Origin of the sequence: Ectobacillus antri, from assembly GCF_003852715.1 — a bacterium.
GTDB classification, from domain to species: Bacteria; Bacillota; Bacilli; order Bacillales; family Bacillaceae_G; genus Ectobacillus; species Ectobacillus antri.
In genome coordinates this window covers 172,880-221,978 of record NZ_RIAV01000004.1, presented here as the reverse complement: position 1 = coordinate 221,978, position 49,099 = coordinate 172,880, and the positions used below count along the sequence as shown (strand labels likewise).

Genomic DNA, 49,099 nt, shown 5'->3' with positions numbered 1-49,099 from the left:
ACTTCTCTAAACGCTCTTACTTCTCTAAACGCTCTTACTTCTCTAAACGCTCTTACTTCTCTAAACGCGCTTACTTCTCTAAGCGTTCTTGTTTCTCTAAACGCTCTTACTTCTCTAAGCGTTCTTGTCATAAAAAGGGCGGTAAGGTTCGCTTTATTAATGTTTTTCCAGAAAAGCAACGTCCATGTAAGTCTGACAATAAATCAAATCATTGGCATGATAACAAAGAAGACCGCCATAAAAAAACACATCACCCATGCCGTCGTACCTTCCGTTTTCCTTGGTAGAATACAAAAAACAACCGACTGTGTCATAGCCGGTTGTTTTTTGTATTCCATTATTTTTTAATGTATGCCCATTTGTAGCTGTAGTCGCCACCAAAGTTATGGTCATATACATTTTGTACTTTCTCTTTTTGCATATAAGCAAATCCACGCTGATACGTAGGAGAAATTGCGACGTCTTCCATCAGGATTTTTTCAGCATCTTGCATAGCTTTCCAACGCTTTGAAACATCCGTTAACAATTCGCCTTTTGCTTGTTTTACAAGCTCATCATACTTTGGATTTGAATACGACATTTCATTGAACGCGCCGTCTGTAACAAACATATCAATAAACGTCATTGGATCTGGATAATCTGGACCCCATCCAGAGAAGGAGAACGCATATTCTTGCTTCTTCTCTAACTCAAGTTTTTGTTTAAACGGTTGCTGTTTAATATTTACTGTCAATCCAGGAAGGTTTTGCTCAAGCTGCGCTTTAATGTACTCACCGACTTTTTTGGATGTATCATTGTCATAGTTTAACATTTCAACCGTAAGCTTGTCTTGTCCTAGCTCCTTTTTAGCTTCTTCCCAAAGCTTTTTCGCTTGCGCGGCATTATCTTTGCCATCGCGGAAGTTTTTGTTTGCATCACGGAAATCTTTACCATCAGGACCTTTTACAAATTTCGTAGGTACAAGTGAATATGCAGGTACCGAGCCATCGTTTAGCAATACGTTAGCAATACCTTTTTTATCGTATGCTAAGTCAAATGCTTCACGTACTTTTTTGTTTTTAAAGACAGGGTCTTTTTGGTTAAAGCGAATGAAGAATAAGCGAGAGTCAAGACGCGTTTTAAAGTCTGGGTTTCCTTTATATTTATCAACAAACTCCGCAGTCAAGAACACGCGATCAATTTCACCGCTTTCATATAAGTTTACCGCTGTAGATGTCTCTTTTACTACAGACGTATTAATTTCTTCTAATTTTACAGTATCTTTATCCCAATAATTCGGGTTTTTCTTTAACTTCCAACCCTGCTCATGCCTCCATTCACTCATAACGAACGGTCCGTTGTAAAGCGTCGTATTTGCTTCTAAAGCGTATTTATCCCCTTGTGCCTTTACAAACTGTTCATTTTGCGGGAAGTATGTAGGGAATGTTGTTAGTTCTAAGAAATATGGAACTGGATTGCTAAGCTCTACAACAAGCGTTTTATCATCTTTCGCTGTCACACCTAATTGATCAAGCGGTAATTCTTTCTTGTTTACTTTTTCTGCATTTTTAATATCAAATAAAATGAACGCATACTCGGATGCTGTTGCAGGATCTACAGCGCGTCTCCATGCGAATACAAAGTCTTGTGCTTTTACAGGTTCACCGTTTGACCATTTTGCATCACGTAGGTGGAATGTATATGTCTTTTTATCTGCACTAACATCTACACTTTTGGCCATACCAGGCGTAGGTTTATTATCTTTGTCAAGACGATATAACCCTTCCATCGCATTAACAAATACTTTAAAAGATACATTATCCGTAGATTTTGATGTGTCCATAGATGGAATTTCCGCTGTTTCGGTCACATTTAGTACCTGCTTAGCAGCGAGATTTGCTCCAGAATTGTTTTCTTCCTTTTTCTTCTCTGTTGTTGATGTTTTTTCATTTCCGCTACATGCAGTTAAAAACATGCTTGTGGATAGGACTGCAGCTGTTAATACTGTTACTTTGTTCTTCATGTCCTATAATACCCCCTCCGAGTTAAATACAGAAGTTTAAATTTTCAGTATGTTTTTATTATCTGAATTTATCTATCTATAAAACCCCTGCTTGTTTGTATTATACATAATATTTATTTAATTTCAAATCTTTTTTTAATCAGAATTCAATAACTTGCTATACTTTATCTGTCATAAATATGCTTTCATGTGCAAAATCACATGATTTTGCCGTCAAATAGCCCTAAGTTAATTCTTATCGTTCACTCTACTAAACAGAAATTTATGATTTATATACTTTTAAAAAGTCTATTAAATCAATTGAAGGATGAGAATACAAAACACAAGCTTTTAATAACTAAGCGGATTTCTCGCTCTCTAAACAGACAAATGATAAAATCAATACAATTACATAAAGGAGGGGTTTTTGTGGATTCATTATTGTTTTCTCCCTATATGCTAAAGGAAGTTGTATTAAAAAACCGAATTGTCATGTCACCAATGTGCATGTACTCAGCCGATAGTCAAGGTATGGCCAATACCTTTCATCAAGTCCATTATGCGTCTCGTGCAGCGGGCCAAGTCGGTCTCGTTATGCTAGAAGCTACGGCTGTTACACCAGAAGGTCGTATTTCAAGTAAAGACTTAGGAATTTGGGATGATGCTCACATTGAAGGGTTACAGACCCTAACTCGTTTAATTAGAGAATATGGTGCCAAATCAGCAATTCAACTTGCACACGCCGGACGGAAAGCGACAGTAGACACACCTGCGGTTGCACCTTCCGCTATTCCATATGACGGTATGAAAACACCTCTTGCCCTTGCGACACATGAAATTAAAGATATTGTCGCTGCATTTCAGGCTGCTGCTGTGAGAGCGCGTAAGGCTGCTTTTGATGTCATCGAAATTCACGGTGCTCACGGCTACTTGATTAATGAATTTTTATCTCCTCTTTCTAATCAGAGAACAGACGAATATGGCGGCAGTGCCGAAAATCGTTATCGCTTTTTACGTGAAATTATTACAGCCGTTCAAGAGGTTTGGACCGGGCCAATCATGGTTCGCATTTCTGCAACCGACTATTATCCCGGTGGTCTTACACCAGATGATTATGTTGAATTCGCAAAATGGATGAAAAAACAAGGTGTAGATGTGATAGATTGTAGTTCAGGCGCTTTAGTGCCTGCCTCAATCGACGTGTATCCTGGCTATCAAGTTCCGTTCTCTAATCAAATTAAGCATGAAGCACAAATCGCTACCGGGGCAGTCGGGCTCATCACTAGTGGTTTGCAAGCAGAAGAAATTTTGCGAAACGAGCAAGCAGATTTGATCTTCATCGGCCGTGAATTGTTGCGTAATCCATACTTTCCACGCACAGCCGCAAACGAATTAGGGTTTGAATTGAGCGAACCAAAACAATATGAACGTGCACCTGGCACAATTAAGCATAAATGAAAAAGGCCGAGACATAACTGCATCATGTAACTATAAAGCCGAAAGAATAGAGGATAACGAACACTCATAACGGAAAAATCCGAACTAAATCGAATTCTGTGTAGAGAATTCCGACTAACAGTTCGGATTTTTCTTTGGCTAAAAACCTTTTGTCCCAGCCTCTTTTTATTTAGATCCTTATGTTAAATAACCTTTCAACCTCTCCTTTTAGCAGTTGGTATATCTCAGTATTAGGGATACGTTTACCAAGTGCTTGTACAACTGATATATAATACCATTGCTGCTTATCCTTACCTCGGTTAAAACGTTTCCATATTTCCTCTCCACATACGGAAAACTCCTGCGCGGTGCCCCGAATATTATGCAATTTATCAGCACATGCAATCATACAACCATCCATAGAGATGCGGTTCAATTTGTCAATTGTTCGTTGCTTGCGTTCTTCCCAACTCTTAGTTCGATCTAACTCTGTACACTCTAATACAAGTTCTGCAACAACCTCGCCAAATTCTTTGCGAATATCTTCGTAACGAATAGTAGTGTCTTCAATTGTATCATGAAGCAGTCCTGCAATTATAACCTCTTCACGACAGCCTGCGTGTGTTAATAAAAGCGCTACTGTATACGGATGCGTAATATAGGGTACACCATTTCCCTTTCTCGCTTGCTCCATATGTGCAACTGTCGCCATTTCTACGGCTTTCATCCACCTGTCTAACGTACATCGCTCCATTCCTTCACTACTCCTTTAATATTTTTCGCCACGAAGCCCCTTTCCTCAATCAGGTCAAGGTACATCGTATTAACGATAGGGAGAAAAACGCCGGCTATTTCCTTATACAAAACAGCTGAATCTATTATGGTGTGATACTGCATAATACAGTCTTGTTCTTATAAGTTACTTTGTATATATCTTATTTTCATGAATTATACCATATTTTTCTTTGTCTACATATAAATCATAATAAAGCGCACGGATTACCTTATTTGAAGTGACGAATATATAACACCTTTTCTTTGTAAGCTAAAGTAAACTTGTGTTTATGATATGTTGTGTTAAAGTTCTCTGTTACTTTCAGCAGGTGGTCAATGAGCCCACCATCTCCTCTTGAGCAGTTTTTCCACTAGAAATCTTACCCAATTAGCAAGTGCCTATTATCAATATTACGCTTTAGCACAGCCAATTTATAAAAAAAGCTGACCTATCAACGGGTCAGCTTTCTTGATATGGATTCTCTTGCTTTGATGTGATGACTGTTGAGCTCCCTAATCCTTTGATCAATTCATGTAAAAATAGAACCACAAACACTAAAGGTATGCATAATGAAATAATAATAACGAGCGCTTCAAATACATATTCCATCGCAATCTCCCTCTCTTTGGACACTATGTCGTCTTACTTATCTCATATATATGAGATAAGTAAGACGACATATGCCGCAAAATCAGGAACGATCGCTTCCACTTTTAAAACTTTTGGTACACATATTGCTCCCTCGGAGCCTCTATCGTTTGAACGGATTGCAACTTCACAATAGGTAACAATGTATCAATATACGTAGTCGCTGAAAGTACCCCCTCCACTTGAATCCATTGTCCTTCTGAGAGCTGTGATGTTTCGCCAACGGCTAACATGCCTAAAACGGATGAATCTGCAGCGCAACATGTAATCCCATACCTTGCGATAATAATCGTATTCTTGTCAAGATCATCCTCTCGATGTACAAATCCAGTAAAGCGTATTCTCTTACCAGCAAACCCTTCTACATCTTGACCAATCACATCCATAATAGAAATATATTTATCATCGGTTACGTCAATCATTGCTGCTTGCTTTAGCTTTTTGTCAAGACTTTCATAATAACCTTCCGGCGCAGTCAATGTTTGCAAGAGCGGCTCTTCTTCCATGTCTTGTATAATCATTTGCTCTCCTGTTAAATTAACCCCGCGTTTAGCAGCAACCTTTTCATCTAAGGCCACTGTTGAAAAAATAAAAACTAAAACAATAGGTGATAAAAACAACATGTACAAGGAAAGGGATGCTACCGTCGTTTTCGGTAATGTGTGGCGCTCGCATAAACAAGTCCCTCCATCGCCTCGAAACAATTGTATGCATCCAAGCAACAGCGTGGCACCACACATCAACCAAATGAACGGAAACATTTTAGGGGCAATAAAATTTATAATGTTCCCCGTTAACAACAGCTTAAATAACGCCATAGAAAAACCTAAAAAAATGACACCTCGAATTAACATATGAAATCGCATGCGATCTTTCATCGAATCTCCCCCGTCATTATAAGAATTTCATAGTTAATTTTTTTAGGACTTATATATCATCTATACAAAATAGCTACAAGGTAAACTATAATACTAATAACCCCTATTAAAACGAATACAAATTTCTTTTTAAAATAAGCAAATAACATAAGCGTATTTTTAAAGTCAAGCATTGGACCGAATACAAGAAAAGCAAGCAGCGGCTTTGCTGGAAATGCATGCTGCAAGGATGCAGCAATAAAAGCATCGGCTTCAGAGCATAGAGAAAGAATATATGCAAATACCATCATAATAAACGGTGAAATAAACTCATTTGCACCCAAGTTTGTTAATACATCTCTAGATAAAAAAGTTTGAAATAAACTAGCAACAAACGCCCCCAGCAATACATATTTTCCTGCTTCAAAAAATTCATCGGCAGCATGATGTATAGTTGCGAAAAATCTTCCATGAACATGTGTTACTTTTGCTTGCTCTTCGTAAGGTTGCAATACATCTTTTCTTTCTTTATATAACATATACATTACAATACCAATCAACATGGTTGCTATCCCTGCAGCCACCATTCGATCATATGCCATTTGTGGTGTAGAGCGAAATGCGTAATAGGTAGATGCAAATACGATGGGATTTAGGACGGGGACACTGACAATCATTACAATCCCTAAATGAACCGGCAAACCTTTCTGTATTAAGCGACGAACAACAGGAATAATCACGCATTCGCACATGGGAAAAATAAGTCCGATACATGCTGTTGGCAGGATTCCCACAACAGGAAATTTAGGTATTAGCCTCTTAATTGTTGCTTCTGAAATAAACGTTTGAATACATGCCGAGGCAAATACACCAACCATTACAAATGGCATCGCCTCTAAAAACACACTTAAAAACATAACAATCATATTGCGCCAATCCGGTGCAATATGATTGTGCAATGATGCAAGGGCTGTAAAGTCTACTCCTAAAAATAAAAATAATAGACTTAAAAATAAAAGAACGGCCATCCAGTCCTTTCTGCTCGACGTCATAATTTACCTCCTACTTCATCTTCTGTTTCTTTCTCTATATGTATCTATCATATGCTTGTCCTGTTGATGTATTACCTTATTCATACTTGCACTTTACGCACCATCGTGCCACATTCTAAGTTGTAGATGAAACATCACTAATTAAATGTTATATAAGCAAAAATAACTTTTTCTAATATAACAGACCTTAAAAAATAGCTATGTTAAAGTTCTTTGTTGAGATTCGCTTCCTGCGGGCGGGGTTAGGGAGCCTCCTGACTAGCTATCTCACCTCTTCCACTCCAATTAACAAGTGTCAATTACGAATATCGAGCTTTAACACAAACTAAAAGGTAAAAGTGCTTATGTCCCACTAGGCATGTACGATTTAGATTTTACATGATTATAACCTCATACCATCCACTCCCCTCCTAACCTAAAAGAAAATGTCGGTTTTTCTAGTTGTACTTCTATAGTTGCACTTATATAAATCAAAATCATAACTATTTATTGCACGTTTTATAGAATAGTAGTATACTCGATAAGTGTTTTTAAATCGTAATCATTTTGTTTTAATCTGTATAACAAATTATTTTACCAGGAGGATATAGGATAATGAAAATACCTGTAACTGTCTTAAGCGGCTATCTAGGTGCTGGAAAAACCACATTATTAAATCACATTCTCACAAACCGTGAAGGGTTAAAAGTTGCTGTAATTGTGAATGATATGAGCGAAGTAAATGTGGACGCAGCATTAGTAAAGCAAGGTGGCTTTTCTCGCACAGAAGAAAAGCTCGTTGAGATGCAAAATGGTTGTATTTGCTGCACACTTCGTGAAGATTTAATACTCGAGGTAGAACGCCTTGTTAATGCTGGTGATATTGATTATATCATTATTGAATCATCGGGTATTAGTGAACCAATTCCTGTTGCACAAACATTTACTTATATTGATGAAGAACTCGGTATTGATCTTTCAAAGAAGTGTCGTCTTGATACGATGGTAACTGTTGTAGATGCAAATCGCTTTTGGGACGACTACGCATCAGGAGAAAGCTTACTGGATCGCCAACAAGGTACAGATGAAAATGATACTCGTGAAGTTATCGACCTGCTCATTGATCAAATTGAATTTGCAGACGTTATTTTATTAAATAAAATTGACTTATTAAATAAAGAAGATGCAAATGAACTGTACAACCTTCTTCATAAACTAAATCCGGAAGCAAATATTATTTGTACCTCTTATTCTAAAGTTTCTTTGCACGAAGTATTAAATACAAATCGCTTTGATTTTGATAAAGCTAGTCAAGCTGCCGGGTGGATTAAAGAGCTGAATGAAGAACATGTTCCGGAAACAGAGGAATACGGGATCTCATCTTTCGTATATAGAAAGAAGCGACCCTTTCATCCTGCTCGATTCATGAATTTCTTGGAAAACTGGCCACTTGATGTTGTACGTGCAAAAGGCTTTTTCTGGGTTGCGACTCGCAACGATATGACAGGACTGATCTCACAAGCCGGTTCTTCTATTACCATTCAAGGTGCTGGAGAGTGGGTTGCCACATATTCACCGGAAGAGCAAAAACAAACGCTCGCAGATGATCCGGATATATTAAAGCGTTGGGATGACGTATACGGTGACCGCATGACAGAACTTGTGTTAATTGGCATTGATATGAACAAACAGGAAATCCAAGATGCCTTAGATGCATGTGTACTGACGGATGAAGAAATGAAGATGAATTGGAACTCTTTCGCAGATCCGCTCCCTGAGTTTGTGTACGAGGGATAAAGGTTTTTACAAATCGAAACAATTACGATAAAATATGCTATGGACAATATAAGGTGAAAGGAAGAAACATCTATGAAAAAATTTTCTCTGTTGCTTTCGGCAGCACTGGCTCTTTCAGTACTGTCAGCTTGTGGCAACAATGACTCTGCTAAAAAAGATGCAGATGATAAGTTAGAAGTATATACAACCATTTTCCCGCTTCAAGATTTCACAAAGAAAATTGGTGGTGAACATGTTAATGTAACATCTATTTATCCTGCCGGAGCTGATGCTCATACGTATGAACCTTCTCAAAAACAAATTGTGAAATTGGCGAATTCTGATTTATTTGTATATAATGGTGTTGATTTAGAACCTTTTGTAGAAGATATTGAAAAATCCTTAGAAAAAGAAGACGTAAAGATGATTGACTCTTCAAAAGATGTTGCTCTAATTAAGTTTGCAGATGAACATGAAAACCAGGCTAACCATGAAGGACATGATCATGAAAAAGAAGATGCTCACAAAGAGGATGAACACCATCACGATTATGATCCTCATATTTGGTTGGATCCAAAAAATGCGTTGAAGCAAGCTGAAAATATTAAAAATGCGCTTGTCGCATTGCAGCCAAACCATAAGCAGGACTTTGAAAAAAACTTTAATGATTTAAAAACACAATTACTCGATTTAGAAGCACAATTAAAAGAGACGATTAATAATGCTAAAACAAAAGAAGTCCTTGTTTCACATGCAGCATACGGATATTGGGAGTATAATTATGGCTTAAAACAAATTCCTATTGCAGGCTTATCCTCATCCGATGAACCATCACAAAAACAACTGGCAGCTGTTGCAGAAACAGCTAAAGAACATAACTTATCCTATATTTTATTTGAAACATTTGCAACACCTAAAGTTGCTGAAGTCATTCAAAAGGAAACAGGCGCAAAAATTCTTCGTTTACATCATTTATCAACGATTTCAGAAGAAGAGTTAAAAGATAAAAAAGACTATGTCACTCTAATGAAAGAAAATATAAAAGTGTTAGACACTGCTATGAACTAATGAAAAGAAAAAACTTCGCGGTTTTCCGCGAAGTTTTTTGATTACGTACAATTTCGAAAATGTTCTTCAAACCATTCTCTATTCAAATGTTTACCGATAATGACAATTTCACTCACACGCTTTTCCTCCCCCCACTCTCTATCATAAGAAGCGGCAAACAGCGTATGAACACCTTGAAAGACGATGCGTCTATCTGTTTGTTTTACATACAATATACCTTTATAACGGTATAAATATTCTCCTAGTTCTCCAACAACAGCTGTCATCCATTCGTTAAACTTATGCAGATCAATCAGCTTTGTTTCCCTGAGTACGAATGTCGTTACGTCATTTAGATGCTCGGAATAATGAGGGCGAATCTCTAATGTATCACGTGTGCGAAATGTTTGAATGCGCAATAAATCTTTTATATTTGTTTCACATGTTACCGTTGGAATAATCTCTGCAGTAGGATTTATGCTTTGCAGCAATGCTTGTAATTCATTCTGTTTCTCCTGCACAATAAGGTCCGTTTTATTGAGCAAAATCTTATCAGCAAATGCAAGTTGTTCTTTTGCTTCTAATCCTTTTGTAAAATGTTTTTCGATATGAAAAGCATCAACAACAGTAATTATGCCGTTTATTTCATATGCATCTTGAATGACTGGATCAAGAAAAAAGGTTTGGATAATTGGACCAGGATTCGCAAGGCCTGTAGTCTCAATTACCATTCCGTCAAATTGTGCCTCGTTATTTCTCTTAGCCTGCAATAGCTGTTTTAAGGAAATTAATAAGTCTTCTCTTACCGTACAGCATAGACATCCATTTGTCATTTCCATGATTTCTTCATCTACATTTACAATTAATTTATGATCGATGCCAATCTTACCAATTTCATTTACGATGACAGCAAGTTTTTGGCCATGCTGTTCAGATAAAATACGGTTTAATAACGTTGTCTTTCCTGATCCCAGAAAGCCTGTCAAAATAGTTACAGGTATTTTAAGCACTGTCGTTCTTCCCTTCTGCATGTACCATTTCTTTCATTATAGCACATGCAGCTTCCTTATCACTTCAAAAACGCATTTAGCATCCAAACGTGCTTTTCAAGAGAAGTGTGGATAGCAAGCAACATGTCTGCTGTTGTTTCATCATTCGCTTCGTTAGCAACATCCATCCCTTGCCTTAGCTCTTGAATAAGTGCTGAAAAATCACTAACTAAAATTTGAACCATCTCTTCCGCACTCTCATTGCTGCTACTTTCTTTTACAGTAGACATGTCCAAATACTCTTTCATTGTAGCAACCGGTTTACCATGCAATGCCAAAATACGCTCTGCCAATTCATCTACATATGTAGCAGCTTCATTATATAATTCCTCAAACTTTGCATGCAGTGTGAAAAATTGAGGTCCTTGTACGTACCAATGAAAATTATGTAATTTCACAAATAAAACATTCCAATTTGCAACTTGCTTATTTAATACAGCTACTACATTACCATTCGTTACATGTATCATATCCATCACCTTTTCTTTATAATTATTATTATATAATACAAAATATCATTAAAAACAAAACAACACAAACAAAACGTACTAGACATCGACTACAACTAGTATCACCTAAAATAAGACGGAATATGTTATGGCTTGATAAAACAAGGGGCTTCTATTTATAAGGGCTTGTTCATATGTATGTAGGGGAGGGATTGTATGGATAAGCAACGCTGGAAAATAACAGTAAGAATAGCCGCAACTTATATTGGAACTGTAGTCGGTGCCGGCTTTGCAACCGGACGTGAAATAGTTGAATTTTTTACCATGCATGGTACATATGGAACAGTCGGTATTTTTATGAGCGGTTTACTGTTTGTTTGGCTCGGTACAAAGATGATGCTTCTTGCAACACGAATTAAGGCACACTCCGCACAGGAATTTAACATATATTTATTCGGCAATATATTCGGCAAACTTATTAATGTTCTATTATTAATGGTACTGCTCGGCGTTACAAGTGTGATGTTATCGGGAGCCGGTTCTGTATTTGAAGAACAATTGCACTTGCCTCGTAGCATTGGGGTTATTATAACTGTTATTGCTTGTATCTTGGTGTTGACCCGTGGTTTACAAGGAATTTTTGAAGTAAATACACTCGTTGTTCCCATTATGATGTTCTTCATTGTAACAATGTATGTTGTAACCGTAGCTCAAGCCGGAACAATTCTGACAGTGGCTATACCCACAGAATCTTGGAATATAAAATGGATAACCAATCCTATTACATATGTGGCCATGAATTTAGCATTGGCTCAAAGTGTCCTCGTCCCTTTAGCTAGCGAAATAAAAGATGAAAAAGTTATTAAATGGGGAGGGATCGTAGGAGGAACTGGCTTGTTTGGCATTTTGCTATGTAGCCATCTCGCTATTTTAACAGTAGATCAATTTTATCAATATGACATCCCAATGGCTGAGGTTGTAAAAAAGTTTAATCAAACCTTTCATTTCTTTTTTGTTCTCGTTATATTCGGTGAAGTATTTACCACCTTAATTGGGAATGTATATGGCATGAACCGACAGCTGCAATCGATGACTGGTTGGCGAAATAACGGGTTTATATACATTATTCTTTTGATTAGCTATATGATTAGCCATGTCGGTTATGGACAATTACTTCATATGTTATATCCTCTTATCGGTTGGGTAAGCCTCATCTTACTTCCTTTAATTGCGATGAAAAAGCATCCGTAAAAACGGATGCTTTTTAACATTCTTCGCACATATCCCAGTACAAGCTCATTTCAATTGCAAAGTAAGGTTTTAATTGTAGTTTAATCATGCGGCTCGGCATTCTCTCAAGCACGAATGCAATAGATTCCTCTTCTTCTTGCAGAAATACTACCTTTTGAATTGGAACATTCTCCACTTTTGCAATTGTTTTCTCGTCTCTTTTCCAAACAATTTTAAGTTCGTTTTCATCATTATAATATAAGTGTATAACATTGCTACCATGAACTTCATGATTCGCAACTACATATCCGTTCTCCTCTTCAATGAGTGAGTAGCGCAAATAGTTGTTTCGGTCCTGTGTGGGGTTTGCCTTGAAAAAGGTTTGCAATACCTCTTGCACGACGCCACCTCCTTATTCCAGTATTACTAGCATATTGTAGCACATCCATACTATGTTATAACAGCTTTCAGCTCATTACAGCTTATTTTTACATTACATAACATTTTAATATGTAAGTATAAAATAACACACTTTTAGTTTTCAGAAAATATAAAATATTTTATTGACTTATTATTACAAAAAAGCATATAATCTGTCTATGAATATGGAAAACATTAGTTTATTTTATAAAAAATTCATATTTTAAAAATTTATCCCTTATATCTTTCTTCAGGGATGACCGTGGTAAAGTAAACACTCATCATAGATAAGGAGGCTTTTTATGATTACCTTTCAGAACGTTAACAAGCACTATGGTCAATTTCATGTTCTAAAAGACATCAACTTACATATTAAACAAGGTGAAGTTGTTGTTATTATTGGTCCGTCCGGCTCTGGTAAAAGTACACTTCTACGTTGCATGAATTACCTTGAAAGCATTACAAGCGGTGAACTGATTGTCGATAACGTCAAATTGAACGATAACAAAACAGATATCAATGCACTGCGTCGCAATATCGGTATGGTTTTTCAACACTTTAATTTATATCCTCATCGCACTGTTCTTGATAACATCACACTTGCTCCAATGAAGGCCTTAGGAGTTTCAAAAGTAGAGGCTGTCCAGACAGCCATGTTCTATTTAAACAAAGTCGGTATTAGTGAAAAAGCGCATGCCTTTCCTTCTGAGCTCTCAGGCGGACAGCAACAGCGCGTTGCTATCGCACGGGGCTTAGCAATGAAACCTAAGCTCATGCTGTTTGATGAACCTACTTCCGCTCTTGATCCAGAGATGATTGGAGAAGTACTTGATGTGATGAAGGCTCTCACACACGAAGGCATGACCATGGTAGTTGTTACACACGAGATGGGTTTTGCCCGTGAAGTAGCCGACCGCATTTTATTTATGGATGAAGGACGTATTATCGAAGAAGCAACTCCGGCTGCTTTCTTTGCGAATCCGCGTGAAGAGCGCGCTCGCCAATTTCTCAGCCGTGTGCTAAATCATTAAAGGAGGCAATACCATGAAGAAAGTTTTTTTATTTACACTCGTTGCATGTATGCTTGCAGCACTAATCGGCTGTAGCAGCGAAAAGAAATCCGCAAAAGAAACTACAGCGGAGCCCACAAATGCATTAGAGCAAATCAAAAAGCGCGGCAAGGTTGTTGTCGGTGTTAAGTACGACACAAACCTGTTCGGATTGAAGAATCCATCAAGCGGTAAAGTAGAGGGATTTGATATTGACATCGCTAAAGCACTCGCAAAAGAAATACTGGGTGATGAAAAGAAAGTAGAATTAAAAGAAGTTACTTCTAAAACACGTATTCCAATGCTTAAAAATGGTGATATCGATATGATTATCGCGACTATGACAATCACCGAAGAACGCAAAAAAGAAGTAGATTTCTCAGATGTGTATTTTAAAGCTGGACAAGCCTTACTAGTTAAGAAAGGTAGTAAAATTAAAAGCGTAGTGGATATAAAAAAAGGAATGAAAGTGTTGGCTGTAAAAGGTTCCACCTCTTCTCAAAACATTCGTCAAAAATCACCTGATGCTACTGTTCTTGAATTTGAAAATTACAGCGAGGCATTTCAAGCTTTGAAAGCTGGACAGGGTGATGCACTAACGACTGACAATGCTATCTTATTTGGCATGCAAAAACAAGATTCAAACTACGTTATTGCAGGAGATATCTTTACTGATGAGCCATATGGCATCGCTGTAAAAAAAGATGAAGTGGAATTGTTAAAAGTAATAAACGACTTCTTAAAAAAATATCAATCCAGCGGACAATACGACAAATTATATGAAAAATGGATGGGTGAAAAGCCCAAGAAATAATAAAAAATGAACAGGATGAGATACTCATCCTGTTCATTTTCACAAGAAAGGAGCATATGAGTTGCTAAATTTTTCTGTACTCTCACAAAACATTGATATGTATGCAGAAGGCTTTAAAAACACTGTAATTTGTAGTATCACGGCTTTGATTGGTAGCTTTCTGCTTGGCACAATCATTGCTGTATTACGAATCTCTTCTTTTCGCATTTTAAATTGGTTCGGTGCTATATATGTAGAATTCATACGTAACATCCCTCTCGTTCTCATTGTATTCATTTTCTATTTCGGCTTGCCAACATTCGGCGTTCGTATGGACGGCTTTCTTGCAGGCACAATTGGTTTGGGCGTTTATACAGCCGCCTTTATCGCAGAAGCTATTCGCGCTGGTATACAGTCTGTTCCAAAAGGACAATTAGAGGCTGCTCGCTCTTCTGGTCTTACCTATATACAAGCCATGTATTATGTGATATTGCCACAAGCAATTAAAATTGTCATCCCTCCTCTTGGAAATCAGTTTATTAATTTAGTAAAAAACTCCTCCATTTTAGGCGTAGTTGCCGGACTAGATTTAATGTACTTTGGGGATTTAGTAGCATCTAAAACATTTCTTACATTTGATGTGTATATTTTTGTAGCAGTATTTTATTTATCGTTAACTGTGCCACTTAGCATTAGTGTGGCATACTTAGAAAAGCGACTTGCCAAAAGCTACTAGGAGGGATCATATTGGATTTTATAGGAGCATATACAGCAGATCATCTCATATTTTTATTAAAAGGATTTCTTGTCACTTTGGAAGTTGCGATTATTTCCATTATTTTGAGCTTCTTAATCGGCGGTGCTATCGGTATTTTGCGCTATGCAAAAATCCCTGTACTTTCACAAGTTTTGATGTTAGTTGTAGAAACCATTCGAAACTTGCCTTTGCTTCTTATTATCTTCTTCACCTACTTCGCTTTACCGGAAATAGGTATTAAATTAGAAATCAAAACGGCTGCCATTGCTGCATTAACTATTTTTGAAGCAGCGATGCTTTCTGAAATTGTCCGGAGCGGACTTCTCTCTATTGAAAAAGGGCAAATTGAAGCTGCCCGTTCTTCTGGCCTTACTTATATGCAAACACTGCAGTATATTGTGTTACCACAAGCGTTACGACGAATGGTTCCACCCATTGTCAGTCAGTTTATTTCTCTTTTAAAAGATACCTCACTGGCTGTTATTATTGCACTGCCCGAACTAATGCATAACGCCCAAATCATTAATGGCCAAAGCATCAATTACACCATTCCGACTTTCTTGTTGATTGCACTTCTGTACTTCTTAGTAAACTTCACATTATCGCTCCTTGCTAAGCAACTCGAAACAGCTCAAACAGATAAAAAAGCTAAGAGCAAAACATCTGTATATACACCACAAAACTTACAAGCTTAATCATACACTCGTTACATAATCCTTTCTAATTCACTACACACTACATATGAGCAGGAAAGGAGGTAGCCAAATGGATGATTTAATTGGAAAGAAAGATATGAAACCAGGTGATGAAGTCTTTGTCATTTACAACAATCCCCACACACCAACAGTTGCAAATATACGTGCAGCGGAGATTGTACAGCACCCAAAAGACCCTAATGATGTCGCCCTATTTTTATATGATACCTTTCATGTAATTGAAGATGACGATGCTTTGTTTACATCAGAGCAGGCCGCGCAGCAAGCATATGATCAGATGCTGAATGAGCGACAATATGATACGTACAAATAAATAAATTTCTCCAAAATAAAGAAGGTGAATTTTGAGTCACCTTCTTTAACATTACTACGAACTGCTCTCCCATTAAAAAAATTATATATAAAGTAACTTTTTGAGAAAAGTTCACTTTCACTTTCTTTTTGTACTTTGATACGACTCATACACTTGTGCCAATTCACTTAATGTCTTCTCATACAAATGATCGTCTAAATTTTTATAAACACCTGCCTCCAATAACTTCTCAATGTAAAAACGCTTCTGATTTTCAATGAGCTTACGCAGTATATTCATTTTCTATCCCCCTTAGCGATTTTGAATACTTCTAAGTAGTTCAAACGCCTCATTTCCCGCCATCTCCATAAGCTGTTCTAGTAACTGATCGCGTAATAAATCTAACTGCACAATTTTTTCCGCCAACACAATGGATTCCCTACTCATGTTGTACCCTTCTTTCTTTAATTTATTTTATATGATGCTTCTATTGTATGTGACAGTCGCTATATTCTCTTCATTTACGTTAGATTATCTCACACACTTTTTAATTGATGTAAGAAAACCTTACAAAACAATCGCAATATTAGAACAATTAGCGTATAGTAAAAAATAATGCATCCACAAGGAGAGTGACGTGATGTCTGAATCCTATAAACATAAAAAGGTCATTACTATCGGCACAGTTAGTGAAATTACAGGTTTGACAGAACGACAAATTCGATATTATGAAGAAAGAAAGCTTATTTTTCCAGAACGCTCACAACGAGGAACGCGTAAATATTCCTTTCACGATATTGAGCAATTAATGGAGATTATTGAGAAGATAGAAGAAGGTGTACAGACATTTGAAATACGGCAGGAAATGCTGAAAAAAGAGAAAAAGCGTGATGAACGCAAAATACGAGATGACATGATACGTGGACAGCTGAATGCCAGGTTTGGCATTCAGCAATCTCCATAAAAAACATATAGATAGTTTCCAGACAAGAATGATTTACGTTTTAAAACTCTCATTGATGTAAAAATCTAGAAGATTATCTGTATCATGATAGCGCCCATATAAAAAATCCGCCCATTCGGACGGACTTACTTTTTATAACACCATTGCTGCGATAACACCAAAAATTAAAACTGGAATGTTATAATGTAGAAAGGTTGGTACACAAGTATCCCAAATGTGATTGTGCTGTCCATCCTCATTTAACCCGGATGTTGGCCCAAGCGTGCTGTCTGAAGCTGGTGAACCAGCATCACCTAACGCCCCTGCCGTACCAATAATTGCGATGGTAGCCATCTCACTAAAACCGAGTTGCATACACAAGGGCACAAAGATTGTTGTTAAAATTGGGACGGTTGAGAACGAAGAGCCGATGCCCATTGTAATAAGTAAACCTATTGAAAGCATAAGAAATGCAGCTAACAATTTATTATCCCCAATCAGTTCTACACTCGTTTTCACAAGAGATTCTACATCTCCTGTTTTACGCAGAACTTCGCTAAAGCCAGCAGCCGAAATCATAACAAATCCAATAAACGACATCATACGCATACCATCTGTTAACACTTGCTCAGACTCTTTTACTTTCAGTACACCTGCAACAACTAAAATAGTAGTACCTGCCAATGCACCAAAAATCATAGAGTCAGTCTGCAATTGTACAACTAATGTTACTACAACAGAGATCATTGCAATGAGAATACTTTTCTTTGTATATGACACTCGTTTTTGCTTAGTTGCAATGTTAATAGTTTCATATTGTCTTGGTTTACGATACGTAATAAATACTGCAATCAACAATCCAACAATCATACCTAGTGATGGAATTGTCATTGCTTTTGGAATCATATCCACATCAATATTCATACCGCTTTCTTTCATATTAGTTTGCATAATTTGGTGAAAAATTGTACCGAATCCTGCAGGAATCCACATATACGGTGTAATGAGTCCAAAAGTAATAATACTAGCTACCAGACGTCTATCCACTTCTAATTCATTTAATACTTTCAAGAAAGGTGGAATTAAAATTGGAATAAATGCAATGTGCACCGGGATAATATTTTGCGAGAAGCATGACATTATTAATATAATAAGTAAAATTAATACTTTTGAGTATGTTTTACGCTTTGAGTCTCCCTCTTTTCCGACTAAGCGAATGGCCGCATCAATAAGTGCATCTGGTAACCCTGTTTTAGAGAGCGTCACTGCAAACGCACCAAGTAACGCGTAACTTAGCGCAATACTCGCGTTAGAACCAAGCCCTTCGGTAAATACAGAAATTGTATCCTGGATACCAAGTCCACCAACGATACCGCCGGCAAACGCACCAATGACAAGTGCCAATACAATATGCACTCGTAACAAACTCAAAACCAACATAATTATTACCGCAATTAAAACTGCATTCAATGTAAATCCTCCTTTTTTAATGACTCTGTTAAAACTCGTTATTAATTTCCGTTACGAGGGATTCATGATCTCACAGGAGTCTCCCTCCTCACTCTAATCAACAAGTGCTGATTATTAACCTCAAGCTTTAACATAGCTGTTTGATAAACGAAATAAGAAAAATGCAAGTGGCCCATTAAACCCCAGCGTGTTCAGATTTTTATGAACTATATAAGTACAACTAGAAAAACCGACATTCTTTTTTGGGGTGGGAAAGAAGAACGGGCAATGTATGGTTGCGGTCAGTGCCTAAGAGATACGCGTGTCAAGTAAGAACATATACACGTAGCGAGGCGTTCTGGCGCTGTGATTTTCTTTCTATTTATATGTCGAAAAAACCATGTAGACTTATATAGATTATGAAACCTTGAGGAGTTTCCGCTGGAAATGAACCACAAAAAAAAGCCACGTGAGTATATAAATACCCACATGGCTTAGCATTGTGGGCAAACAGGAATAGCCCTGCTTCCCCACAAAAAAGTGAGACGCAGAGCTTACAAATGATGATGTTTAATTGTCATACATACATTAAGTTGCTGCGTCATGATAATCACCTTTCCATTTTCCGTTTATATTGATTGTACTAAAACTATCATGACTTCTACTATGTGTCAATAGTTTTTTTAAAAAAATAATTACACTTTGTTCTAAACTGCAAACTAGATTAACGTACCTTAATACATTTCACCATATCAGTTATATTAACAAATTGCATATCATAAGAATGCTTTTTTAAAAAACTCCCAAATGATTTGCGTAGCATCAGGTCCTTTTTCGTCAGTAAAAGACTCAATTTTATTTCCTCCAGGCCATACATGCCCCATGTTTTCAATCATATATTGCTCTACTATACTTCGCCCCGTACTATCACGATATACGGTATGCGTGTAAGGATATCCATCTTCTACTGGATAGATAGTTGTTTCTGGGGGCAGGATGCGATGTTTAGAGTTATTGCAGTTAGTACGCACCCACTGCATGGCAACTTGATGGCCATTACATGGATAGACAGTTCGATCTGCCATACCATGAAAGACAATAGCCGGAATTACTTTTTTTATCCCCATTGCCGCATACGCAAGGTCTCCTTGCTGAGCTGGTAGAGGGCCCCCTCGTCTCATAGCCCCGTATGCATGTAAAATACTAGGCGCTGCTTTGTATTCAAGTCCGGCACATACAGCGATGGCTGTAAATACATCAGCATACACTACTCCTAAAATAGCGCTCATCGCTCCGCCGGCAGATAATCCAGCTACAAATACTTTATTATGAGCAATATCATAATCTCGCTTTACATCTTCCACCATTCCGGCAATAAGAGCTGGTTCTCCTTTTTCTCTTGTTTGATGAGCAGTGTCAAACCAATTCCAGCATTTATTTGGATTTGCTCCTGATGTTTGTTCTGGATACATAACAAAAAACTTTTCTTTTTCAGCTAATTCATTCATGTTTGTAGATGCGGCAAATTGTACAGAATCCTGTGTACAACCATGTAACATAACGATAAGCGGAGAGGGATACGTACAGTTCTCAGGAATATATAACCTATACTTTCGCCCCCTGTAAATCCTCTCCATAAAATTCCGACTTAAGCGGGACGACCGTTCTTCTTCATTTATCACTGTTGTACTCTCCTCACGCTAGTTTCTATCGCTAGATATAAAACGCTTTCATTATTATTTATATACGCGAAGATGTGCCATGAATCATATCGCCTGCACAAAGCACCAGCACACCTTCATTTTATGCTCTCTTCAATAGGATACGTCGTACATTTGCAAAGTTTTCCTGTTTTCTTGCAGAAAAAAACACTTCCGTAAAAAGAAGCGTTTTTCAAAGCATAGGAGAATATACATAGCGCCACAATAGATGTGTTGTATGACGCAGAGCAGAAACATGCGTACGTTCAAAGGCATGTGAAGCATCAATGCCTGGACCAATCAATCCGTGTCTAATATCGTAACCTGCGCGAATTGCAGCTGAAGCATCCGAACCATAAAACGGATAAATATCTACTTTATATCCAATGCCATTGGTAATTGCCAAGTTGGTCAAATGCTGACGCAGTTTATAGTGATATGGTCCGCTCGAATCCTTAGCACAAATAGAAACTGTATACTCATCTGTTGCTTGTCCATCCCCAATCGCTCCCATATCAACAGCTATATACTCGACTGTCTCAAATGGAATGTTAGAGTTACCACCATAACCAATTTCTTCATTATTTGATATTAAAATATGTATTGTGTAGGGTAACTGTAAATCTCCTTCTTGAATCATTTCTATTAGGTGAAGTAAAATTCCGACACTCGCTTTATCATCTAAATGCCTCGATTTAATAAAGTCCCCTGCAATTTGAAACCGTGGATCAAATGATACGAAATCACCCACATTGATTCCTAGTTGCTCTGTTTCTGCTTTAGACTTTACCACTGCATCTAATCGAACCTCAATATGATCTTCATCACGTTTTACATCACCTGCATTTTTATACACGTGAACAGAAGTTTGATGTACCAGAATTGTACCTGTGTATGTTGTACCATTTGCAGTGTGAATCGTACAATATTCCCCTTCTACAGAGTTCCAACGAAATCCCCCTATCATCGTTAGCTTAAGTCGGCCATCACTTTTAATCTCTTTCACCATGGCACCAAGAGTATCAACATGTGCTGTAAGCAGGCGATGGCGTGTCTTGTCTTGACCAGAGAGCGTTGCCAGTAATGCGCCTTTTTTGGTAATTTGAAACGGAACATTATGTTTATGCATAAAGGCCGCAACATATGCAATAACTTCCTCTGTATAACCTGAAGGACTAGGAATTTCTACAAGATCTCTTATGTATTGTACAATGCGTTGCTCATTAATTTGTATCAAAATAAAACCTCCTTTTTATAACTATCATACCACGCTTTGTAACTATGCTCATAAATAAAGTGAATTTCAGCTTAATTTATAACATAACTAACTAAAACATTAAGCATACACGCTTTCATTTACCAAACTCTTTACTTATGTTATATAATACAGGTAAAATGATACAATATAGAAAATGAAAGAGGTTGAAATACGTGGAACATAACGCGTCTAATTTTATTAGAAACATTGTAAAAGAAGATTTAGAAACTGGGAAACATGATCATATTATTACACGTTTCCCGCCAGAACCAAACGGATATTTACATATCGGACATGCCAAGTCTATCGTACTCAACTTTGAACTAGCAGATGAATTTGGCGGTAAAACAAATTTACGTTTTGATGATACTAATCCTTTAAAAGAAGATATCGAATTTGTTAATTCTATTAAAGAAGATGTAAAATGGCTTGGCTTTGACTGGGACGGCTTGTTCTTCGCTTCAGACTATTTTGAAGAGATGTACAATCGCGCTGTCCTTCTAATTGAGAAAGGCTTAGCTTACGTGGATGATTTAACAGCGGATGAAATTCGTGAACACCGAGGTACATTAACTGCACCTGGAAAGGAAAGCCCATATCGCAATCGCTCTGTTGCAGAAAACTTAGACTTATTCAAACGGATGCGTGATGGAGAATTTGGGGACGGTGAGAAGGTACTCCGCGCTAAAATTGATATGGCTTCTCCTAATATTAACTTACGTGACCCTGTTATTTATCGTATCGCACATGCCACGCACCATAACACGGGTGATAAATGGTGTATTTATCCGATGTATGCATTTGCCCATCCACTTGAGGATGCGCTGGAGAATGTTACACACTCCATATGCACACTAGAATTTGAAGATCAACGACCTCTTTACAACTGGTTTATTGAGCATTGCGAGATGGAAAGCAAGCCACAACAAATTGAATTCGGTCGCCTAAACTTAACAAATACTGTAATGAGCAAACGAAAATTAAAACAGCTTGTGGAAGAAGGTTATGTAGATGGTTGGGACGATCCACGCATGCCGACCATTTCTGGACTACGCCGCCGCGGCTACACGCCGGAAGCAATTCGCACATTCTGCCGTGAAATTGGGGTTGCTAAAACAACAGGTATTGTGGATACAGCAATGCTAGAGCACTTTGTGCGTGAAGATTTGAAATTAAAAGCGCCACGTACAATGGGCGTTATCCGTCCACTAAAAGTTGTCATTACCAACTATCCAGAAGGTCAAGTAGAATGGCTGGATGCTGAAGTTAATCCAGAAAATCCTGAGATGGGCATGCGTAAAATTCCATTTTCTCGTGAAATTTATATTGAACAAGATGACTTTATGGAGAATCCACCTAAAAAGTATTTCCGTCTCTTCCCAGGAAACGAGGTCCGCTTAAAACACGCTTACTTCATCAAATGCGAAGAAGTCATTAAGGATGAGAACGGTAATGTCATCGAATTACGTTGCACATATGATCCGGAAACAAAAAGCGGAACAGGCTTTACCGGCCGAAAAGTAAAAGGGACATTGCATTGGGTGGAAGCTACACAGGCTGTACCTGCAGAATTCCGTCTATATGAACCACTTATTTTAGACGATGAAAAAGAGGGAACAACATTCCTCGAGAATGTGAATCCAAATTCATTGCAAGTTCTTCAAGGTTTTATTGAACCGAATATGAGCGAAGTAAAAGCACAGGAGAAATTCCAATTTTTCCGTCATGGCTACTTTAATGTAGATCCAAAACATACAACATCAAAAAAACCTGTATTTAACTTAATTGTTTCTTTAAAAAGTTCTTTTAAGCTCTAATAAAAGGCGGCAGGGACCAAAGGTTTTCAGCCAAAGAAAAATCCGAACTATTAGTCGGCATTCTCTACACAGAATTCGATTTAGTTCGGATTTTTCCTTTATGATTGTTCGTTATGCTCTATTCTTTCGGCTTTAGAGCTATATGATGCAGTTATGTCCCGGCCTCTTTTTATATGTACACAAAAAAAGAACTCCGAAAATGGAGTTCTTTTCACAATTACTTTTGAACGTTAGCAGCTTGAGGACCACGAGGACCTTCAGTGATTTCGAAAGAAACTGCTTGGCCTTCTTCTAAAGTTTTGAAGCCTTCGCCTTGGATAGCAGAGAAGTGAACGAATACATCGTCTTGACCTTCAACTTCGATGAAGCCGAAACCTTTTTCTGCGTTGAACCATTTTACTTTACCTTGTAACATGTGTTGTACCTCCTGTGTGGACTATCCCACAATATATTACTTATTCTTGCTCTAGATACTCTTTCAAGATGATTGTATAAACATTTCTTCTATCCAGCATATACCGAACAAAAACAATTAACCATATTATAGCACGGTTATTCGAAAAATGGTACAAAAATTTATTTTTGTGTTTTACTTTTGAAAGCGCTCCAACTGTGAAAGCATTTCTTCCTGCTCCACAAGCCATCTTTACACCCTTTTCAGCTTTATTATTTTCTAAAAATTGCTGTATACTTTGTACATATCATATGTTACACAACACAAAATTTTCAGGAGCGAGCTTATGATTTATCATATTACATACATCTCTAACAATTTGCGAGTAAAAGGCTATTTAGGACTTCCTCCAGGCTTTATATACTCATTCGAAGAGTTACAGCAACATATAACCAATTTGTATCAAGACACTCTCCCAATAACACCTTTAACGAATGACCTCCCTATAAACAAACCGTTTGGTCCTTTTCCTGCCCTCTTGTATTGCAGGGGTGGGATTGGTAAGATCGGAAAGGTAAAGGTAGAATGGATAGAGCAATTCACGCAGCATGGTTATGTTGTATTCGCCCCCTCTTATCGTGGCAATGAGGGCGGCGAAGGCCGTGATGAATTTGGAGGTGCGGAAAACGAAGATGTACTAGCTGCCTACTATTTCTTACAAAGCCTCCCCTTTACAACAACGATTTCTATTATGGGCTTTTCACGAGGTGCTATCAATGCAGTACAAACAACTGTACAACTGCATGATGTACATAAGCTTATATTATGGGGTGGTGTTTCAAATTTAGCACAAACATATGAAGAACGTATTGATTTACGGAGAATGTTAAAACGAGTATTGAACGGCTCACCTAATAAGATACCACAAGCGTATAAGCACAGGTCGCCGATTTATATGACGGAGCATATACAGTGTCCTGTTTTAATTATGCACGGCACAGAAGATGTACAAGTAGATCTTCATCATGGCATGGATATGTATCATTCACTACTGGAGAAACAACACCCTGTAGAGCTTCATTTATATGAAGGATACGGACATCATCTTACGCCTCTTGTTCACCAACAAGCGCTTATACGTATGTTTGAATGGCTAGAACAATAACAATGTCTCATAGTGTACAAAATTGTCAAAACCTACATGTATGTCAAAAAGCAAGCTCTTCATAATATAAATGAACTGCATGACAAAAAGAAGAGAGGGACAAACATGAACAAGCTTTTATACATTACAGCTCACCCATTCGCAAACGAACAAACAAACGCACCGCACTCCTTTAGCCTTGCTGCTGGAGATGCGTTTCTACATGCATATAAAGAAAGTAATGGTGCTAATACGGTTACTGAGCTTCATTTATACAAAACAACTATACCTCATATCGATTTAGACGTGTTTAACGGTTGGGGGAAATTGCAACAAGGTCAAAACTTTGACGCCCTAAGCTCTGAGGAACAAACAAAGGTTGCACGTTTGAATGAACTTGTGGATCAATTCGTTAGTCACGATAAATTTGTATTTGTTACACCTATGTGGAACTTCCTATTTCCCCCTATTTTAAAAGCATATATCGATAGCGTTGCAGTTGCAGGAAAGACTTTTAAGTATACGGAAAACGGTCCTGTAGGCCTATTACAAGGCAAAAAAATACTGCATATACAAGCTTCAGGTGGTATATATTCTAGCGGTCCAGGAGAAAGCTTTAATTTTGCACCAAAATATCTACAAGCGATTGGTACATTTTTCGGTATAATAGATTTTCAAACATTGTTTATAGAAGGTCATGCTGCGCAGCCGACAGAAGCTGAGCGTATTAAACAAGAAGCAGTTATAAAAGCAAGTGATATGGGAGCTACTTTTTAACTCGCTTCACCATTTTAAGGAGGGAGTCTTTCAGAAGACACCCTCCTTTATTCTGAGAGCATAGATATACTAGGCATGATAGTATTGATGTATAAACCTAAATATACAGAGCTAAATTCATTAGCTGACTTAGACCTTTACTTTCAGCTACCCCCTTTTACAACTGTAAAAGAAAGCGTTATATATGCCAAATACTCTTTTAAGAAACCACTTTGTTTACATAAGAAAGGGCATCACCGTTGACTTATTTGGCATATCACGCTACATTTAATTTATAAACGCAATGAAGGTGGGTTTTCTGTTGAGAATTAATAAGTTTATCAGCGAGACAGGTATTGGATCTAGACGCCAAGCAGACCAATGGATCTCCGATAAAAGAGTAACAATTAACGGCGTAATTGCTGAACTTGGTAGTCAGGTTCACGAAGGCGATGATGTGCGATTAGATAACAAACCAGTAAAAGCAAAACCAAAACATGTTTATATCGCTCTTAATAAGCCGGTTGGTATTACCTGTACGACAGAGCGACATATTAAAGGAAATATTGTCGATTTTGTAAATCATCCACTGCGGATTTTCCCTATAGGTCGCCTCGATAAGGATTCTAATGGTTTAATTTTATTGACAAATGACGGTGACATTGTAAATAAAATATTACGAGCTGAACATCGTCACGAAAAAGAATACATCGTTCGTGTTAACAAACCTATCACCAATGCGTTTTTAAAGCGAATGAGTGCCGGTGTGGAAATCTTAGATACAAAAACACTGCCTTGTAAAATTACGAAGGAGTCAGATCGAGTATTTCGCATTATTTTAACGCAGGGACTTAACAGACAAATTCGTCGTATGTGTCTTGCTCTCGGCTATCGTGTTGTCAGTTTACAGCGTGTGCGCATTATGAACATTCATCTACACCATTTACCAGTCGGTAAATGGCGAGACTTAACAGAACAAGAGCTCACGCAATTGTTCAAAAGCCTACAATATAAACAAGACGTGTCTAAATAGCAAATACATATACTAAAGGGCACCGTTGCGACGGTGCTCTACTCGTTCTGAACGATAAAGTGAACAGGAGAGTGATGTAGATGGCACCAAAATCAAAATACTTAGCAGGAACATCTTTAGCTGTAATGGGAGCGGGTTTTTTAAGTACTTTACCTTTAGATACGACAACAGGTGCTATTTTACATGGCGCCTTTGAAGCAGGACTGGTTGGCGGACTTGCTGATTGGTTTGCCGTCACTGCTTTATTTCGGCACCCGCTTGGCATTCCTATTCCCCACACAGCATTGCTTCCTAAGAATAGGCAGCGTGTAACAGCAGGACTCATTCATATGCTTGAACATGAATGGTTAACAAAAGAAAGTATTATGGAAAAATTGCAAAAAGCTGATATTATTTCTAAATTGCTTGCTTGGTTTGAAACACAAATACACACGAAGGCAACAAGAACAGTAATTATAAACGTTGCACGCAAACTACTAGAGCATGTTCAACCCGAAATGCTCGCTCCTTACATTGAAAAAGAGCTGAAACAATACGTACTGGCGGTTGATACGAAACGTATTGTAACTCTAATGATAGATCGAATTTTACAAGATCGTTACGATGAAAAAGCTTTGGACTATGTCCTAACAAAAGCGAAACACTGGGCAGAAAAAGAACAAACAAAAATTACACTGGGCAACGTTGCTTTAAAGGCCATTCAAAACATAGAATTGGATGGATTTTTACAGTTTGCGCTTAAATCATTTATTAACGTAATTGATGCTGACAAATTGGGTGGGTTTATACAGGAGTTCATTATAGGTGGGATTCATAGCTTACAAAATGAAGAAAATGATAATCGCCGCTCTTTGCTGGAAAAACTGCAGAGCGAATTGGAAAAAAGCAAAAATAATGAGGAACTGATGAATAGCATTGATTCATGGAAAATAAGCATAATGGAGTCATATAACATGTCAAGCTTATTAACAGATTTGCTTACAAATATTAAACAGAGAGCACTCATCTTTGTACAAACAGATGCTTTTCTTGAAAAATATGCGATTCCATTGTTAGAAAAAATGGTTGCCTCCCTAAAGCAACCATCATACAAGATATATATAGAACATAACCTGCATAAACGAATCGCTGGATTTATTGAGACAAACCATCATAAAATCGGCAAGCTGGTACAAGAGAACTTGAATAAGTTAGACGATGCTACACTGATTGCAATGATTGAAAATAACGTAGGAAAAGACTTGCAGTGGATTCGTGTTAATGGTGCAGTTTGTGGGTTTATAATTGGACTTTTGTTAGAAACAGGAAAAATATTTATATAAAAGACTCTGTTGAAATTATTTGTTGATTTCCGCCGCATGGGGTTCGGTCCTCTCCAATCAACAAGTTCGCATTATGAACAACAAGCTTTCACACAGCCATATAAAAAAGAGACCGGGACATAACTGAATTATGTAACTCTAAAGCCGAAAGAATAGAGAATAAATAACACTCATAAAGAAAAAATCCGAACTAAATCGAATTCTGTGTAGAGAATGCCGACTAATAGTTCGGATTTTTCTTTGGCTGAAAACCTTTTATCCCAGCCTCTTTTTTAAACAAATTATTTCTGCGTGTATAAAGGATGACGCTTCATTGTGCCATAGAAGAAAATTCCACTCGCAAGCAAAATCATACCGAATGCGAAGGTTTTTAAATCAGCTGTACCCGCTATGATTACCCATGTTGAGTACAATGTAGATAGTGTGGCAATCACAGCATCCAGTACACGTCCTTTTTCATTTTCATACGTTTCACCCGTAATTACCAATTTTAATTGGAATACAGAGGCAATAAAATACGGCACTAAATAAGAAAGCGTTGCAATATAAATAACAAAATCAAACGCCGCTGAAATTGAATTAGATACTGTAGAAAAGATGAACAGTTGACCTAGTAAGTTTGTTACAATCAGAGAGAAAATCGGAATACCTTTTTTCCCTTCTTTTAAAAATGCCGGAATAAACAAGCCTTGTTTGGCTGCTTGATACGGAACCTCTGCACTTAACATTACCCAACCAATGGTAGATCCAAACAAGCTGATAAGACCCACTCCAGCCAAAAGTTTACCTCCTACTGGTCCAAGCACAGTTTCAATTGCATCAATTAGTGGTTTTTCAGATGTAATCAATATTTTTTGCTCAAGCATTCCCATTACAAGTGTACTAATACCAATATAAATTGCTAGCGCTATAAACAATCCAAGAATCGTTGCTCGCTTTACGTCTACTTTCTTTTTCGCTCTAGCCGCAAAGACTACAGCGGATTCCACTCCGATAAATGCCCATAATGTAGCAACAGCCGCGTTGTTAATTTGCCCAAAAAGACCAATTGTAGCACCAGCTTCATCAGCACGAGGTGCTATAAATGGTAAAATATTCCCCTTTTGAAACGCAAATAAACCCACAACTATAAACAACATAAAGCCTGCAACCTTTGCTGCTGTTGCAACAAAGTTTAATTTCCCTGCTTGTTCAATACCTTTTAGAATAATAAAATGCGTGCACCAAAGCAACATCGTACATACCATAAATGTTAAAGCATTACCTACTTTTAACGTAAACCCACCAACTGTAAATAGTTCAGCACGACTTGTTAAAATTGGAAAAAATGTGGATAAATAACCTGCAAATGTAGTAATAATAGCAATATTACCTGCTAAATTCCCAATCCAATATCCCCACGAAGCCATAAATCCAGATAAGATAGATGCTTGCGACCCCGGTTTAAAAAGCTCTTTTGCGTAAATTTGCGGTCCTCCGCTCAATTCTGGCTTTCTTGTTCCCAAATTACCAAAAACGAGCGCTGTCATCAGCACACCAAAACCTGTTAATAACCATGCCCCTAACACCCCAGCAGGACTCGCTGCTTCAGACAAAGAACGCGGTAGCATGAAAATACCTGAACCAACCATATTTCCAACCACGAGAGCTGTTAAAATCCATAAACCTAATTTTCCTTTATTCATTGTTTCGCCTCCGATGTCCTCTTGCTCAAAATATAGAAAACTATCGTTTGTCATGGAATTAGGCATAAAAAAACACACCTTCTGAAGGTGCGAACACAGTCCCCCCCCCAGACAAAAAGGATAGTTCATCATGATGTGTATCATGACAGTCCTGCTCCTATTCGGATACAGTCCCAGCTACCGCAATCAGAGAATAACGGTGCTTCGGCGACACTTCCTTTCCACTGGTTTCAACGAGTTCTCTGACTCTCCTTCCGTGTACTATTAAGCATCGCGACCTCTACCTCATCTTGAGCTGACGAGGAAGTATTTATTTTATTAATATACTTATATTTGCATATGTTATTGATATTTGTCAACACAAAATTAAAACTATTTTCTGCAGATAGCTTGTTTTTATTTAATTGAATTTTCAGAAAGGATATATGCTGTATATTGTCGAATTCATACATAACAACTATTCACTGCATACGCAAGGAGGAACAATATGATTCAAGATTCACTGCATCCTACCATAAAAAAGATTATAGAAAACATGGAACATATAATTGTTGGAAAACGAAAAGAAATTTTGCTTACTTTAACAGCTGTTCTTGCTCGGGGACACGTCCTGCTAGAAGATGTACCTGGTGTAGGCAAAACTATGTTAGTACGCACGCTGGCAACATCGATTGCGGCTGATTTTAAAAGAATTCAATTCACACCTGATCTACTACCTTCAGATGTTACAGGTGTTTCTATCTATAATCAAAAAGAATTGCGCTTTGAATTCCATCCTGGCCCTATTATGGGCAATATCATATTAGCTGATGAGATTAACCGCACCTCACCTAAAACACAATCTGCCTTGTTAGAAGGAATGGAGGAAGGTAACGTAACAATTGATGGTGTTACTAGACCGTTGCCTTATCCTTTTTTTGTGATGGCCACTCAAAACCCTATTGAGTATGAGGGGACGTATCCTTTGCCAGAAGCACAGCTGGATCGATTTATGCTAAAGTTTAAAATGGGGTATCCGACACAGGAAGAAGAATTCTTAATTTTAAATGGAAGAAACGTCAAATCGCTTTCTTCTCTCCAGTCGGTTGTGACATTAAAAGAATTACAAGATTTACAAAAACAAGTAGACGAGATTTATGTAGATAAAAATCTCAAGCATTATATTGTTAAAATCGTTCACCAAACTCGCTCTTACAATACGATCGAATTAGGAGTTAGTCCGCGTGGTACTTTAGCCCTACTAAAGGTTGCACAAGCATATGCACTCATTCATGGAAGAGAGTATGTAGTACCTGACGATATTAAAATATTAGCCCCCTATGTATTGGCACATCGGCTTATCTTGAAGCTGGAAGCGAAATTTGAGGGCATGACCGCGGAAAGTGTAATAGCGAAAATTGTGGCGCGCACTCCCGTTCCTACAGGAGCTGTGCTTTCATGATCAAACAACCCTTTAAACAAACATTCCACAAGTTAGGCTTAATATTCGTTTTATTTGTCTTATTTTGTTATGCCATGTTTCAAGGTGATTTTGTTAGTTGGTTTCTGCTATATACATGCACACCTTTTATACTGTACGCATTAACACTGTCCTTTTATGACTTAGGGCATATACAGATTACAAGATTACTTGAAAAGAAAGAATTTACTGCCGGCGAATCCATCATTGTTACTATAACTGTGACACGCTCGAATCGCTTTCCACTTGTATACCTTATTGTAAGGGATGTACTTCCCCCTTCACTTGCACGTATAGAAGCACAATCCACCGTGGTACTATTTCCATGGTTTAAAAAGACCTTACAATTTCAATATGAGGTTAGCTCTATTCCACGAGGTGAACATACTTTCTCTACCGTTCATCTTGCGACAAGCGATATGCTAGGTATGTGTAAGAAGGAATACTCGTCGGCGCTCCTTGACACGCTTCTAGTATATCCGCGTTATACATCCATTGGCTTTGCACAATTGAGTAGAGCCGAGCAAGGCCAACAATCAACGGCTGTATTTCTTTCAAAAAACACCTCTATGCCAGCTAGCATACGTAAGTACCGACCGGGAGATCGGTTTTCATGGATTGATTGGAAAGCAACTGCTCGGAAAAGCATGATTATGACAAAGGAATTTGAGCAACAACGCAGTGATAACATGTTAATCATTATGGACCGGACAAGATCCCCGATGTTTGAGGCGATAGTAAGCTTTTGTGCATCACTCGTAAAGGCCGCTTTACAGCAAGATACACACGCTTCTTTTTTATCAATCGGAAAAGAGCGTACTTTTTTTCCCCTACAAAAGGGAAATATACATCTTCAAAGCATCTTTTTTCATTTAGCAAAGGTGCAAGATGATAGTAGCTCCTCACTTTTCAATATTTTACAAAGTGAGCTTACCAACAGCAATCGAATAACTTCCTGTATGCTGGTAACAGGGGAGCTTTCTAAAGACATGCAAAACATAGCTGAACTGGTTTCTAAAACGAACAAAACGCTTATTATTTTTGTGATTAAACCTAACACTTCTGCCTTTTCAGAAACCGAATTACATAGATTAAAAACTTTGCAACAATACAACATTCGTGTAAAGGCGGTTTATGAAAATCAATACGAGAATGTGTTTTTCGAGGTGAGCTAGTATTGAAAAAGGATCATATGCAAATGAAACACATCCCCTTGCTTGTTATTTTGTTTTTTATTTTAATTCAGTGGCTGAAGCCATTACCAATGGCAACAGATATGTACCGCATAGATGTCTTTATCATTTTTATCGGCGTTTGCCTTGTTGGTTCATGGCTCGGTATTCGCAAGCTTATATCCATACCTTTAAAAAGCATGCTGCTTATTCTTTTATTGCATACAGCTTCAAGCCATGTATATGGCGAATCGAGTTGGTTAAATGGGTTTCTACATGATGTTGCAGCTGATTTTGGTCATCTTTTTACAGGGGAATGGAAGAATTGGACTCCTATTGTTCGAACTTTATTATTTTTTATCTTGCTATGGGTCAGTTGCTCACTGTCCTATCGGTGGGTAGTACAAAAGCAAAAAGGACTGCTGTTTTTATTGATTCTATCCATTGTCTATCTTGCCATTTTTGACACATTCTCTCCCTATTACGCCAAACAATCTGTTATTGGGGTAACAGCTCTAGGTTTTATTACAATTGGCTTACAAAATACAGCTCGCATCACATCTTTATTTAAAGGCTATCCTATCTTTCATGTACAGCTTCTTGCAGCGATCACATGTTGTATTCTTATTGGTTATTTTGCGCCCAAACTTGCACCGCAGTGGCCTGATCCCATCTCTGGTTTCACCTCACTTACATCTGCCAAAAGTGAGGGAACAGCCAAAGTTGGGTATAGCACAGATGATTCACGATTAGGTGGTCCTTTCCTTCCAGATGACACACCAGTATTTTCGGTAATTACAGCAAACAGCTCCTATTGGCGGGTGGAAGTGAAAGATTTCTATACAGGAAAGGGATGGGAAAATTCTGATAGGAGCGAGGCTCAATTGGATGTGGGAATCGTAGACACCCCTTCCCAATTTGTTAATAACGCAATGAATTGGTACGGCCCACTTACAAAAACAGAACCTGCACGGGCTTCTTTCAATTTGAACGGCTTACCCCCTTATTTTATTTACCCAGCAGGACTTATTTCTATTGAAGCCCCGATTGAGTGGCCACTGGATATAGATAGAGTTTCTGAAAAAATACCTATTCCTCCATCGACGGTGGTTGACAGTTACAAAACAAATTTTAGCGTTCCTGAGTTTCCTATAGAGGGATTAAAAAGTGTTAATTCACCTGATGAACTAGAAAATACACCTTATTTCAAAAACATGTACACACAACTTCCTGCGCAGTTGCCACAACGAGTAAAAGATTTGTCTCTTACTTTAACAGCTGACAAAGCTAATCGCTACGATAAAGTAAAAGCCATTGAAAACTATTTTGCAGATTTTACTTACGAAATGAAAGATGTGCCTTATCCCCAAGAAAATCAAGATTATGTTGATCAATTTTTATTTGAAACACAAAAAGGATACTGCAACAACTTTTCAAGTGCCATGATTGTATTACTTCGAGCAGCTGATATTCCCTCTCGTTGGGTGAAAGGATACACTGAAGGAGAAAAAACAAGCGGAACAGCAGAAACCAATTATGAAGATATATATCAAGTAACCAATAACAATGCTCACTCTTGGGTGGAAGTGTACTTTCCGGGGTACGGGTGGGTTCCGTTTGAACCGACAAAAGGGTTTACTAACCCTTATCGTTTTACACAAGAAGTTGTTGCAGCTCCGCAGACAACGAGCGCAACAATTGATCCGATAGCGAAACCAGCTGAAAAACCCCAGAAGGATTTTTCAGAGGAAGTGACGGGTACGACCACTCAAAAGCCCATTATACAATGGACTTGGAAAACCTCAATAATGATAGTCGTATTTGTACTTATAGTGGCTGCCTTAAGCATAAAACATCGTTTAAGATTGTTATCTCTTTTCTTACAGCTTCGTTATCGAAATATGAATGAAAAGAACTTTGCCAGTGCTTATCATGCGCTCGTTAAGCAGCTTGGGCGGATTGGTTTGCCTCATAAGAAAACACAAACATTGCGTGAATATGCTTTATATGTAGATGAACATCTTCGTTCTTCTTATATGCAGAAGCTAACAGATATATATGAGCAAATTACCTACAGTCAAAGAGAGATTCATATACCGGCTCAAATTAAACAACATTGGGTTTCTGTTTTAAAGCAGACTACTTCTCCAATTAAAAAAGATTTAGACAAAGCCTAAAAATAGAGAATCCTACGTGAGATGCTTTATTTTAATGAATACTATTATTTTTCGTTATGAAAGAATAACAGCGCCATCCTTAAGGACGGCGCTGTGTATTGTTCTTATGTTAATAACCATACTGCGAATAAGGGTAATATGGCGTGTAAGGAACTGGGTACGGTGCAGCAACGGGATATGGTGAAGGGTAGGCTCCGAATCCAGGTGATAACAACGCTCCTGTTGCTAAACCTGCCGCAAAGGGTACGCCTCCCCAAAAAGGCGGACGACCAATACCAAATCCAACTGGATGACCAACGCCAAACCCAACCGCTGGATGGCCTACACCACCTACATGATAACGGTTCATACTTTAGTCTCCTTTCGTCTTTATTTGTTCTTTATTACCTTATTCATGAGTGCCATGAAGGGTCAGTTATTTAGCATACTTATACAAAATTTATCTAAAAAAGGAAAATCTACGGATTTTCTCTTTTTTACACGAATTAAAACTTGTTTCCTAATTCACTTTTAAATGTTTGTAACTCTTGTATGTACCACTGAGGCATGCATTGCTTAAAGTCATGATGATCTTGGAGGATTGTCATTAAACGCTGCTTTGTTTCCGCTAATAGATGCGGCGTATGCACAAATGACCACACCACATCAGCCACAACAGCAAACGCTGCATACAAAGCATAATACATCCAAAACTCCTGAGGAGGCTCTCCATCAAAATAACCGTGTATTTGCCCCGTTGCAAACGCAGGACTTACATTTCTCGTAAATAAAGCAATCTTGTAAAAATCATGATAAGGGTCTCCCCATTCATACCTTCCAAAATCAATAACCGCTTCTAATTTATTAGCAGTGAGTATTAAATTGCTTGGATGAAAATCATCATGTAAAAAAACGATAGGTCGATTTTTCAATAATTGCTTATGGTTATCAATGAAATCCAAAGCATCTTCAATAGGTACGAGAGATAGATTTAGCTCTTGATAGCGTTTCGTATAGCGCTCATGCTTGGAAATACGATACTCTTCCCATGTCCTTTCGTTATTGGATTTCACCAACGAATGAATTTGTAATAACGCTTTTCCCGCTTGCTTTCCACATCTGTATTGTTCCTGCCAGCTCATACGGGGCAAAATTTCTTTCCCATCTTCTCCTTCTATAAATGCAGAAACTTCTATGCAAATTGATTCCATCTCATCAAAGCGAATAAGCTTAGGAACCGGCACGCCTTGCTTGTAAAAATGTTGCACATAGTGTAGTTCTACTTTTCGTTGTTTGGCGGTTTCAACAGCCCCTACTTTAACAAAATACGTTTTCTCGACATGTTCAATCTTCCATTTTTCCTCTTTTGAAAACCCTTTTAATATGGGAGTTATACTTATAGCTCCCGCTAGCTCTGGTATGCGATGCAAAACTTCCCTCATATCTATCCTCCTCGCAAGAAAATACCTCGTCTTTTGACGAGGTATTTTCCTATTTCTGTTTACCTTTTCTCATACTTTTCGTAATTTGTTTCCATTTATTGCGTTCCTCACGAGCGAGAACTGTACTTTGCTTTCGAGCCGCATAGGCGATTTCTCGCTGTAATTTATTGTAACTGGTAAGTCGCTCGAGCTCGAGAGTCCCTTCCTCTATTGCATACCGCACCGCACATCCTGGCTCTGTTTCATGCTTACAGTCTGAAAATCGACACACTTTTGAAAGCTGCTCAATATCAGTAAATGTAGCATCTACAGCGCTGCTTCCTTCCCATAGTTGCAACTCTCTCATACCGGGCGTGTCAATTACAAGACCGCCTCCTGGGAGCCGGAACAACTCACGATGAGTTGTTGTATGGCGACCTTTGTCATCACCCTCACGAATGCCACCTGTTTTACTAACTTCTTCACCAATAAGAGCATTCAAAAGAGTTGATTTTCCTACTCCTGAAGAACCTAATAACGCGACTGTTTTTCCATCTTTAATAAAGCTTTTCAGCTCTTGTATTCCTGTTCCGCTTACACTATCAACAGCAAACACATCTACGCCAAACGCAATGCTTCTTGTTTCTTCTATAAGAACATCAACCTGTTCACATAAATCCTGCTTTGTCAGCACAATAACCGGAAGTGCTCCGCTTTCATATGCAAGTAGGAGATAACGCTCTATACGACGTAAGTTGAAATCTTTATTTAAAGCGTTTACAAGAAACACATAATCAACATTTGCTGCAACAATCTGTTCTTCGGTTTTTTCGCCGGCAGCCTGACGAGAAAACGCACTTTTTCTTGTTAGTACACCATGAATAACCGTTTTTTGTTCATTTGGAAGCTTTGTAATCCAAACCCAGTCACCCACTGCAGGATAATCACTTTTTACGCTTGCTTCATGTCGAAACTTACCTGCCAATTCCCCCAAATATTCACCGTCATCGGATACGATTCGATACATATGTTTATGCTCAAGTACAACCCGCCCAACCTCATATGCCTTCGTACGTTGTGATTCAAAATAAGCGTCCCAACCTAAATGATTCAATGTCAATATAATATCCTCCCTTTTATATGGAAGGACACGGCGACAATTATCTCGTTCGGCCCGTTCCTTCCTCACTCTTTTGGTTCATATGTGCAATTAACATAATGCATCACTCCGATCTGTTTAGAATTACTTTTAATTATATGTAAGAGAGGAAGAAATGTCCATATGTGTGTACAGATATTAAGGAAGAATATGCTTGTATTCATTTCTATTCATCTGACATTGGTACATATTTTTATGTAAAACAAGCGAGAACTGAAATGTCCTCGCTTGTTTTGCATATGCTGTTTTATTTTGTTTGCTGAAAACGGGCAATAATTTCATCATACCTCAGTTCGCTCGTTCCAGAAACAACATAATCAGCTTTCGCCATAGACTCTGGTGTTCCTACACCAACAGCAAACATACCAGCTGCTTTAATCGCTTCAATACCTGCCTCTGCATCCTCTACTCCAATACAATTTTCATAAGGAACACCTAATGCGTCCGCAGCCTTTAAAAATATTTCAGGGTCTGGCTTACCCTTTGCCACTTTTGCCGCGTCTACAATGTAATGAAAATGTTCACCGACACCAAGACGATCAATCACAACAAATGCATTTTTACTAGCCGAGGCCAAGCCTACCTTTAGACCATGCTTGCGAATATCTGCAAGAAGCTCTGTGATACCTGGTAAGATATCTGCTTCCGTAATACCCTTAATCAACTCTTTATAATGTTCATTCTTCTTTGTAGCGAGCGCTTCCTTTTCTTCTGCTGTAAAATCATGTTGACGATTGCCAAGCGCTAAAATACGCTCTAATGAATCCATGCGGCTAACGCCTTTTAACTGCTCGTTAAACTCTCGATCAAACGGAATATGTAACTCTTGCCCTAGTTGCTTCCAAGCTAAGTAATGGTGTTCTGCACTATCTGTGATGACACCATCTAAATCAAAAATAAATGCTTGTACTTGCTTTGTCATATTGATTTCCTCACTTTCGGTATCCTACCATTCTATGCTATCACTTTTGTACAAAGATTGGAATGGAAACCTTTCCATAAAAGACAAAAGGGGGAAACAGCTAAGACATTAGACTTTTTTATTTTTCAAATATGAATTGGATTTTGTTATCTGTAAACCCGAGCTTAGCATCAAACACTTTATCCCCTTTTTTAAAGCCCTTGATTAAGCTTGTCAGCTCCCCTTTTAGCAGCTTCTTTGCATTTGCCTGTGAGATGGTTTTACCTAGAATTTTTTTAGAAAGCGTAAAATCGCACTTTGTTTTGGTGTAATTCGAACACCCGTAAAATGTGCCCTTATCTACAATTTGTCCCTCGCATTTTTTACACGCCCCAATCGGTGTAAACTCTTTTTTGCCCGGACGCCTTGACTGATATTGTTCTTTATCAATTTGACTAAAGTCCCATGTAGCTGACTGCGTTACTGCATGCTCTACAATCTTAGCAGCCAGCTTTTTCGCTTGCTCCATAAACATTGCCGCATCCGCCTGCCCCTGGCCAATTTCACCGAGGCGCTGCTCCCAGCGTGCTGTCATTTCCGGCGAAGCCAGAATTTGATCCCCAATTGCTTCAACGAGAAGTATGCCTTTCTCTGTTGCAAATACTTGGTTCTTTTGAACTGAAATATAGTTACGATCTTTTAGCATCGTAATAATGCCAGCACGTGTGGCTTCTGTACCAAGTCCTTCTGTTTTATGAAGCACCTTTTCTAGCTGCTCATCCTCTAGTACTTTCCCAGCCGTTTTCATCAGCGTGATAAGTTGACCTTCCGTATAACGCTTAGGTGGCTGCGTTTTTCCTTCTTTGACAGTTGCTTTTTCAACGTAACCTGTTTCACCCTTTTCTAAAAGAGGGAGCAATACGTCTTCCTCTTCTTCCTTTCCTTCTCCATATAATACCCTGCGCCAGCCTTCTTGTATTTGTTGCTTTCCTTTTGAAATAAAGGTTGCACGCTCATCTACGAGGGTAGACACCGTTGTATAATCAAATATAGCAACAGGATAATGAGCTGCAATGAGCCTCTTTGCAACGAGGTCATATATTTTGTATTCATCACTACTTAGCTTTGCCACATTCGGTACCTGTTCCGTTGGAATGATGGCGTAATGATCAGTGACCTTCTTTTCATTTACATAACGCTTATTCGTAAGGATAGAAGCAATTGGAGTTGGAAAATACGACTGATATGTCGTTTGCTTACTGAGCTGCTCCAAAATATGTGGAAACCCTGCCGCTTCACCTTTTGTGACAAAGCTTGAATCTGAGCGCGGATACGACAAATATCCTTTTGTATATAGACTTTGGGCAACATCTAACGTTTTTTTAGGAGAAAACTTGAAAGCACGGTTTGCTGTCGCTTGCAGTGAAGACAAATTGAATAGATACGGGGGGTGAAACTCTTTTCTTTCAATCTCTAACTCCTTTACCCGTGCCGGCTTTCCTTGACAAAACGCAGCAATTTTTGCTGCCATTTCCGCATGATCAATGCGCGTTTCCTGTTCTCTATGCCATTTTCCTTCGTATCGCTTTCCATCTATATTAAACTTAGCAATTACTTCCCAAAACGGCTTTGAGACAAACGCAGCAATCTCCTTTTCTCGCTTCACAACTAAAGCTAACGTTGGCGTTTGCACACGCCCTGCTGAAAACACGTCCGAAATGCCATGTTGTTTCATTAAGATCGTATATATACGGGAAGCATTCATTCCCACTAACCAATCCGCACATGCCCGGCTGTACGCCTCCTCGTATAGATTACGTGTGTCTGCTTCAGATCGTAAATTTGCAAACCCTTCCTTCACAGCTTTCTCTGTTAAAGATGAAATCCAGAGCCGTTTCATAGGTTTACGAACACCTGCTACTTTAATAATCGTTCGTACAATTAACTCTCCTTCTCGTCCAGCATCACCAGCATGAATAATCTCCTTTATTTCTGACCTTTTGAGCAGGCCTCGAATGACGTTGAACTGCTTTGCTTTAGATTTTGTAACTTTATACTGAAATGCTTGCGGAATCATAGGAAGCGTAGTAACGCTCCAGCGTTTCCAGGAAGCATCGTATTCTTCCGGGGCAAGCAACTCACAAATGTGCCCTACAGCCCATGTAAAGTATGCACCGTTTGGAAAATAAGAATTAGGTGCAACTTCTATATAACCATCTCGTTTTTTATAAGTAAACGGAGCTGCTAGCTTCATGGCTTGATCTGGCTTTTCTGCAATTAAAACCTTCATTACAACACCTTCCCTTTGTTTACCTTTCTATTATAACTGTTATTATCATGGACCTTCAATCTTGGCATGAAACAGTTGCTGCAAGCTCATACTATAGATTGTCATAAAATTTATATTGCATTTTGAAAGCACTTTCCGTATGATTTATATAGAATTTCATCAGACGTCTGACGTCAGATAGATTATATATGTAAGGAGCATATGTATGAAAGAGAGATTTTCTTTTTTTACGCTTGGACTTTTGGTATTGACTTTAGGTGTAGCACTTATTATTAAATCAAATTTAGGTGCCTCTGCATGGGATGCGCTTGCAGTTGGTGAATCTAAGATGTTTGGGTTAACGGTTGGAACATGTGTATTTATTAATGGTATTATTCTTATTTTCCTTAACGCATTTCTACTGAAAAAGCGTCCGGAAGTGTTGGCCGCCGCTACCATTTTTGTAATTGGTATGTTAATTGATTTTTGGCTTCTCATTGTTTTAAAAGACTTTTCGCCACAAGCAGCATTGCTGCAATATACATCCTTATTGTCTGGTATTTTAACAATGGGTATCGGTGTTGCCGTTTACTTACAAGCAAAGTTTCCTTCTAGTCCCATGGATACGTTAATGGTTGCTATTCATACGCGTTTTAACTTAAATCTGCGCACTTCTCGTATTATTAGTGAAAGCTTTGCGCTATTACTTGCTTTTTTATTTAAAGGAGCCATCGGCATCGGAACGATTATTGTAACACTCTCTCTCGGCTTCGTTGTACAGTTCTTTTATCCGATGTTTGAACAAATGTTAAAAAAGCGCAGTTTTCAGCAATAGCCCAATTTTCATTGGGCTATGCTTGTTTAAGTTTACATACCAAAAGATGATTACCCATCCTATATAGGTAACAACTGTAAAACATGTTTTAACTGATAGTCACTCATGGATTCAATTCGATGGCTGTAATCCACAAATGGCAGATGTGCCGTTACCGAGTTAGGAACAATTACACAATGTAAACCGGCTGCTCTTGCTGCCATTAACCCGTTTAACGAGTCTTCAAATGCTACGCACTCATGAGCCTGTAAACCAAGCGCTTCGTATGCTTTTATGTATAATGCAGGATCAGGCTTAACGTGTTCTACGTCTTCTTTTGTTTTCAGCACTTCAAAATAGTGAAGAACACCAAGGCGTGTCAAAAATCCTTCAATCCATGCGCGTTTTGAGCTCGAAGCAAGTGCTATGCGAAGGCCACTTTCTTTTGCTTCCTCTAAGTACTCTACAACACCCGCGCGAAGAGAAGGCTCACCCATTTTCATTCGAAAGATATCGTCCACTTCTTGTAGCAAAACCTCTCTTTCCACAGGCTTCTTTGTACCCTTTTCAATCATTTCATATAACTCAGCGTCATGCGTACCAATTACTTTAGAAAACTGTTCCACGGTTAAATCCATTCCATACGCTTGAAGCGCTTCGCGAAATGCTTCAAACCAAATACTTTCTGTGTCAACTAAGAGACCGTCAAAATCAAAGATAACACCTTTTATCATCTTCCACCTCCGTACTCATTTTACCATCATTTTCATACCGCGAATATAAAAATAGCCACCAAGGTCATATCCCTTGATGGCTTGTTATTTATTTCGGCGAACGCTCCCAGCTCTCTACATGCTGCAATCCTTCAATTGTATCTGAATAGAACACAGGGTTTTTACCCGCTTTCTTCTGTTTCACATAATCATTAAGCGCCGCAAATGCAATCTTTCCAAGCAATATAATCGCAATTAGGTTTACGATTGCCATTAGTCCCATAAATAAATCTGCTAAATCCCAAACAATTTGAATTTTTGCTACAGAACCAAATAAAATCATACCGATTACAGCAAAGCGATATACATATAACCATGCTTTATTTGCATTTAAAAACTCAATATTTGTCTCACCGTAGTAATAATTCCCTACTAATGAACTGAAAGCAAACAGTAAGATAATGATTGCAACAAAGCTTGCTGCCCAATCTCCAATATGCGATCCTAGCGCTGCTTGCGTAAGGGCAATACCCTCTAATTTTGTGTCTGTATACTTACCGGAAAGTAAGACGATAAACGCTGTACAGCTACAAATTAAAATCGTGTCTACAAATACCCCTAAAGATTGTACTAGTCCTTGCTTTACAGGGTGACTTACACTCGCAGTGGCAGCCGCGTTTGGGGCACTACCCATACCTGCTTCATTTGAGAATAAACCGCGTTTTACTCCCATCATAATTGCTGCACCGATAGAACCGCCAACAGCTTCTTCTAAACCAAAAGCACTCTTGAAAATCAATGCAAACATTGCTGGTACTTCAGCAATATTCATAACAACAATTACGATAGCAATACCGATGTATAATAAAGCCATGACAATAACAATGTACTCCGACATACGCGCAATGCGTTTTACACCGCCGAAAACAATAAAAGCGAAAATAGCTGTAACGACCAATCCCACCACGAGTCTGTTTGTATCAAAAGCTGTCTCGAATGCAAGAGAAATTGTGTTTGCTTGCACAGAGTTAAATACAAGTCCAAAAGAAATTGTAATTAAAACTGCAAATAACGCACCCATCCAGCGCTGTCCAAGCGCTTTTTCCATGTAATACGCTGGACCTCCGCGGAATGTATCACCATCTTTTATTTTATAAATTTGTGCCAACGTACTTTCTACAAATGCAGAAGCCCCACCGATAAGAGCAATCAGCCACATCCAAAATACGGCGCCGGGACCGCCAAGTGAGATTGCCATTGCTACACCCGCCAAGTTTCCAATCCCAACACGAGAAGCGGTACTGATACAAAATGCTTGGAAAGAAGAAATTCCCTTCGTTGTTTGCCCTACAGTACTTGCGCCCTCTCCTAAGAGACGAAGCATTTCATTAAACAAACGAAACTGGACAAATTTTGTACGCACTGTAAAATATAGACCTACTGCAATTAATAACGCAATAAGCAGTTTAGACCATAACAAATCATTTACAGAGCCAACAAATGATTGGATGAATTCCATATGTATGCACCCCTTGTTTCTATAAGTTAAGATAAGTGTGTCTACTTTTTCAAGTCATAAAATATGACGCGCTGGCGTCATATTTTCTCACACACTTTTCATTATAATGAATTCCATAAAGCTATCGCAATAGATATAAAAATAGTCGCACTAGAAAAAAAATTCTTACTATAATCTAAATATCTCTCTATAGTATTCCATAACAAAGAGCGCTTATTCGCGCTCTTCTCTGGAATCAGGTTTTTATTCCTATCGATCAGCTTGCAATAAACTGTAACTGATTACATCATGATATTTCCCTTGAATGAACTGTGCCGCTCTAGTGATGCCTTCTTCATGAAAACCCAATCGAAATGGAATTGCACGACTTTTTTCGTTCCCGACAGCCGCACGAATCGTAACTCGGTTAATATCTAATTCTTCATGACAATAACGCACCAAAAACTCGACTGTTTTTGTCATAATTCCCTTCCCATTATAGTCCGAACTTAATCAGTAACCGAGTTCTGTCGTCTTGTTCCGCCAATCTATATAATGTAAGCCAGCCATTCCAACAAGCTTATTCTTATAAAAAATCCCTGCTTCAAATCCGTTGTTATCCGCAAATTTTTGTAGCCAGGAAGGGATGATTTCCTTCTCATATGTAGAAACAGACGGTATTTCCACAGCCCACGGCAGCCACGTCTTCAAATGCTCCTGGTTCGCACACAATACTGTTGTTAAGGCTGTAGCGTCTTTTGGCATTAACAACTTAATTTGGATTTCTTCATCTACTTGCAAAAGAAACATAAGTATCCCCCTTTATAAAAGATACTTTTCATTATATATTTTTGTATATTTTGAATATACAAGTAATTATTCTAATAGCATGAAATATCAAAGTCTGCATCTCTATGACTGTAAACTAGAAAGCGAGGAAAACTACTGGTCCGAATATAAAAAGAGGAGCAATTACTCCTCATTTTAATAATTCATTCGCTTCTTTTTCATACACTTTATCAAAAGATTGCATTACACGCTGTGAAGCTTGTACCATCCTTTGATTTACCATAAGATTCGACATTTCCTTTGTCATATCTGTGTTAGAGTTCTCTAGCATATAATTATAAACTTTCGCAGTGCCCTGCGGAAGCTCGTTTATATTTATATCTTGTACTGTAAACATCTCAAAAGCATGCCTTTCTAATCGATTCGCTGCTTCTTCGTTTACTAATCTCGTTTGTAATGTAGCAATGACAGTACCCGTTCGTGCGTTCACAAGCTTACCTTGTGTATCGACCGTAATATCAACACCTGTTTCCATTCGAATACGATCTCCGTTTACATCAAGTACATATGCGTTACCCGAGGTTTGTAAATACCCTTCTTCGTTCACGGAAAAGTTCCCGTTTCGTGTTAAATATTGCGTATCATTTTTTCCAACAACAAAAAAGCTTGTTTGTCCCGGTGCATCTTCTAAGTAAAAGTCTGTACTACTATTTGTAACTTTCATGCTTCCAGGCACAAGATTTACGTGAACTGCGTTTGGAACAACAGAATGTTCAATTGTACCGATAGGTGTCCGACCGTTGCTATCACTTCTGTACGCCTTCTCACTTGCATATACCTTCGATGTCATCTGATCAACTTTAAATCCTATTGTTTGTGCATTAGCGATATTATTTGCATGTACGTTTAAATGCTGCTGATAGTTAATCATTCCCATTGACCCAATGTATAGTCCGTTCATGATAAGCCTCCTAATTATGTCAGAAAGAGCTGTCCTTGAAATTCTACATTTCGAGACAGCACACGTTCTGCTAATTGCTGCTTTGTCGGTGCACAAATGTGTTTTGTGACATCCTGTCCATCCGTAACGAAAGCGATAGGAATTGCTGAGCGAGACGATACAGTCATCCATTCTCCAATTGATGCTGTTTCATCAAATTTCGTTACGATTAGACCATTCACGTTTGTATGCTTAAATTTTGCGAGTAAATCCATTACGTCTCTGCTTTTCATAGAAGCAGATACCGTTAAACAAGTAAAGTCAGGTTCAACTCCCTGTATATAATCTAAGACCGTTCCCATCGCGCCGCGGTCCATATAGCTACGTCCTACTGTATCAATTAAAATGTGCTGCACGTTCTTTTCTTTAAAATACGCACATACTTTACGAAGTGCCTCAGGGCTGTCTGCCGTTTTCATTTCAAATCCCATTGCATCCGCATAATCCTGAAGCTGCGATACGGCTCCAGAACGAAACAAATCCGTTGTGACAAAAGCAACCGTTCGTTGTTTTTTACGAAGCTGCCAAGCTAGCTTAGCAAGCGTTGTTGTTTTGCCAACTCCCGTCGGTCCCACTAGTGCAATCATTCCGTAAGCAGATATATCAGCAAGCTCAGCCGTTTGAAAATACGCTGCCAATTTTTCAATAACATGTCCGTGTATGTCTGCTTCCGTTTTATCGCTTTGTTCTAGCTGCTTTATTTCCTCAATCAGACTGTTCACTACACGCTCTTCTACGTCATTTTCCTTTAGCGTATATGCCAGCTTATCTACTAAAAAGGAATTCTCCTTCTCGTTTGCTAAACTCAGCTTTTTATTTAATTCTTCAATCGTTTGTTTTAATGCTACTATTTCCGCATGTTCCTTGGAGATACTTTGGCCTGACACTGTTTCTTGTTGTATTGCCGAATGCCCCTCCTCCAACATTTCAAGAAACTGTTTCTTTTTCTGAGGAGGCAACGTTTCCTGCGGTATATTAGTTTGCGGTAAACTTTCATCACGTCGTTCTAACGCCTTCATAATGAAAGCCAGTTTCTCTTTTTTTCGCTCTTCTTCACTTTTGACCCGTGGCACCAATGTTGCTGGCTCTAATTTCGGTTCCGGCGCTACAAATTTCACAATCATCTCATACTCTTTACGCCAAGGAAGAATACGGTGTCTTTTTATATTCTCTTCAATTACATAATAATAATCTCCCCCGCTTTGCTCAAACAGCTTCTCATACAGTTCAACCTTATTGGAAGCACGAATGATTTGAATGCGCTCAAGGTTTTGTTCCATCATGCACCCTCCTATTCAATCAACGCGATTTGTTCTACTGTTACATCTGGGGCTAACTCACTTACACAAAGCACCTTCATATCCACTTGATATCTCTCCAACAAGCGAACAAATCCGAAACGGAAATCCTTTCTCCTTGTTAACAGCACAGGGTCTTTTCCAGTCAGGCGCGATTTTTTCAAAATATGCTGTACCTGCTCCATTACTTTCATCTCTTGCTCTAAATCCCAGTTCAAGAGATAACCTTGCTGTGGATTATTCACGATTTCAGTTTCAAGTTCAATCGTATCTACTAGAAGTGCTGCATATATCTTGCCATCGTAATTTTTCGCATACTCACAAATGACTTTTGAAATATTTTCACGTACAAAAGACGTAACACTATCAGCATGACCTTGATACATGTCTTTACCGTCAATAATCCCCTCCATAATAGTAGGGAGCTCTCGAATAGAAATACCCTCTTTTAAAAGCTGCTTAACAACGTTTTGAATAAGCGATAAATCAATTTCTTTCTTTTTCACTTCTTCTAGCAGTACTTCATGATCGTTTTCCAGTGAATTCAATAAATCTTTCACATGCTGACGCTGAATCAATTCATGCAGATTTTTCCTAATAATTACATCAAGGTGGGTAATCAAGATGCTAAGCGGCTCCAATACTTGATAGTTTTTCAGCTGTGCATCTTGTACCATATGCTCCATAATCCAGTAGCCATCTTCACCGAATACGGGGTCTTTCGTCGGCTCCGCATCTAAATCGGCCATTACATGCGGTGTTTTCAGTGCTAGTAAATGACCAGATTTCAAGACACCCTCTGCGACTTTAGCACCCTTTATTTTAATGACATATTTGCCGCGTGGGCGAAAACTAGTGTTATCTTTAAAATTAATCCCCGGTACATTCACACCAAGATCATTAATAATGGATTTACGCATCAGAATGACTTTATCACGTGCCGTTTCTCCATTAATTTTCTGTTTAACAAGCGCTGCTAAGTCGAGTCCAAGCTCTACGATAATTGGATATTTATCTGTAAATACACCAAATGAGTCTTCCAGAGGCTTTCCGCCGTCACCCTCACTTTTAATCATTTCCATTTCTTCATGCAGCTTTCGTTCCGTTTCTTTTTTCATGCGCTTTTTAAATTGCATGCCAAGGAAAATAACACCAGCACCGACAAGTGCAAACGGCAGAAATGGAAGTGGAGTAAACACACCCATTATCATAAACAAACCGCCAAGTGCATACACCACAACATCATGTGTCATTAATTCCTTGTAAATACCGTCACCAAGCGTATCTTCAGAACCATCAAATACACGAGTTACAATAATCCCTGTTGATACCGCAAGCAATAAAGAGCCAATTTGGTGTACAATCCCATCACCAATGGTTAGTTTTGTATAGTGATAGGCTGCTTCTTGAAACGTCATCCCTTGCTGTAGCATGCCAACGATGAGTCCGAATGTAACGTTAATAATCAAAATAACGATACCGAAGATAACATCACCTTTAATGAATTTTCCCGCACCATCCATAGCGCCATAAAATTCTGTTTCCATGTTTAATTTTTTTCGTTTTTCCTTCGCTTCCGTATCTGTAATAATGCGCTGATTTAAGTCAGCATCAATAGACATCTGCTTCCCTGGTAAAGAATCAAGCGTAAAGCGCGCCGCTACCTCTGAAGTCCTTGAAGCACCGTTTGCAACGATAAACTGAAACACAATTAAAACAAGAAAGATGACAATACCGATTAATAAGTTTCCACCAATTACGAACTGACCAAATTGTTCAATAACATGCCCTGCGTTTCCATTCGTTAAAATAGCTCTTGTCGTGGAAACATTTAATGATACTTTGAAAATCCCGATTAAAAGCAACATAGTTGGAAAGGACTTTAATTCATCCCATTCTTTAATCGTAGTTGCCCGCATATACACGAGTACAGTCATTGCCAATGTAAACACAAGTACCAAATCTAGCACAAACGGCGGCAGTGGCACAAGCAAAGCAATCACGAATGAAATGGCAATAAAAATAGAAAAATAGGTTTTAGCGGCATTTCCAAACAAGGTGCCCCCTCCTTACACTTCAAGTTGTTTTGTTTGAATTAAATACCGCATCACTTCTATTACGGCAACATATAAATCTTCTGGAATCGCTTCTCCTTCTTCTACTGTAAAATACAAAGAACGAGCTAGCGGTTTATTTTCTACCATTGGAAGCTTCTTTTCTTTGGCAAGCGTTCGTATATAAAGCGCCAACTCTTCTTCTCCCTTGGCGACAACCATCGGCGCTGAATCCACAGCTTTATCGTAGCGCAGCGCTACAGAAATATGAGTTGGATTGTTGATTACAAACGTGGCATCTTCCATCTTTTTTGTCGCAGCGCTTTGTAAGATGGCATACATAACACTCTTTTGTCTATGCTTAACCTCCGGACTTCCTTCCGCATCCTTATGCTCTTGCTTCACCTCTTCTTTTTTCATTTTCAAATCCTGCTCGTGCTCCCAACGTTGATAAATGAAATCTGTTACAGATAATACCAGTGTTAAAATAAGCAACATAAGAAAAACAGTTTTTACCTCATCAAAGACGTGATGTGCGGAAAAGCCCCAGCTCATTCCAATCATCCCTACCATATCTCCAACGTTTCG

46 protein-coding genes, 2 pseudogenes and 1 riboswitch (1 of these 49 only partly in view) are annotated in these 49,099 nt (G+C 38.4%); of the genes and pseudogenes, 20 read left to right on the top strand and 28 right to left on the bottom strand.

All coding sequences use genetic code 11. The annotated features are described in order from the left end of the window. Positions 1–287 (top strand): annotated as a pseudogene (locus tag EEJ45_RS18580) (spore coat protein CotG); the annotation flags it as partial. 50 nt (positions 288–337) lie between these two features. Here EEJ45_RS18580 and EEJ45_RS06755 read toward each other — a convergent pair. Continuing rightward, positions 338–2,002, bottom strand: a complete 1,665-nt coding sequence (locus EEJ45_RS06755) for a peptide ABC transporter substrate-binding protein (protein ID WP_124564027.1) — start codon at positions 2,000–2,002, stop codon at positions 338–340. 408 nt (positions 2,003–2,410) lie between these two features. Here EEJ45_RS06755 and namA point away from each other — a divergent pair, with 408 nt between their 5' ends. After that, entirely contained in the window at positions 2,411–3,439 is a 1,029-nt protein-coding gene (namA, locus tag EEJ45_RS06750) for an NADPH dehydrogenase NamA (RefSeq protein ID WP_124564026.1), read from the top strand. A gap of 169 nt (positions 3,440–3,608) precedes the next feature. Here the strand turns inward: namA and EEJ45_RS06745 are convergent, their stop codons facing one another. The 4 genes from EEJ45_RS06745 to EEJ45_RS06735 all read right to left on the bottom strand — a co-directional run bounded on the left by EEJ45_RS06745 (position 3,609) and on the right by EEJ45_RS06735 (position 6,750). After that, a complete protein-coding gene (locus EEJ45_RS06745) occupies positions 3,609–4,172 on the bottom strand; it encodes an HD domain-containing protein (RefSeq protein ID WP_124564025.1) in 564 nt (187 codons plus the stop codon). A gap of 480 nt (positions 4,173–4,652) precedes the next feature. Next, on the bottom strand, positions 4,653–4,802 hold the full coding sequence (locus EEJ45_RS18355) for a hypothetical protein (RefSeq protein ID WP_164464213.1): 150 nt from the start codon (positions 4,800–4,802) through the stop codon (positions 4,653–4,655). A gap of 104 nt (positions 4,803–4,906) precedes the next feature. After that, positions 4,907–5,719: a TIGR03943 family putative permease subunit gene (locus EEJ45_RS06740; protein WP_124564024.1), complete on the bottom strand. Its 813-nt coding sequence runs from the start codon at positions 5,717–5,719 to the stop codon at positions 4,907–4,909. A 56-nt stretch (positions 5,720–5,775) separates the two neighbouring features. Beyond that, positions 5,776–6,750: a permease gene (locus EEJ45_RS06735; protein WP_124564023.1), complete on the bottom strand. Its 975-nt coding sequence runs from the start codon at positions 6,748–6,750 to the stop codon at positions 5,776–5,778. 594 nt (positions 6,751–7,344) lie between these two features. Between EEJ45_RS06735 and EEJ45_RS06730 the strand changes: the two genes are divergently transcribed. Together EEJ45_RS06730 and EEJ45_RS06725 are read left to right on the top strand one after the other, a co-directional pair. Further along, positions 7,345–8,526, top strand: coding sequence for a GTP-binding protein (locus EEJ45_RS06730; protein WP_380017769.1), 1,182 nt, complete (start codon positions 7,345–7,347; stop codon positions 8,524–8,526). A 72-nt stretch (positions 8,527–8,598) separates the two neighbouring features. Continuing rightward, positions 8,599–9,573: a metal ABC transporter substrate-binding protein gene (locus EEJ45_RS06725; protein WP_124564021.1), complete on the top strand. Its 975-nt coding sequence runs from the start codon at positions 8,599–8,601 to the stop codon at positions 9,571–9,573. Positions 9,574–9,614: 41 nt separating this feature from the next. Here the strand turns inward: EEJ45_RS06725 and EEJ45_RS06720 are convergent, their stop codons facing one another. Together EEJ45_RS06720 and EEJ45_RS06715 are read right to left on the bottom strand one after the other, a co-directional pair. Continuing rightward, complete coding sequence (locus EEJ45_RS06720; protein WP_124564020.1) at positions 9,615–10,583, bottom strand: CobW family GTP-binding protein; 969 nt, start codon at positions 10,581–10,583, stop codon at positions 9,615–9,617. 38 nt (positions 10,584–10,621) lie between these two features. Next, positions 10,622–11,071, bottom strand: coding sequence for a Dps family protein (locus tag EEJ45_RS06715; protein ID WP_124564019.1), 450 nt, complete (start codon positions 11,069–11,071; stop codon positions 10,622–10,624). 195 nt (positions 11,072–11,266) lie between these two features. On the opposite strand from EEJ45_RS06715, the gene EEJ45_RS06710 reads away from it, so the two are divergent. Further along, positions 11,267–12,301, top strand: a complete 1,035-nt coding sequence (locus EEJ45_RS06710; RefSeq protein ID WP_124564018.1) for a YkvI family membrane protein — start codon at positions 11,267–11,269, stop codon at positions 12,299–12,301. Between the two features lie 13 nt (positions 12,302–12,314). Here the strand turns inward: EEJ45_RS06710 and EEJ45_RS06705 are convergent, their stop codons facing one another. Next, complete coding sequence (locus EEJ45_RS06705) at positions 12,315–12,680, bottom strand: DUF3979 family protein (RefSeq protein ID WP_124564017.1); 366 nt, start codon at positions 12,678–12,680, stop codon at positions 12,315–12,317. A gap of 322 nt (positions 12,681–13,002) precedes the next feature. On the opposite strand from EEJ45_RS06705, the gene EEJ45_RS06700 reads away from it, so the two are divergent. The 5 genes from EEJ45_RS06700 to EEJ45_RS06680 all read left to right on the top strand — a co-directional run bounded on the left by EEJ45_RS06700 (position 13,003) and on the right by EEJ45_RS06680 (position 16,328). Next, positions 13,003–13,731 (top strand): amino acid ABC transporter ATP-binding protein, encoded by a 729-nt coding sequence (locus tag EEJ45_RS06700; RefSeq protein WP_124564016.1) that lies wholly within the window; start codon positions 13,003–13,005, stop codon positions 13,729–13,731. A gap of 13 nt (positions 13,732–13,744) precedes the next feature. Then, on the top strand, positions 13,745–14,563 hold the full coding sequence (locus EEJ45_RS06695) for a transporter substrate-binding domain-containing protein (RefSeq protein WP_124564015.1): 819 nt from the start codon (positions 13,745–13,747) through the stop codon (positions 14,561–14,563). 61 nt (positions 14,564–14,624) lie between these two features. After that, positions 14,625–15,278 carry an amino acid ABC transporter permease gene (locus EEJ45_RS06690; protein WP_124564014.1) on the top strand — a complete coding sequence of 218 codons (654 nt, stop codon included), beginning with the start codon at positions 14,625–14,627 and terminating at the stop codon, positions 15,276–15,278. 11 nt (positions 15,279–15,289) lie between these two features. Next, positions 15,290–15,994: an amino acid ABC transporter permease gene (locus tag EEJ45_RS06685; protein ID WP_124564013.1), complete on the top strand. Its 705-nt coding sequence runs from the start codon at positions 15,290–15,292 to the stop codon at positions 15,992–15,994. A gap of 70 nt (positions 15,995–16,064) precedes the next feature. Further along, entirely contained in the window at positions 16,065–16,328 is a 264-nt protein-coding gene (locus EEJ45_RS06680) for a transcriptional regulator SplA domain-containing protein (RefSeq protein ID WP_187695347.1), read from the top strand. Between the two features lie 117 nt (positions 16,329–16,445). On the opposite strand, the gene EEJ45_RS06675 is transcribed toward EEJ45_RS06680, so the two are convergent. Then, positions 16,446–16,607: a Fur-regulated basic protein FbpA gene (locus EEJ45_RS06675; protein ID WP_124564012.1), complete on the bottom strand. Its 162-nt coding sequence runs from the start codon at positions 16,605–16,607 to the stop codon at positions 16,446–16,448. Between the two features lie 12 nt (positions 16,608–16,619). Then, the gene (locus tag EEJ45_RS18660; protein ID WP_245999836.1) at positions 16,620–16,754 is read right to left on the bottom strand and encodes a hypothetical protein; all 135 of its coding nucleotides are present in this window, start codon (positions 16,752–16,754) and stop codon (positions 16,620–16,622) included. A 193-nt stretch (positions 16,755–16,947) separates the two neighbouring features. On the opposite strand from EEJ45_RS18660, the gene EEJ45_RS06670 reads away from it, so the two are divergent. After that, on the top strand, positions 16,948–17,271 hold the full coding sequence (locus EEJ45_RS06670; RefSeq protein WP_124564011.1) for a MerR family transcriptional regulator: 324 nt from the start codon (positions 16,948–16,950) through the stop codon (positions 17,269–17,271). A gap of 132 nt (positions 17,272–17,403) precedes the next feature. On the opposite strand, the gene EEJ45_RS06665 is transcribed toward EEJ45_RS06670, so the two are convergent. From EEJ45_RS06665 to EEJ45_RS06655, 3 genes are all read right to left on the bottom strand, one after another. Further along, on the bottom strand, positions 17,404–18,720 hold the full coding sequence (locus tag EEJ45_RS06665; RefSeq protein ID WP_124564010.1) for a Na+/H+ antiporter family protein: 1,317 nt from the start codon (positions 18,718–18,720) through the stop codon (positions 17,404–17,406). Between the two features lie 755 nt (positions 18,721–19,475). Beyond that, the gene (locus tag EEJ45_RS06660) at positions 19,476–20,381 is read right to left on the bottom strand and encodes an extracellular catalytic domain type 1 short-chain-length polyhydroxyalkanoate depolymerase (RefSeq protein ID WP_124564009.1); all 906 of its coding nucleotides are present in this window, start codon (positions 20,379–20,381) and stop codon (positions 19,476–19,478) included. Between the two features lie 211 nt (positions 20,382–20,592). Beyond that, on the bottom strand, positions 20,593–21,633 hold the full coding sequence (locus EEJ45_RS06655) for a M42 family metallopeptidase (RefSeq protein WP_245999842.1): 1,041 nt from the start codon (positions 21,631–21,633) through the stop codon (positions 20,593–20,595). Between the two features lie 197 nt (positions 21,634–21,830). On the opposite strand from EEJ45_RS06655, the gene EEJ45_RS06650 reads away from it, so the two are divergent. Next, on the top strand, positions 21,831–23,474 hold the full coding sequence (locus EEJ45_RS06650) for a glutamine--tRNA ligase/YqeY domain fusion protein (protein WP_124564008.1): 1,644 nt from the start codon (positions 21,831–21,833) through the stop codon (positions 23,472–23,474). 217 nt (positions 23,475–23,691) lie between these two features. Here EEJ45_RS06650 and EEJ45_RS06645 read toward each other — a convergent pair whose 3' ends face one another. Both EEJ45_RS06645 and EEJ45_RS18350 read right to left on the bottom strand, forming a co-directional pair. Further along, positions 23,692–23,889, bottom strand: coding sequence for a cold-shock protein (locus EEJ45_RS06645; RefSeq protein ID WP_124564007.1), 198 nt, complete (start codon positions 23,887–23,889; stop codon positions 23,692–23,694). A gap of 40 nt (positions 23,890–23,929) precedes the next feature. Continuing rightward, a complete protein-coding gene (locus EEJ45_RS18350) occupies positions 23,930–24,118 on the bottom strand; it encodes a hypothetical protein (RefSeq protein ID WP_164464212.1) in 189 nt (62 codons plus the stop codon). Positions 24,119–24,214: 96 nt separating this feature from the next. On the opposite strand from EEJ45_RS18350, the gene EEJ45_RS06640 reads away from it, so the two are divergent. The 4 genes from EEJ45_RS06640 to EEJ45_RS06625 all read left to right on the top strand — a co-directional run bounded on the left by EEJ45_RS06640 (position 24,215) and on the right by EEJ45_RS06625 (position 28,123). After that, a complete protein-coding gene (locus tag EEJ45_RS06640) occupies positions 24,215–25,033 on the top strand; it encodes an alpha/beta hydrolase family protein (protein ID WP_124564006.1) in 819 nt (272 codons plus the stop codon). A 105-nt stretch (positions 25,034–25,138) separates the two neighbouring features. Further along, positions 25,139–25,789: an NAD(P)H-dependent oxidoreductase gene (locus EEJ45_RS06635; RefSeq protein WP_124564005.1), complete on the top strand. Its 651-nt coding sequence runs from the start codon at positions 25,139–25,141 to the stop codon at positions 25,787–25,789. Between the two features lie 301 nt (positions 25,790–26,090). Beyond that, entirely contained in the window at positions 26,091–26,801 is a 711-nt protein-coding gene (gene rluF, locus EEJ45_RS06630) for a 23S rRNA pseudouridine(2604) synthase RluF (protein ID WP_124564004.1), read from the top strand. 80 nt (positions 26,802–26,881) lie between these two features. After that, the gene (locus EEJ45_RS06625) at positions 26,882–28,123 is read left to right on the top strand and encodes a DUF445 domain-containing protein (RefSeq protein WP_124564003.1); all 1,242 of its coding nucleotides are present in this window, start codon (positions 26,882–26,884) and stop codon (positions 28,121–28,123) included. Positions 28,124–28,404: 281 nt separating this feature from the next. On the opposite strand, the gene EEJ45_RS06620 is transcribed toward EEJ45_RS06625, so the two are convergent. Further along, on the bottom strand, positions 28,405–29,808 hold the full coding sequence (locus EEJ45_RS06620) for an amino acid permease (protein WP_124564002.1): 1,404 nt from the start codon (positions 29,806–29,808) through the stop codon (positions 28,405–28,407). Between the two features lie 113 nt (positions 29,809–29,921). Then, a riboswitch (Lysine riboswitch) is annotated at positions 29,922–30,099 on the bottom strand. A gap of 196 nt (positions 30,100–30,295) precedes the next feature. Between EEJ45_RS06620 and EEJ45_RS06615 the strand changes: the two genes are divergently transcribed. From EEJ45_RS06615 to EEJ45_RS06605, 3 genes are read left to right on the top strand one after another with little or no spacing between them, the layout of a single operon-like run. Then, positions 30,296–31,249, top strand: coding sequence for an AAA family ATPase (locus EEJ45_RS06615; protein ID WP_124564001.1), 954 nt, complete (start codon positions 30,296–30,298; stop codon positions 31,247–31,249). Next, entirely contained in the window at positions 31,246–32,442 is a 1,197-nt protein-coding gene (locus tag EEJ45_RS06610) for a DUF58 domain-containing protein (RefSeq protein WP_124564000.1), read from the top strand. The genes EEJ45_RS06615 and EEJ45_RS06610 overlap by 4 nt, the downstream gene beginning before the upstream one ends. A 2-nt stretch (positions 32,443–32,444) precedes the next feature. Further along, positions 32,445–34,616, top strand: a complete 2,172-nt coding sequence (locus EEJ45_RS06605) for a transglutaminase TgpA family protein (RefSeq protein WP_124563999.1) — start codon at positions 32,445–32,447, stop codon at positions 34,614–34,616. A 109-nt stretch (positions 34,617–34,725) separates the two neighbouring features. On the opposite strand, the gene EEJ45_RS06600 is transcribed toward EEJ45_RS06605, so the two are convergent. The 5 genes from EEJ45_RS06600 to EEJ45_RS06580 all read right to left on the bottom strand — a co-directional run bounded on the left by EEJ45_RS06600 (position 34,726) and on the right by EEJ45_RS06580 (position 40,366). Then, positions 34,726–34,965 carry a hypothetical protein gene (locus EEJ45_RS06600; RefSeq protein WP_124563998.1) on the bottom strand — a complete coding sequence of 80 codons (240 nt, stop codon included), beginning with the start codon at positions 34,963–34,965 and terminating at the stop codon, positions 34,726–34,728. 136 nt (positions 34,966–35,101) lie between these two features. Next, positions 35,102–36,037 carry an aminoglycoside phosphotransferase family protein gene (locus EEJ45_RS06595; RefSeq protein WP_124563997.1) on the bottom strand — a complete coding sequence of 312 codons (936 nt, stop codon included), beginning with the start codon at positions 36,035–36,037 and terminating at the stop codon, positions 35,102–35,104. A 49-nt stretch (positions 36,038–36,086) separates the two neighbouring features. Next, positions 36,087–37,136 (bottom strand): ribosome small subunit-dependent GTPase A, encoded by a 1,050-nt coding sequence (gene rsgA, locus EEJ45_RS06590; RefSeq protein WP_336619193.1) that lies wholly within the window; start codon positions 37,134–37,136, stop codon positions 36,087–36,089. A gap of 286 nt (positions 37,137–37,422) precedes the next feature. Beyond that, positions 37,423–38,097: a beta-phosphoglucomutase gene (pgmB, locus tag EEJ45_RS06585; RefSeq protein ID WP_124563996.1), complete on the bottom strand. Its 675-nt coding sequence runs from the start codon at positions 38,095–38,097 to the stop codon at positions 37,423–37,425. Positions 38,098–38,215: 118 nt separating this feature from the next. Continuing rightward, positions 38,216–40,366 carry a DNA topoisomerase III gene (locus EEJ45_RS06580; RefSeq protein WP_124563995.1) on the bottom strand — a complete coding sequence of 717 codons (2,151 nt, stop codon included), beginning with the start codon at positions 40,364–40,366 and terminating at the stop codon, positions 38,216–38,218. Positions 40,367–40,571: 205 nt separating this feature from the next. On the opposite strand from EEJ45_RS06580, the gene EEJ45_RS06575 reads away from it, so the two are divergent. Continuing rightward, positions 40,572–41,180, top strand: coding sequence for a YczE/YyaS/YitT family protein (locus EEJ45_RS06575; RefSeq protein ID WP_124563994.1), 609 nt, complete (start codon positions 40,572–40,574; stop codon positions 41,178–41,180). A 59-nt stretch (positions 41,181–41,239) separates the two neighbouring features. Here the strand turns inward: EEJ45_RS06575 and EEJ45_RS06570 are convergent, their stop codons facing one another. From EEJ45_RS06570 to EEJ45_RS06535, 7 genes and pseudogenes are all read right to left on the bottom strand, one after another. After that, entirely contained in the window at positions 41,240–41,893 is a 654-nt protein-coding gene (locus tag EEJ45_RS06570) for an HAD family hydrolase (RefSeq protein ID WP_124563993.1), read from the bottom strand. Between the two features lie 88 nt (positions 41,894–41,981). After that, on the bottom strand, positions 41,982–43,391 hold the full coding sequence (locus tag EEJ45_RS06565) for an alanine/glycine:cation symporter family protein (protein WP_124563992.1): 1,410 nt from the start codon (positions 43,389–43,391) through the stop codon (positions 41,982–41,984). Positions 43,392–43,640: 249 nt separating this feature from the next. Beyond that, positions 43,641–44,135: pseudogene (locus EEJ45_RS18930) on the bottom strand (GNAT family N-acetyltransferase). A 214-nt stretch (positions 44,136–44,349) separates the two neighbouring features. Further along, positions 44,350–45,120, bottom strand: a complete 771-nt coding sequence (locus EEJ45_RS06550) for a flagellar hook-basal body complex protein (protein ID WP_124563989.1) — start codon at positions 45,118–45,120, stop codon at positions 44,350–44,352. Between the two features lie 14 nt (positions 45,121–45,134). Continuing rightward, the gene (locus tag EEJ45_RS06545; protein WP_124563988.1) at positions 45,135–46,442 is read right to left on the bottom strand and encodes an AAA family ATPase; all 1,308 of its coding nucleotides are present in this window, start codon (positions 46,440–46,442) and stop codon (positions 45,135–45,137) included. 8 nt (positions 46,443–46,450) lie between these two features. Further along, a complete protein-coding gene (locus tag EEJ45_RS06540) occupies positions 46,451–48,514 on the bottom strand; it encodes a flagellar biosynthesis protein FlhA (protein ID WP_124563987.1) in 2,064 nt (687 codons plus the stop codon). A 12-nt stretch (positions 48,515–48,526) separates the two neighbouring features. Continuing rightward, a protein-coding gene (locus EEJ45_RS06535; protein ID WP_124563986.1) for an EscU/YscU/HrcU family type III secretion system export apparatus switch protein crosses the window boundary here: on the bottom strand, positions 48,527–49,099 show its 3' portion. 474 nt of this gene lie beyond the right edge of the window; only the last 573 of its 1,047 coding nucleotides appear in the window; its start codon lies beyond the right edge, outside the window; its stop codon occupies positions 48,527–48,529.

Bases quoted from the DNA above. Each gene is read 5' to 3' on its own strand.
- EEJ45_RS18660 (WP_245999836.1), bottom strand. From the start codon at position 16,754: ATGAGTAGGGAATCCATTGTGTTGGCGGAAAAAATTGTGCAGTTAGAT.
- EEJ45_RS06610 (WP_124564000.1), top strand. From the start codon at position 31,246: ATGATCAAACAACCCTTTAAACAAACATTCCACAAGTTAGGCTTAATA.
- EEJ45_RS06680 (WP_187695347.1), top strand. From the start codon at position 16,065: ATGGATGATTTAATTGGAAAGAAAGATATGAAACCAGGTGATGAAGTC.
- EEJ45_RS06620 (WP_124564002.1), bottom strand. From the start codon at position 29,808: ATGAATAAAGGAAAATTAGGTTTATGGATTTTAACAGCTCTCGTGGTT.
- EEJ45_RS18355 (WP_164464213.1), bottom strand. From the start codon at position 4,802: ATGGAATATGTATTTGAAGCGCTCGTTATTATTATTTCATTATGCATA.
- EEJ45_RS06725 (WP_124564021.1), top strand. From the start codon at position 8,599: ATGAAAAAATTTTCTCTGTTGCTTTCGGCAGCACTGGCTCTTTCAGTA.
- EEJ45_RS06600 (WP_124563998.1), bottom strand. From the start codon at position 34,965: ATGAACCGTTATCATGTAGGTGGTGTAGGCCATCCAGCGGTTGGGTTT.
- EEJ45_RS06565 (WP_124563992.1), bottom strand. From the start codon at position 43,391: ATGGAATTCATCCAATCATTTGTTGGCTCTGTAAATGATTTGTTATGG.
- EEJ45_RS06570 (WP_124563993.1), bottom strand. From the start codon at position 41,893: ATGATAAAAGGTGTTATCTTTGATTTTGACGGTCTCTTAGTTGACACA.
- EEJ45_RS06730 (WP_380017769.1), top strand. From the start codon at position 7,345: ATGAAAATACCTGTAACTGTCTTAAGCGGCTATCTAGGTGCTGGAAAA.
- EEJ45_RS06595 (WP_124563997.1), bottom strand. From the start codon at position 36,037: ATGAGGGAAGTTTTGCATCGCATACCAGAGCTAGCGGGAGCTATAAGT.
- EEJ45_RS06735 (WP_124564023.1), bottom strand. From the start codon at position 6,750: ATGACGTCGAGCAGAAAGGACTGGATGGCCGTTCTTTTATTTTTAAGT.
- EEJ45_RS06710 (WP_124564018.1), top strand. From the start codon at position 11,267: ATGGATAAGCAACGCTGGAAAATAACAGTAAGAATAGCCGCAACTTAT.
- EEJ45_RS06635 (WP_124564005.1), top strand. From the start codon at position 25,139: ATGAACAAGCTTTTATACATTACAGCTCACCCATTCGCAAACGAACAA.
- EEJ45_RS06715 (WP_124564019.1), bottom strand. From the start codon at position 11,071: ATGATACATGTAACGAATGGTAATGTAGTAGCTGTATTAAATAAGCAA.
- EEJ45_RS06740 (WP_124564024.1), bottom strand. From the start codon at position 5,719: ATGAAAGATCGCATGCGATTTCATATGTTAATTCGAGGTGTCATTTTT.
- EEJ45_RS06625 (WP_124564003.1), top strand. From the start codon at position 26,882: ATGGCACCAAAATCAAAATACTTAGCAGGAACATCTTTAGCTGTAATG.
- pgmB (WP_124563996.1), bottom strand. From the start codon at position 38,097: ATGACAAAGCAAGTACAAGCATTTATTTTTGATTTAGATGGTGTCATC.
- EEJ45_RS06720 (WP_124564020.1), bottom strand. From the start codon at position 10,583: ATGCAGAAGGGAAGAACGACAGTGCTTAAAATACCTGTAACTATTTTG.
- EEJ45_RS06580 (WP_124563995.1), bottom strand. From the start codon at position 40,366: ATGAAGGTTTTAATTGCAGAAAAGCCAGATCAAGCCATGAAGCTAGCA.
- EEJ45_RS06745 (WP_124564025.1), bottom strand. From the start codon at position 4,172: ATGGAGCGATGTACGTTAGACAGGTGGATGAAAGCCGTAGAAATGGCG.
- EEJ45_RS06550 (WP_124563989.1), bottom strand. From the start codon at position 45,120: ATGAACGGACTATACATTGGGTCAATGGGAATGATTAACTATCAGCAG.
- EEJ45_RS06670 (WP_124564011.1), top strand. From the start codon at position 16,948: ATGTCTGAATCCTATAAACATAAAAAGGTCATTACTATCGGCACAGTT.
- EEJ45_RS06700 (WP_124564016.1), top strand. From the start codon at position 13,003: ATGATTACCTTTCAGAACGTTAACAAGCACTATGGTCAATTTCATGTT.
- EEJ45_RS06575 (WP_124563994.1), top strand. From the start codon at position 40,572: ATGAAAGAGAGATTTTCTTTTTTTACGCTTGGACTTTTGGTATTGACT.
- EEJ45_RS06755 (WP_124564027.1), bottom strand. From the start codon at position 2,002: ATGAAGAACAAAGTAACAGTATTAACAGCTGCAGTCCTATCCACAAGC.
- EEJ45_RS06545 (WP_124563988.1), bottom strand. From the start codon at position 46,442: ATGATGGAACAAAACCTTGAGCGCATTCAAATCATTCGTGCTTCCAAT.
- EEJ45_RS06675 (WP_124564012.1), bottom strand. From the start codon at position 16,607: ATGAATATACTGCGTAAGCTCATTGAAAATCAGAAGCGTTTTTACATT.
- EEJ45_RS18350 (WP_164464212.1), bottom strand. From the start codon at position 24,118: ATGGCTTGTGGAGCAGGAAGAAATGCTTTCACAGTTGGAGCGCTTTCA.
- EEJ45_RS06645 (WP_124564007.1), bottom strand. From the start codon at position 23,889: ATGTTACAAGGTAAAGTAAAATGGTTCAACGCAGAAAAAGGTTTCGGC.
- EEJ45_RS06615 (WP_124564001.1), top strand. From the start codon at position 30,296: ATGATTCAAGATTCACTGCATCCTACCATAAAAAAGATTATAGAAAAC.
- EEJ45_RS06695 (WP_124564015.1), top strand. From the start codon at position 13,745: ATGAAGAAAGTTTTTTTATTTACACTCGTTGCATGTATGCTTGCAGCA.
- EEJ45_RS06640 (WP_124564006.1), top strand. From the start codon at position 24,215: ATGATTTATCATATTACATACATCTCTAACAATTTGCGAGTAAAAGGC.